Origin of the sequence: Bacillus sp. B25(2016b) (assembly GCF_001679765.1) — a bacterium.
GTDB classification, from domain to species: domain Bacteria; phylum Bacillota; class Bacilli; order Bacillales; family Bacillaceae_G; genus Bacillus_A; species Bacillus_A thuringiensis_K.
On sequence record NZ_CP016285.1, the window covers coordinates 123817 to 181487 of the forward strand.

Below are 57671 nucleotides of genomic sequence, written 5' to 3' on the forward strand. Positions count from 1 at the left end.
GCGGTACGCGAGCTGGGTTCAGAACGTCGTGAGACAGTTCGGTCCCTATCCGTCGTGGGCGTAGGAAATTTGAGAGGAGCTGTCCTTAGTACGAGAGGACCGGGATGGACGCACCGCTGGTGTACCAGTTGTTCTGCCAAGGGCATAGCTGGGTAGCTATGTGCGGAAGGGATAAGTGCTGAAAGCATCTAAGCATGAAGCCCCCCTCAAGATGAGATTTCCCATAGCGTAAGCTAGTAAGATCCCTGAAAGATGATCAGGTTGATAGGTTCGAGGTGGAAGCATGGTGACATGTGGAGCTGACGAATACTAATAGATCGAGGACTTAACCATATAATATGTAGCAAATGTTATCTAGTTTTGAAGGAATATGCATTAAAATTTCTTCTTGACATTTCGAAAGAAATGTTTATAATGATAAAAGTCTGGTAATGATGGCAGAGAGGTCACACCCGTTCCCATACCGAACACGGAAGTTAAGCTCTCTAGCGCCGATGGTAGTTGGGACCTTGTCCCTGTGAGAGTAGGACGTTGCCAGGCTAATATTATTCCGCAGTAGCTCAGTGGTAGAGCTATCGGCTGTTAACCGATCGGTCGTAGGTTCGAGTCCTACCTGCGGAGCCATTATGCTTCCATAGCTCAGCTGGTAGAGCACTTCCATGGTAAGGAAGAGGTCACCGGTTCAAGCCCGGTTGGAAGCTTGGGAATAGGTTTAAAACTTTTTTGGCCCGTTGGTCAAGTGGTTAAGACACCGCCCTTTCACGGCGGTAACACGGGTTCGAATCCCGTACGGGTCACCACTTTTGGAGGATTAGCTCAGCTGGGAGAGCACCTGCCTTACAAGCAGGGGGTCGGCGGTTCGATCCCGTCATCCTCCACCATATATATTTAAAATGTCGGAGGGGTAGCGAAGTGGCTAAACGCGGCGGACTGTAAATCCGCTCCTTCGGGTTCGGCAGTTCGAATCTGCCCCCCTCCACCATTTTCTTTAAAATAACCTGAGAGGGTTTATTTTTTTGAAAAGATAACCATACTAGTAAATATTAATGGGCTATAGCCAAGCGGTAAGGCAACGGACTTTGACTCCGTCATGCGCTGGTTCGAATCCAGCTAGCCCAGCCATTTACGAGCCATTAGCTCAGTTGGTAGAGCATCTGACTTTTAATCAGAGGGTCGAAGGTTCGAGTCCTTCATGGCTCATCATTTTTGCGGAAGTAGTTCAGTGGTAGAATACAACCTTGCCAAGGTTGGGGTCGCGGGTTCGAATCCCGTCTTCCGCTTAATTAAGGGGCCTTAGCTCAGCTGGGAGAGCGCCTGCCTTGCACGCAGGAGGTCAGCGGTTCGATCCCGCTAGGCTCCATCTAAATAAAAAAGCTTACATCATATGATGTAAGCTTTTTTTGTGTTCAAAAAGACAACTTTTATACTTGTCGTTTAAAATGAAGAAAACGTAAAAATAAGGGATGGGGAGATAATTGTGAAAGTTGTTATTGCATCTGATTCATATAAAGAAAGCCTAAAAGCTATAGAAGTATGTGGAGCTATTGAAAGAGGTTTTAGAGCAATTTTTCCTAATGCAGAGTATGTGAAAATACCAATTGGAGATGGAGGAGAAGGGACGGTTGAATCACTTGTTGATGCTACAGGGGGGAGAATTATATCAATTAGTGTGACAGGACCGCTTAGAGAAGGTATACAAGCTTTTTATGGCATTTCTAAAGATAAAAAGACAGCGTTTATTGAAATGGCAGCAGCATCAGGATTACAGCACGTTCCAGTTGAAAAACGCAACCCACTTATTACAACGACAAAAGGAACAGGAGAACTTATATTACATGCGCTAGATCAAGGAGTGGAGTACATAATTTTAGGACTTGGAGGAAGTGCTACAAATGATGGTGGGACAGGTATGTTAGCAGCTTTAGGAGTAAGATTTATAAATGACAAGGGTGAAGTAATAGATCCATCTGGAGGCACATTACATTCGATTGTTGCTATTGATTTTTCACGAATGGACCCCCGCTTAAAGGGGGTAAAGATAGAAGCGGCATGTGATGTGGATAATCCATTAGTCGGAATGCAGGGAGCATCTTTCATATTTGGGAGACAAAAGGGTGCAAATGTAGAGATGATGAAAGAGCTAGATGAGAATTTACAACATTATGCGAATATGCTTAAACGATATGTATCTTTTGATGTATCTGAAATACCTGGTGCAGGGGCAGCGGGAGGAATGGGAGCGGCTGTTATTTCAGTGTTAAAGGGAGACTTGCGGAGAGGCATTGAAATTGTATTAGATTATACAAATTTCGATAAACATATAGAAGATGCAAATCTCATTATAACTGGTGAAGGTAGAATAGATAAACAAACTGCATATGGAAAGGCTCCTGTGGGTGTTGCGGGGCGTGCAAAACGTTTTTCTGTGCCTGTAATTGCTATTGGAGGGTCTGTATCACCTGATTATTCAGCTGTGTACGAGAAAGGAATAGATGCGGTATTTAGTATTACAACGAGACCGATGACACTAGAAGAAGCATATAAAGTAGCAGAAGAAAATATTGAAATGACAACAAAAAATATTGCAACAGTATGGAAAATAGCATCAGAAAAACACTTCTAAATGTAGGAGTGTTTTATTATTATTATTTAATAATAGTGATTGCGATTGTTTCATTAAGTTAACTTTATACATAGAATAGTTTTAAAATTTGGTTTTCAGTATAAATATAAGTGAATAAATTGTATATCCATACAGAAAAATGTCGAGTTGAGTCAGACTATATAAAAGATTTAAAATATTTAGTGAAGGCATAAAAGGGGGATACTATCTATGAAAAAAGAAATCTCAGTTATTGGAGTTCCAATGGATTTAGGACAGATGCGCCGTGGAGTTGATATGGGACCGAGCGCGATCCGTTATGCAGGGGTAATTGAAAGAATTGAAGAAATTGGATATGAAGTTAAAGATATGGGAGATATATGTATAGAGAGAGAAAAAGAGATAGATGAAAATACAAAATTAAGAAACCTTACACAAGTTGCAACTGTATGTAATGAATTAGCAAGTAAGGTGGATCATATTATAGAAGAAGGTCGTTTTCCACTTGTATTAGGTGGTGACCATAGTATTGCTATCGGTACATTAGCTGGTGTAGCAAAACATTATAAAAACTTAGGCGTTATTTGGTATGATGCACACGGTGATTTAAATACAGAGGAAACTTCACCATCTGGAAATATTCATGGTATGTCACTTGCAGCAAGTTTAGGTTATGGACATTCTTCACTTGTAGATTTATACGGAGCATATCCAAAGGTGAAAAAAGAGAATGTCGTAATTATCGGTGCGCGTGCATTGGATGAAGGAGAAAAAGATTTCATTCGCAATGAAGGTATTAAAGTGTTCTCAATGCATGAAATTGATCGTATGGGGATGACGGCTGTTATGGAAGAAACAATCGCATATTTATCTCATACTGATGGTGTACACTTATCATTAGATTTAGACGGTCTTGATCCTCATGATGCACCAGGTGTTGGAACGCCTGTAATTGGCGGTCTATCTTATCGTGAAAGTCATTTGGCGATGGAAATGTTAGCAGAAGCTGATATTATCACATCTGCTGAATTTGTTGAGGTAAATACGATTTTAGATGAGAGAAATAGAACGGCAACAACAGCAGTTGCTTTAATGGGTTCTTTATTCGGTGAAAAACTAAAATAAATGTAAGAAAAGCAACTGAGAAGTTGCTTTTTTTATTTGAAAATAGGCGTATAATAATGATTTATATTATACTGTACAATAAAAATGTTTGACATCTTACCAATTTGAGCTAAAGGGGGTTGTTTGTAATTGTCGTTTGTTTCATGTATGGTATAATTAACTAGTTGTTGGAAATACATACAGATAGAGCATAAAACAATATTTCAATATATGGATAGAATTGCTCGTAAGTAGGAGGAAGGGATAGCATGCCTTTTGAAGATACGACCATTTTGAAATATCTTAGTACGGCATTAGATATTGCCATTGTATGGTTTATTATATATAAGCTAATTCTTATAATCCGAGGGACGAAAGCTGTTCAACTTTTAAAAGGGATTACAGTTATTATCGTCGTTAAGATGATCAGTATTTTCCTTGAATTGCGTACGCTATCTTGGCTAACTGAACAAGTATTAACGTGGGGATTTTTAGCCGTTATTATTATCTTTCAGCCAGAATTGAGAAGAGCACTTGAGCAGCTAGGGCGCGGAAGCTTATTTTCGCGTGTTGGAACGCATGAGGATGATGAACCTGAAATGGTTGCAACAGCGATAGCAAAAGCAACCGAATATATGGGGAAACGTAGAATTGGTGCATTAATTACTTTGTCAAAAGAGACCGGTATGGGTGATTATGTGGAAACGGGTATTCCGCTGAATGCAAACGTATCATCGGAATTACTTATTAATATTTTTATTCCAAATACACCTCTTCATGACGGAGCGGTAATTATGCAAGGAAGTACAATTAAAGCAGCAGCATGCTATCTTCCATTATCAGAAAGTCCGTTTATTTCTAAAGAATTAGGAACTAGACATCGTGCTGCAATGGGAGTTAGTGAAGTTACTGATAGTATTACAGTAGTTGTGTCTGAAGAAACTGGTCAAATTTCTTTAACGAAAAATGGTAAGTTGCATCGTGATTTGAAGACAGAACAGCTGAAGGATATGTTATTAGCTGAATTTAGTGGAAACGAAAAAACGACTTCTTCGTCTTTATGGAATTGGAGGAGAAAGCGTCATGGATAAGTTAATGGAGAATCATTGGTTTTTAAAAGGGATCTCATTACTATTGGCGTGTATGCTTTTTATGTCAGCGACGTTAACTGAAAAAAATACGACATCAGGTATATTACCTTTTGCAAATGATACGAAAGAAACATTAACTAATTATGCTATTAATCTTAAGTATGATGAGGAGAAATATATTGTAAGTGGTATTCCAGCAGAGGGCGTTAAGGTGAAATTAGAAGGCCCAAAAGCATCAGTTGCTACAGCAAAAGCAAAAAAACAATTTGATATACCGATTGATTTGCGAGATAGTCCAAAAGGAACTTATGAGATTTCTTTAAAAACGAACGGGCTTCCAGATGATGTGAAAGGAACAGTTCAGCCATCAACAATTAAAGTTACTCTGCATGAAAAGGCGAGAAAATATGTTCATGTAGATCTGAAATTATCAAATGAGGATCAGATGCCAGCGGGGGCTACACTAGAAAAATCAAGCCTTAAACCGGATACTGTTGAGGTAGTTGGGACGAAAGAAGAAATTGAAAGTATTTCATCTGCCAAAGCGTATGTTGATTTAAAAGGTGTTAATAAAACTGTTACAAAAACGCCCGAAGTTACATTATACAATAAAGAAGGAAAACGTTTAAATGTAAGAACAAGTCCATCTAAGATTAGTGTAACGTTGAATGTGGCAATGCAAACTACAGCCAATAATACTGAAAAAACTGTTCCTGTAACGTATACGAAGAAGGGGAGTTTAGCAGAAGGATTGGCAGTTACAAATATCAGTGTTGAGCCGAGAGAAGTAACGATAGCAGGTCCAAAAGATATTTTGGATAATATACAATCGCTAGAGGGGGTCGAAGTAGATCTTAGTCAATTGACAGAGTCTACAACATTCGATGCCTCTGTTTTATTACCCAAGGGTGTAACAAGTGCAAAACCGAATCAAGTGAAGGTTTCGGTGGGAGTGCAAAAAACAAAACAAACGAAAACAAAAACGATTGATGGTATCCCAATCCAGAAAAATGGACTTTCTAAAGATGTTACTGCTCAGCTACTTTCGCCGCAAGATGGAAAGATAAGTGTTGATATTTCAGGAGAAGCAAGTATAGTAGATAAAATAACAGCTGCTCAAATAACAGCGGTAATTAATCTGCAAAATGTATCTCCAGGAACGAAAGATATTTCCATTCAAGTGAGTGGTCCTGGTAATATTTCAATAGAACCAAAACAAAAAAGTGCTAAAGTTACTATTGTGAAGAAAGAAAAACCAGATAAAGAAGTACAGGGTAACGGTCAACAACCGGATTCAAACACCGATCAAGAAAATCAAAATGAGAAACCAAAAAATCCTGAACCTGATTCAGAAAAAGAACAGGAAAAGAATCAAAACCAAAACCAAAATCAAAATCAAGATAAAGAAACGAGTCAAGAACCAACAGTAGATAATCACAATCAAAAAGAGCAAGAAAAAGGAGCGAATCATAATGGGTAAATATTTTGGTACAGATGGAGTACGCGGAGTTGCAAATAAGGAGTTAACACCTGAATTAGCTTTCAAAATTGGACGTTTTGGTGGTTATGTATTAACAAAAGATACAGATCGTCCAAAAGTAATCATCGGTCGTGATACACGTGTATCTGGCCATATGTTAGAAGGAGCTTTAGTAGCAGGGCTATTATCAACTGGAGCAGAAGTAATGCGTCTTGGCGTTATTTCTACACCGGGCGTTGCTTATTTAACAAAAGCACTAGACGCACAAGCGGGTGTTATGATTTCTGCATCTCATAATCCAGTACAAGATAACGGTATTAAATTCTTTGGTTCAGACGGCTTTAAATTAACAGATGAGCAAGAAGCTGAGATTGAAGCTTTATTAGACAAAGAAGTTGATGAACTACCACGTCCGACAGGTACTAATCTTGGACAAGTGAGCGATTACTTTGAAGGTGGACAAAAATATTTACAGTACATTAAACAAACTGTTGAAGAAGATTTCTCCGGCCTACATATCGCTTTAGATTGTGCACATGGTGCAACTTCTTCTCTAGCTCCATACTTATTTGCAGACCTAGAAGCTGATATTTCAACAATGGGAACTTCTCCAAATGGTATGAATATTAATGAAGGTGTAGGATCTACACATCCAGAAGGCTTAGCTGAATTGGTAAAAGAAAAAGGAGCGGATATCGGACTTGCTTTTGATGGCGATGGCGACCGTTTAATTGCTGTAGACGAAAAAGGAAACATCGTTGACGGTGATCAAATTATGTTCATTTGTGCGAAGTATATGAAAGAAACTGGTCAATTAAAACATAATACAGTTGTTTCAACTGTTATGAGTAACTTAGGTTTCTACAAAGCACTTGAAGCAAATAATATTACAAGTGATAAAACAGCAGTTGGTGACCGCTACGTAATGGAAGAAATGAAGCGCGGAGGTTACAACTTAGGTGGAGAACAATCAGGCCATATTATCTTACTTGATTACATTACAACTGGTGATGGAATGTTAAGTGCACTTCAACTTGTAAACATCATGAAAATGACGAAAAAGCCATTATCTGAGCTTGCAGGAGAAATGACGAAATTCCCACAATTGCTAGTAAACGTTCGTGTAACAGATAAAAAATTAGCATTAGAAAACGAAAAAATTAAAGAAATTATTCGTGTTGTAGAGGAAGAAATGAACGGTGATGGCCGTATTCTTGTTCGTCCATCTGGAACAGAGCCACTTATTCGTGTAATGGCAGAAGCACCAACACAAGAAGTTTGTGATGCATATGTACATCGCATTGTAGAAGTTGTGAAAGCTGAAGTTGGCGCTGAATAATTAGCTGAATTTATATGAAAAAGGAGCACAAAAAGTGTTCCTTTTTCATATGTTTTATAGACAATGAAAAAAATTTCATTGACGGTTTATCCATGTTTGTTATAAGATGGTCTTGTTCTTTTTCTCAAAGGAAATATTGTAAATTATAAAAGCGCCAGAACTACAAATAGTGTAGTTGACGAGGTGGGGTTTATCGAGATTTCGGCGGATGACTCCCGGTTGTTCATCACAACCGCAAGCTTTTACTTAAATCATTAAGGTGACTTAGTGGACAAAGGTGAAAGTGTGATGAGAGAAGAGGAACGGATGAAAACTAGCTGTATAAGTATATACGGACTTAAACCCAATCGAGAGGAAGGTGAAAGCCGTTACAAGCTTACAGGGCTAGCAATATGTAATCCGTTTTTTAGTATAAATAAAAATGGTATCGGACTATGTCGTTACATGTTCGCAGAGCAGTGTAAGCATTTGTAACGGCGACTAAACATGTGTGGAATCGTAGGATTTATTGGAGAGCAAGATGCAAAGGAAATTTTATTAAAAGGTTTAGAAAAGCTAGAATATCGTGGATATGATTCAGCAGGTATTGCAGTACAAGCAGAGAACGGTGTTGTTGTATACAAAGAAAAAGGCCGTATCGCAAAACTTCGTGAAATCGTAGATGAGAACGTAGCAGCAAGCGTAGGTATCGGACACACACGCTGGGCTACACACGGTGTTCCAAGTAAAGTAAACGCGCATCCGCATCAAAGTACATCAAAACGCTTTACATTAGTTCATAACGGTGTAATTGAAAACTATGAATTAGTGAAAAAGGAATATTTACAAGATGTAACGTTCGTAAGTGAAACAGATACAGAGGTTATCGTACAGCTTATGGAACAACAAGTGAGCACAGGATTAAGTGTAGAAGAAGCGTTCCGTAATACACTATCTCTTTTACATGGCTCTTATGCAATCGGATTACTTGATGCTGAAAATCCAAACATGATTTATGTTGCTAAAAACAAAAGCCCGCTATTAGTAGGTGTTGGTGACAACTTTAATGTTGTGGCAAGCGACGCTATGGCGATGTTACAAGTTACAGATCAATTTATTGAGTTAATGGATAAAGAAATCGTAATTGTAACGAAAGAAAGTATTACAATTAAAAACTTACAAGGTGAAACGATTGAACGTGCACCGTTTACAGCGGAATTAGACGCAAGTGATATTGAAAAGGGAACATATCCTCATTTCATGCTTAAAGAAATCGATGAGCAACCACTTGTAATCCGTAATATAATTCAAAAGTATCAAGATGAAAATGGCGAAATTGAATTAAATCAAGACATCCGCAATGCGATTTTAGATAGCGATCGTATTTACATCATTGCATGTGGAACGAGTTATCATGCAGGTCTTGTTGGAAAACAATTTATCGAGAAGTTTGCAAAAATGCCAGTTGAAGTACACGTGGCAAGTGAATTCTCTTATAACATGCCATTATTAACAGAAAGACCATTCTTCATTTACATTTCACAAAGTGGTGAAACAGCTGATAGCCGTGCAGTACTTGTGCAAACAAATGAAATGGGCCATAAAGCCTTAACAATTACAAACGTGCCTGGTTCTACACTTTCTCGTGAAGCTGATTATACACTTCCGTTATACGCTGGACCAGAAATTGCAGTTGCATCAACGAAAGCTTACACAGCACAGCTTGCAGTACTTTCAATTTTAGCAGCTGATATTGCTAAAGCAAAAGGTGAAGTTCTTGATTTCGATTTAACACACGAACTAGGACTTGTAGCAAATGCAATGATAGAACTTTGTGATCAAAAAGAAGAAATGGACGCATTAGCAAAACAATTTTTAGCAACAACGCGTAACTGTTTCTTCATCGGACGTAGCGTAGACTTCTACGTAGGATTAGAAGGCGCGTTAAAACTAAAAGAAATCTCTTACATCCAAGCAGAAGGATTCGCTGGAGGAGAGTTAAAACACGGTACAATCGCTTTAATTGAAAATGGTACACCAGTTATTGCACTTGCTACACAAGAGCACGTAAACCTTGGAATTCGTGGTAACGTGAAAGAAGTAGTAGCACGCGGAGCTAACCCATGTATCATCTCAATGAAAGGCTTAGAAATGGAAGGTGACAGCTTCGTATTACCAGCTGTACACGAAGCACTAGCACCGCTAGTAGCAGTTATTCCATTACAACTTATCTCATACTACGCAGCACTTCACCGCGAGTGTGACGTTGATAAGCCACGTAACTTAGCTAAGTCTGTTACTGTTGAGTAGGACGTTGGTAGGTTAATAAATATAGTATGCGTTTGAAATAAATTTTGATAGTTTATAAAAAAGTCTGATCGTTTATAATAAATTAAAACTAAGAAAAAAACTCTGTAAAAATCATTTTACAGAGTTTTTTTTAGTTATTTATTGTTTTACATAACAAATTGTTACTTGTTCGTCTATGTGGAAAATCTGTAATGCTTTACCATCTAAATTTTTAACCTCATATGATGAATAAATAGGTCTTTCCAATTTCACTTCTTGACCATTTTGAGTTCCTTTTTCCACCATTAGCGTTAACTGATGGGAAGAAACGTCTGCTTGGTATGTTCCTGTTAAGTAATTATCTTTATTTGGATAAGAACCATTTGCATATGTTTCAAATGTCTTATCTGCTTTTAGGACTAACGTAGTTTTGACTCCGTCTCCGTAATCAATACCCCAATTACCTACAAGCTCTGTACCGTCTTTATAGTTGTTCTGTACATTCTTAAACTTAGCGGAATCCTCGTCTGGTGTATCAATTTTTCCTTTGAATATACCAGTTTTATCTTGGGTACTGTATGTTTTAACTGTATTACCACTAGATAAACTCGGTGAGTTAGAAGAACTAGTACCACTTGTTGTAGAAGTAGTTATTGAACCACCCTTAGCTTCCGCTTTTAACTTATCAAATACAGGTTTCCAAATGCGTTTTGCTTCATCTAATTTATTGTTTGCTTTATCTATGATTGCATCATCCGTATCTTTAAGTGTTTTAGAGTAATCAAATAACTTCGATACTTCTTTGAAAGACTCTTTTAACTTTTGAACAGCTTTTACAATTTCCTTATGGTCTTCCTTGTATTTTCCTGGTGCATCTATACGCTCTATTTTATTAAATACTTTATCTAAGTCTTTAATACTATCTCGTACCTCTTCATTTGACTTACTTCCCTTTTTATTATCCCTTACAGAAGCATCATAGTAATCTAGACGTCTTAATAAGTCTTCTTCAATGTCTACCATAAGTTGTGGGTAATCCTCAGGTAAAACCATAATCATCTTAACATCTTTACTTTCTTCTTTCGAGTTAGTTGATTTTTCCTTTGTTTCAGATGATTTACTTTCTGACTTAGTTGAACTTGTTCCTTCTGTCGTAGTTTCTTTACTTTCTTGTTTACCAGATTCAGCATTTGTTTTTTCTTTTTCTTCAAATAAACTAGTTACACTACAAGCTGACATAGAAATTACTAATCCGGATGCTAGTAAAATTTTACCTGTACTCTTTTTGAAATTCTTCATATGATTTTTCAATTCTCCCTCTAAAAACATAAAATAGATGTGCTTTAGCCCCTTTAAAACTAAAAAACATACCCCTTCTATATTTATTTTATAATACCTTTCTATGTGTAATATTTTACAATTAATTACAGATGCAGTCAAAGTTTATCTTAGTTTAACGATGTTCATAAAAAAGATGCGAAGCTTTATTCCTTCAAGTAAAGATTCTAAGTGAGTTTTGATTAAAATTTTTTTATAAAAATCTCATACTTAGTTAAAAAGAGTAATTCTATTTTGATCAATCGTTTTTTTAAAATGGATTTTTTTGTTGTTAAATAAAGATTTGTGACTTCATTTTTATCAAATTTTATTCCAAACCAACATATAGTTATAGCTTTAAAATAAACTTACAAATTTGTATCTAAAAGGGGTGTTTTTGTGTCGAAAAAGAACATCTAGAATTGGTAAGCGGATAGAACCCTATAGATTAAAGTTTTACTTTATCGAATTCACTTTTATTTATCTGAATTTTCCATTATCATTTTAAGTATTCGTGAACAATTTCCTTTATTACGACAAAAAGAGACGAGAGATTTATGGACATTTCAAGGGGGTATATTGATTAAAGTGAATGAAAAAACATATTTAAGTATAGAAGAGATTATTTCATTACCAACCTTATCAAGTACAAACATAAGTGATGATGGTAAAAACGTAGCATTTGTTAAGAAGACGGCTGATTGGAAAGAAAATACATATAGGAATCATGTATGGATATATGAAAAAGATAAGAAGCAGAGTTACCCATTATCAAATGGGGATATAGATAGTACACACCCATTATGGTCTCCAGATGCTAGGTGTATCGCATATCTTAGTCCAGTTGGTGATGGGAAAAATCAGATATTTGTTAAGTCACTAGATGGTTATAGAGAGGTTCAAATTACTGATGAGAAAGAAGGAGTCAGTACATTCAAATGGGGTCCTACTGGCAAGGGTCTTTATTATGTTACGCAGTCAAAAGAATGTGAGGAGATAAAGAAACGTAAGGACCTATATGGAGATTTTCAACATATAGGTAAGGAACACCAGAATAATTGTTTATATTACATTGAAATAGAAAAGGTGATACAAAGTGATACAGATGAACACGAGAACAGAGTTGTTTATCAATTAACGGATGGTAAGGATTTTCATATCCATGAATTTGATATTTCAAATGATGGTAAAAAGGTTGTATTTATGGCGACACCAAGCTCAAATATGGAAGATTATATAAATGGAGATCTATACATACTCCATATTAAAGCTGGAGAGCTACAAAAGCTGAATGTGAATAAGTTGTTGGGAGGGAGTGTTTGCTTTTCTCCTGACGGCAGTAAAATATGTTACACAGCAAGCATAAGAGAGAAGGATTACTATAGAAACCATATACAAGATAGTACGTTAGAGATATATGATATAAATACCGGAGAGCTAATTCAACTTTTAACAGATTTTGATAGTACGGTTATGCCATTACAGTGGACAGCTAAAGGGGTTTTAATTAGGTGGCAGAATAAAACGAATTATCTTATTGGATTGCTAGCCGAAGATGGCACTGTGGAAATATTAAGCGAAAAAGTAGATGGCTTTATAATGGATGCTTCTATAACAAAGGATGGCAAACATATATCCTACAATAAGGCAATAACAAATGAAACCTTTGAAATCTATTTAGACGATAAAAAAATAACGAATGAAAATAGCTTTTTCAAAGGGAAACTTAGAAGTAACAGGGAAATCATCTCATGGAAAAGTAGCGATGATCTTGAAATAGAAGGTGTTTTATCAACGCCAGTAGAGTTTGACACTAATAAAAAATATCCTTTATTAGTAGTAATTCACGGCGGTCCGGCTTGGGCATCTTTTCCGATATTTTCAGACTGCTTCAATGAGAAATATCCGATTGAACAGTTTATTGAAAAAGGCTTTATCGTTTTAGAACCAAATTACAGAGGAAGTTCAGGTTATGGTAATGAATTTTTAAAAGCTAACTATAGAAAACAGGGGATTGCTGACTACGATGATGTTATATCTGGAGTGGATGAACTAGTAGAAAAAGGGATGGTAGACAAGGATAGGGTAGGAGTTATGGGATGGAGCAACGGTGGATATGTATCAGCTTTCTGTTCTACATTTAGTAGTCGATTTAAAGCTATTTCAGTTGGCGGTGGAATCACTAACTGGAGTACCCATTATGTAAATACAGATATACCTTACTTTATTAGAATGTATTTAGGAAATACTCCATGGAATGATCCAGAGATATATACGAAGACATCACCTATGACGTATATTAAATCAGCTTGTACGCCTACCTTAATTCAACATGGGGAAAAGGATGCAAGAATTCCAATTACAAATGCATATGATCTATATCAAGGATTAATGGATATGGAAGTTGATACAGAATTAATTATATTTAAAGGAATGGCATATAGTTCTGACCAACCAGGAGTTCATGTAGCTATTATGAAGCAGAACTTGATGTGGTTTTCACACTATATTCTTGGAGAGAGTATGGAGGGTTTTAGGACTTTGTAATGGGTGTTTGTACAAGACATAAGGTTGAAACGGTCTTCATATTGAGATGATTTATTATAAAATATATACTTAAACTACTATCAGTACATACATTAGGGAGGACTAATATGACAGGGAATAAAAATGACTTACTAGTAGAAAAACGTGAAGAGTTATTGAAAGTATTGCAAGTTCGTTTTGAGAAAAACATGAACCGCCATGAAGGTCTTGAATGGGCTAAAGTTGAAGCGAAGATAGAAGGTAATGCTGAAAAATTATGGTCACTTAACGAAATGGAAGTAACTGGCGGTGAGCCGGATGTTGTCGGTTATGATGAAGAAAAGGACGAATATACTTTCTATGATTGTTCAAAGGAGAGTCCTAAAGGTCGCAGAAGTCTTTGTTATGATCTTGAAGCGTTAGAATCAAGAAAAAAACATAAACCAGAAAATAACGTTATTGATGTTGCCAATGCTATGGGCATTGAACTATTAACGGAAGAACAATATCGGGAATTGCAACAACTTGGCGATTTTGACATGAAATCATCAAGTTGGGTACAAACACCTTCAGATATTAGAGAACTCGGTGGTGCTCTATTTTGTGATTATCGTTTTGGACATGTTTTCGTGTACCACAATGGAGCAGACTCTTACTATGCTGCCAGAGGTTTTCGTGGCTCGTTAAAAGTTTAAATTAGGATAAATAAGAAAAAGAGCCTATATTCAGGCTCTTTTTCTTATTTATATTTTAAAAGTAAACTGTTACTACGCAGTTTTACTTAATTTATATGTTCCGTGGTTGTTTTTACGGAAAAGTTTAGGGAAAACAGAGCCATCTAATCCAATACGTCCAGCGTTCTGCCCTGCAACTAAAATGAACATAGTCAAAATAAGCAGGTTTGGGTTTACACTAACAGTTCCACTTAATAAAAATGAAAGATTCATTATGATTCCGAAAAATGCAGCTGTTTTTGTTAGTCCGCCTAAAATTAAACCTAGACCTACTAAAATTTCTCCCCATTGAACTAAAAAGCTAAATAGGTCTGCGTTTGGAAGGACAAAATGTTGAAGAAAATCTGCCCACCAACTTTGTACTGCAGGGTGGTCACCAGATGCTTGAGCAATAGCACCCTTTAGAAAGCCACTTGCGTCAAAAGATTGTCCGAAGACTTTGCCTATCCCAGCAGCGAGCCATGTATATCCTATGTAAAGCCGTAAAAGTAATAATATGAAAGTAGCACGTTTATCAGTTCTTAAAAAATTGATAACCATTGAAATCCCTCCAATATTGTATTTACAAGTTTATTATATATCCATTGTGAAAAAATTCACAATGGATATAATGTGAACAAGGATAGGCTGTGAGTAATTGTTTTATTTTTTGTAACATTTTATCTGTTTTGGTAAACTAAGAATAGAGATATATGGAGAGGAGACAACGACTCAATATGTGGATGAACTTGTAATGATTAGAAACTACTAGATAGATGAATTTTTCCCTCATAAGCGAGGGTTTATTTAGTTATCTGTAAATCATTCAAGGAATGCATATTTGGCTTGTATATCCCTTTTGTAAGGATAGATACCTATTTTATGTATCTGTCTTTTTTGTGGGAAAGTTTATATCTCTTATATAAAATATGCGTCCTTTAAATTTGGAGGAGTATATGATAAACCAATTAAAAAATAAGGTAGCAGTTATTACAGGGGTAAGTCGTCTAGATGGTATAGGCGCAGCGATTTGTAAAGAATTAGCTGAATCAGGATACGATATATTTTTTACGTATTGGACAGCTTACGATAAAGAGATGCCTTGGGGCATTGATGAAAATGAACAAATACAATTAAAAGAAGAGCTATTACAAAAAGGTGTTAGAGTATCGAGTATGGAGTTAGATTTAACTCAGAATGATGCACCGAGAGAGCTTATAAATAGAGTTACTGAACAAATTGGATACCCTCATATATTAATTAATAATGCAGCGTATTCTACGAATAATGATTTCTTTAATTTGACTGCTGAAGAATTGGATAGGCATTATATGGTGAATATTCGTGCGACTACATTGCTCAGTAGTCAATTTTCCCGGGGATTTGATAAGAAATCTGGTGGTAGAATTGTGAATATGACTTCGGGGCAATTTCAAGGTCCTATGGCAGGAGAACTAGCTTATGCGACAACGAAGGGAGCTATTGATGCTCTTACTAGTACGTTGTCAGCAGAGGTAGCTCATTTAGGAATAACAGTGAATGCAATTAATCCAGGACCAACCGATACAGGATGGATGACTGAAGAGATAAAACAAGGGTTAAAGCCGATGTTTCCTTTTGGCAGAATTGGTGAGCCAAGGGATGCAGCTAGACTCATTAAATTTTTAGTAAGTGAAGAAGCTGAGTGGATTACTGGGCAAGTTATTCATTCAGAAGGTGGATTTAAAAGATAAAAAGAAGGTATCTCACCTTGGTGAGATACCTTCTTTTTTAATCTTTCTTCAGTCTTCGTGCAACACCATTCCCTAAAGATTGTAATCCTTGAACGAGGATAATTAAAATAAAGACCGTTGCATACATTACTTCAGGCTCGTAGCGTAAATGTCCGAAGCGGTATGCTAAATCCCCTAATCCGCCAGCCCCTACAAGGCCAGCCATTGCTGTTGCGCCAATTAAGCCAATTGTTGCAATTGTTAATCCAAGTACAAGGGAGGGACGAGCTTCTTTCACCATGACGTGCCAAATGATTTTTATAGTAGAGACTCCCATCGCTTGGTAGGCTTCAATGACACCGCGATCGACTTCTAGTAAAGCTGTCTCCATTAAACGTGCGATATAAGGGGCTGTGAAGACGACAAGCGGTACGATAACACCTTGCACGCCAATGGATGTTCCCATTAGAAACTTTGTAAAAGGCAAGATAAAGAATAATAGAATGATAAATGGAAGAGAGCGAATAACATTAATAACCGTATTAAGAATAGGATAGATGATTTTATTTTCACGCTGCCCACCAGGTCTCGTTAAAACAAGTGTGACGCCAAGTGGCAGTGCAATAAGGATCGAGATGAGTAATGAAATAGATGTCATTTGAAAGGTTTGGATTGTGGCTTCCCATATGACTTTACCCCATTCATCCAAAAAGGACTTGTTTCCCATAATCTGTTCTACCTCCTTCTACGATGATTCCTTGCTCTTGTAAAAATGATAAAGCACGGTGGATTTCATTTTGTTCCCCTTGCATATGAACGACTAGTTTCCCATATGCTTCATGTTTTAACTGCGTAATATTACCGGATAAAATATTCGGATACACTTGGAAACGTTTTGTGGCAACGGCTAAGGCAGGTTCCCCTGAAGTAGTGCCAATAAATGAAAGTGTTACAATTTCTCCAGTACGTTGTAGTTCTTTCTGTACCTCTTCTGGAATTTTCGCTGCAAATGCGCTATTTACAAATTTCTTCGTTGTTACATGTTGTGGGTTTGTGAAAATATCTTTTACAGTTCCACTTTCGACTACAGATCCATGTTCCATAACAGCAACGCGGTCACATATACGCTGGATGACATTCATTTCATGTGTAATGAGTAAAATCGTAATTCCGATTTCTTCGTTAATCTTTAATAGCAAATCAAGGATAGAATCGGTTGTTTCTGGATCTAATGCGCTCGTTGCTTCATCACTTAATAACACTTCAGGTTCATGTGATAGCGCACGAGCAATTGCAACACGCTGTTTTTGACCACCAGAAAGTTCGCTTGGATACGCATCTTTTCGATTAAAAAGATCGACAATGCGTAAATACTTTTCTACTCTTTTTTCAATTTCTGCTTTTGGAATGCCAGCAAGCCATAACGGTAATGCGATATTTTCATAAACGGTAACAGTTTTAAGTAAATTGAATCCTTGAAAGATCATTCCGATTTTTTGTCTCGCTTTTGCTAGTTCTTTTGTCGATAACGTTGTTAAGTCTTGTTCGTTTACAATGATATTTCCTGTCGTTGGTTTTTCTAATAAATTTACACATCGAATCAATGTACTTTTACCAGCGCCACTATACCCAATGATTCCAAATACCTCGCCTTTTTCTACTTTAAGGGAAGTAGACTTAAGAGCCTCAACATTCCCTTTTTTTGTTGTAAATACTTTGGATATGTTTTGTAATTCAATCATTATCGTCAGCTCCTACCAAGATGGTAAAACTGAACCATCAAATTTTTTCCCGATAAACTCTTTTACTTCTTTAGATTGATAAGCTTTCTTTAATTTATTTACAACGGCATCATCTTTATTTTCAGTACGAACAACAACCCAGTTCACATATGGTGAATCTTTTCCTTCGCGGAAAATAGAATCTTTCGCTGGACTTAATTTTGCACCTAATGCAAAGTTTGTGTTAATTGCAGCTGCTTTCACTTCACTTAGTTGCGTTGGTAATTGAGATGCCTCTAATTCGACAATCTTTAATTTTTTTGGATTTTCAATTACATCTTTTGCAGTCGCTTTTTCTGTAGCCTTTGGATCAACTTTTAAAACCCCTGCTTTTTCAAATAATTTTAAAGCTCGAAGTTCATTTGTTGGGTCATTTGGTACAGCAATTGCGTCGCCCTCTTTTAAATCTTTTAAATCTTTTACATCTTTAGAATATACGCCCATAGGGAATGTTACTGTTGAAAATACTTCAGTTAATTTCATATTGCGTTCAGCTTTAAATACATCTAAATAAGATTTCGTTTGGTAGCTATTTACATCAAGGCTTTTTTCATCTAATGATACGTTTGGCGCTACATAATCATTAAATACTTTTATATCAATTTCGAGACCATCTTTTGCTGCAACTTCTTTTACCTTTTCAAAAATTTGTTCATGTGGTCCACCTGTTACACCGACAGTAATCTTTTTCTCGTCTAATGCTTTTACCTCTTTATTTGAACTCACGCTACATGCGCCTAATAACAATACTGCTCCGCTTACAATGCTTAATAATACCTTTTTCATCTATAAATCCCCCTTCATATACGTTCCAAAATAAAAAGCACCTCCCAAAAATAAGAGAGGTGCCGAATAGACGAAATAGATTCCTCTCTTATCTTCCAAAACGAAAAATCGTTTTGCAGGAATTAGCACCTTAGCTTATACGTCATAAGCTCGGTTGCCGGGCATCATCGGGCCAGTCCCTCCGCCACTCTTGATAAGAGTATGTGTATGTAGTTTTGAATATGGTACTAATAGTAAATCGTACAAAAAGAATTGTCAATAATATTTTCAGAATATATTTTATTTTAAGGTAATCGAAACGTTTCCCTTTTTATGTCCTTTTTCTACATATATATGAGCTTCAGCAATTTCTTCTAATCGGTAAGTTATATCAATAACAGGTTTTAGCTTTTCTGTTTCAGCTAGTTGTTTTAGCAGGTTCATATCTTCTTTACTGACCTTTGCCATCATTCCGTTCACAGATACATATTTTCCATTAGGCATTAATGCATCTGTACAAAGAGACTTTTTATATTTTCCAACTGCATCAAATATAATATCGTAGTGCTCGCCCTGCTTAGTAAAATCTTCTTTCATATAATCAATTACGTTGTCTGCCCCTAATGTTGTTACTAAATCGAAATTCGAACTACTACAAATGGCTGTGACAGTCGCCCCGAAGTATTTAGCAAGTTGTATGGCAGCTGTCCCTACTGACCCAGAGGCGCCGTATATAAGTACTCGTTGCCCTTTTTTTATCTGTCCTTTTCTAAGGAAGTGTAATGCTGAAGTTCCGCCAAAAGGAATAACGGCAGCTTCTTCATATGTCACATTGGTAGGTTTTAATGCTATTAATCCACTTTCATGCACGCATGTGTATTCCGCATAACCACCAAGGTTTAGTTCTGTTAATGCAAAAACTTGATCTCCCTTTTTAAATTGTGTTACATCTGTTCCAATGTCTTCGATTTCACCGGATAACTCTACGCCAAGTATAGGTTTTCTCGGTTTTCTGAAACCTAATATGATCCGCATAGGAATCCAAAATAAGGGGGGGCTATTAAAGCCACGTATTCTACAATCTCCAGTCGATACACTTGTTGCGTGAATTTTAACTAATACTTCATTTTTTTTAGGTTTAGGCTTTTCTACATTTTGAAGCTGGAGAACATTAGGTGGTCCGTACTTTGTACAAATAATCGCTTTCATAATGACCTCCTGAAATGAGTTGTTATTATTTACAACATATTTAAAGTTTTTCTCAAACATGTTGCTATATAGAAAATAAATTTAAAGATAAATATTACGAATTATATAGATTTCATAGGAAAAGAGATGATATTATTTTTGGGAAGGAGGGGACGTTATGAAAAAACTTATTTTAATTTCAAGTTTAGTACTTGCAGTCGGTCTAGGAGTAGGGTGTAGTAATGAGAAAACAAAAAAGACTGACGAACCGAAAAAAGAAGCTGTGCAGAAGGAAAAGGAATTAACAGCGAAGGATGTTTTTAATAAAGCGAATGAAGCTTTTAAAAACGAAGAAAATGTAACGATGACATATGATGTGGGAATAAAGGCTGAAGGAACAGAGATGAATGTAATAAAGGCTAAAATGCAACTAGAGCCGAAGAAAAAAAATTCTCGTTCTGAAATGAATGTTTCTGGTACAGAGGTTGTTGTTTATGATGTGGGTGGCAAAATTGCTGGTCAGTTAAAAAATCCTAATACGGGTGAAATTATGTCTGTACCAGAGGAACAATTGAATGCTAACGGAATGAACGCGACTCAAGGAATGGTAGATAATTTAGAGATTCCATCGGAAATTTTAAATAAAGTGAAGATGGAGAAAAGTGGAGATAATTATAAGCTGAAGTTTGCATTAAAAGGGCAAGAGACAGAGAGTATGCTAGCTAGTATGGATGAAAAGCAGAAACAAATGCTACAAGGCCAAAATGCAAAGATAGAAGAAATAGATGGGGAATATATTATTACAAAAGAATTTAAATATGAATCAGCAAAGATAGATATGGTTATGAGTAGCAATGGTGAGGATAAAGCGCACATTATTACGGATGCAAAGTTTACATCGTATGATAAATTTGATCCAATACAATTGCCAGCAGCAAATTAATCACTGTCAAGAGAGGTACCTGAAAGAACGGGTATCTCTTTTTGTTGCTAATAAGGAGAGTGTCCTTTGAAAAAAAGAAAGATAGCAGTGGTCATTGTCGCATATACGGTTTTGCTTGCAACGTCTGTACATACGTATAAAAAACAAATTGATCATCCTATTATGAGTGATGTAGGTAAATTGCTTCCGACAAAAATAAAACGTGTTGAAAGTGCTACGGAAGAGCACTCGTTAATAAAATTAGTGCGAGATGCAAAAGTTTCAGGAGAGAAAATTTCCATTGCAGGCATGCAACATAGCCAAGGAGGACAGACATATTATCCGAATGGCACGATGCTCGATATGAAAGGATATAATAAAATATTAGAATTTGATCCAGAGAAGAAGCGGATTACAGTGCAAAGTGGTTTCACCTGGAATGATATTCAGAAGAAAATAAATCCTTATGGCCTTGCGGTACAGGTCATGCAGTCTCAAAATATTTTTACTGTTGGCGGTTCATTAAGTGTAAATGTACACGGGCGTGATATTCGTCATGAGGCACTGATTGATACAGTAGATTCATTTAGATTGTTAATGGCAGATGGCACGGTACGTAATGTAAGTAGAGAAGAAAATGCAGAGTTATTTCCATATGTCATTGGGGGTTACGGTTTATTTGGAGTTATTTTAGATGTGACGCTGAAGTTAACAGATGATGAATTATATGAAATGCACACGAGAATGATAGATTATAAAGAATACGTATCTTATTTCAAAGAGAAAGTGAAAAGAGATGAGAATGTTCGTATGCACTTAGCGCGTATTTCTGTTGCTCCAAATTCATTTTTAAAAGAGATGTATGTGACAGATTATACTTTGGCACAAAATCAAAATATGAGAGAAGAGTACAGTGAATTAAAGGAAGAAAATATTATAGCTGTACCGAAATTTTTACTTGGGTTATCACGTTATAGTGATTGGGGAAAGAATACATTTTGGGATATACAAAGAGGTTATTTTGAACGTACAGATGGAAAGTATGAGACGCGTAATAATGTTATGAGATCAGATAGTGCTTTTATGGAATATGAAAATCCAAATAGGACCGAAGTGTTACAAGAATACTTTGTGCCTATAGATGCTTTCACAGAGTATATAGATGATCTACGTAACGTATTAAATGAAGAAGAGTTTAATTTACTCAACATTACGATTCGTTACGTGGAAAAGAATGAAAATGCAGTTTTGTCCTATGCGAAAGATGATATGTTTGCGCTGGTTCTTTTGATTAACCAGGGACGCTCAGAGAGTGAGATAAAGAAAACAGAGGATGTCATTCGCAAGATGATTGATGTTACTTTAAAGCATAACGGTAGTTACTATTTGCCGTATTATTCTTATCCAACGAAAGAGCAGTTAAAGAGGGCATATCCTCGTATTGAAGAATTTCTCAAGAAAAAGAAGGAAGTAGATTCAGAAGAGAGATTTGTGAATTTATTTTATAGGGAGTATACGAAATGACATATAGAAGATTTGTGGCCTCGCAAAGTATCATCATGATGGCAGGAAGTATGGTATTTCCTTTTTATATATTATTGCTTCGAAACGTTGGAAATAGCTTCTCGCAATTTGGCTGGGCGTATGGCTTATTTGCTTTAACATCAGCACTTGTATATCCACTAGTGGGGAAGGTATCTGATCAAGTAGGTGATAAAAAATTATTAATCATATACGCTTGGTCCATGGCAATCTTAATGCTTTGCTTTCCAATTGCCACGGAAGTTTGGCATGTGTATATTCTTCAAATTGTAATGGGCGTTTTAGGTGCTGTGCAGCGTAATACTGAGAAGACTTCGTTAGCACGAAAGGTTGCGCAGGAAAAGGCTGGTTATGAGATTGGAAAATACCATGTGTGGACATCCATTGGCGGAGCAGTAGCGGTTATTGCCACGGGATATTTAGTAGATTTCTTTACGATTGGTACAATTTTTTATATTGCATCTATTCTATATGTAGTGAGCGGGATTGTATTAAGTAGTAAAAAAATATAACTATTCCTATTTTCACCTTAATACCCTTTATTTGTTATACTAAAAGGGAATACAAAAGAAAAGGGGACAGTGCCTTTGATGAAATTTGTAGTTTTAGCTATTCTTACTTTGTTTTTGATTCCATGGACAAGAAGTAGTAGTAAGCTTCGAGCAGTGGATAAGAAGGGAGATAAGAAGATTGTAAAGGGTAAGAAATCATCTATTTTAGTTATTCCTGTTTTATTTTGGATAGGTATTGCAATCTATGAATACTTTTGGCTAATTGATGATCGAGTAGATTCGATTCTTACTCATTATTCTGTTGCAGTAGCAATTTTAATTGGGCTTGTTTTATTTTCACAAGATCAAATAGGGAAATTAGAAGGTACATTAAAAGGACTTCTAATGTTTATTTTACTCGCAGGTTACGGCTACTTTGGTTATTTGCACGATATAGTAATCTCGCAAAAGAAATATGATTCTGTTGTTAAGGTAGAGAAAGATATTTCAGAGCCATTTACTGAAAATGACCAGCCGTTTACAGTGCCGCCAAAGACAGCGGAGAATAAGATGAAAAAAGTATTTGGTGATATTCCAAAAGTAGCTTATTTTGAGCTAGGAGAATTAACGCCACAAATGGTAAACGGCGAGGCTTTATATGTAGCGCCGATTGAAGTTTCAGGATTTTTTAAAGCGCGTAAAGCTGAGACAATTCCAGGGTACGTAACGATGTCAGGTACGAATCCTGATGCGGAAGCGAAACTGCACCTCGGTTATAAAATGAAATATGTGCCAAGCATGTTTTTTGGTAATAATTTAGAGCGTGTGGTAAGGCAAGCAGAACCAAATTTAATCTTTAAAGGAAAACCTAAATTTGAGGTTGATGATAAAGGAAAACCATATTATACAATGACGTATGGTGAATTTATTTCAGGAAGATCTGGATTTGAGGTAGAAGGTGTTGTCGTAGTAGATGCACAAACAGGTGAAGTGAAAAGATATGATAAAGGAAAGGCACCTAAATTTGTTGATGGTGTATTAAATCATGAGACTGCATCTACGTTAAATACGTACTTTGGTAAATATATTCACGGATTTTGGAATACGAAATTCTCACAAACAGATATGAAAATTCCGACTGAGTGGGGAACGAAAGAAGGCGTGACCCCGATTTTTGGTAAAGATGGAACACTGTATTATTTTACAGACTTTACTTCTCCAAAAGAAGGAGTAGATTCAGCTCTAGGCTATTCATTAGTAGATGCACGCACAGGCAAGCTATATTACTATAATGGAAAAGAAGTAAAGGGGATTATGGATGGTTCAGCAGCTACAGAAGTAGTAGATAATTCCTTTAAGAGAGAGAAATGGCATGGGACAATGCCTGTCATTTATAACGTATACGGTAAACCAGCTTGGATTATTCCGGTTGTTGATGACGGAGGCCTAGTACGTGCGCATACAGTTGTATATGCTGCTAATGCAAAAATATTTGCAACAGGTTCTTCGCAGAAAGAAGCGCTTGAGAATTATAAAAACGTAATGAGCGGTAATGGTGATACATTTAGACCAACCTCAACAGGAAAAGAAGCGCAAAAAGAAGGTATTGTACAACGTGTATATAAAGAAAAATCAGGTGAAAATACAATCGTGTACGTACTTTTAGAGAATGAACAAAAGGTATTTATGATACCAGTGAAGAAATTCCCATATGCTATGTTTACAGAAGTAGGAGACCCAATTCAAATTACATATTTAGATACGGGAGAGACGATGGCCTCAGTATCTAAATTTACGAATAGCAATGTGAAAAAGTAAAGCGATAGAATTTCTATCGCTTTTTTTACATTATGAAAGAGGAAAATCCAATGTACTTGACGTATGTTTATGATGTAACTATAATTGTTACGATTCGGTGTGTATAGGAAAGGGTGAATTGAAAAAGTGAATGAAGTTAATCACGAAATATATAAACCTGTAAAGGCAAACAGGTTATGGATGATTCTTGTATTAGGAACACTTACGGCGATTGGGCCATTATCTATTGATATGTATTTGCCTTCTTTACCGAAATTAACAGATGACCTACAAACAGGTGCATCCCTAGCGCAGTTAACATTAACAGCTTGTTTACTTGGGCTTTCAGTAGGGCAATTATTTGTCGGTTCAATTAGTGATATTTACGGAAGGCGCAAACCTCTTATTATTGCTCTTATTATTTATGTTGCTTCTTCTTTACTTTGTGCTATTGCACCATCTATTTGGAGTTTAGTGTTATTGCGCTTCTTGCAAGGAGCTTCAGGATCGGCTGGGATTGTGATATCACGTGCAATGGTACGTGACATGTATTCAGGTTCTGAAATGACGAAGTTTTTCTCACTGCTTATGTTAGTAAACGGAGCAGCACCTATTTTGGCACCGATTATTGGGGGACAATTGTTACAATTTACAACATGGCGCGGTGTCTTCATCGTTCTTGGAGCAATTAGTGTATTCATGTTAATATCAGCTACTTTCGTATTACGTGAAACATTACCTCCTGAAGAGAGAGAAACGGGTGGATTGTCAGGAACATTGGCGACGTACGGAAAACTGTTAAAGGATCGTCTGTTTATGGGATATGCATTGTCACAAGGGCTAGTAACGGCGGCAATGTTTGCGTACATTTCAGGCTCACCATTTGTGTTACAGAACATATACGGAGCGTCACCACAGCAATTTAGTTTATTCTTTGCAATCAACGGTATCGGTATTATCATTGCTAGTCAGGTAACGGGTCGTTTAGCAGGGAAAGTGAATGAGAAGACATTATTTGTTGCTGGTATTATTATCGCAGCTGTTGGTGGCCTATCTTTATTACTGACAATCGTGCTCGGAATAGGTTTAATTGGTGTTTTATGCTCATTATTCCTTGTTGTATCAAGTGTCGGGGTTGTCTCAACGACTGGGTTCTCGTTAGCGATGAGAAATCAGAAACAAGCCGCAGGAACAGCATCGGCCTTATTAGGATTATTACAGTTCATCTCAGGAGCACTTGTTGCACCGTTAGTAGGTATTGGTGGAAGTAACACCGCATTACCGATGGGTGTTGTAATCGCTCTTTGTGAAATTGGTGCTGTGTTATGTTATCTATTTATGGCCAGAAGAAGTGAGAAGCAGTTTGAACTGCAACAAAGACAAAATTTAGAGGCTTAATTTATAAAAAGAGCTGATTCAAACGTGTGTTGAATCAGCTCTTTTTTCATTTCTTTGAAATAACTTATACAGTGTTGTAAGGTGATGCAAAAGTTATTTGCATAAAGTGACGATACTGTGACAAAAATGTTGGTGTGTATATTAAGATATCGTCTTAAGTGTAAAAAGTAGGATGTTCTCGGTATAATAACAAGTGGAGATAAAAGAAACTATAATGAGTAATAGTTGTAGATAAAAGGAGAAGAAGAGATGAAGAAGGTTTTGGGTATTGCCGTAATGGGAGGAATGCTCCTTCTAGCAGGATGTAATGGAAATAAAGATACGAAAGAACCGAAAGAAAAGGTAGAGCAATCTACAGAACAAACAGAAGAGATGAAAGAATACCGTGCAGTACATGAAAAATACGATTTGAAAATGAATAAAGAAATTAATAAAGCACTGCAGTTATTTGAAGTAGCAAAAGAAAAGGGCGGTAAGGAAATAACGACTGCTACATATAAAGAAGATGTGCAAAAGGTAACAACGAGCATGTTAGAAGATATCGATAATATACGTAAAGAAATTCGTGTTCCAAAGTCGAAAGAGCAAGAACATGAGGTATACGCTGGTTTCTTGAATGAATCGGAACAAGCGATGAAAAAATTACAGAAGTTAGCTAAAGAAGAAGACTCATCATTGATTCGTGATATAGAAATTAATTTTGCAACAGCATCGACATACTATAAACGTTTTCAAGCAGAAACGAAAAAATAACCTTGCCTGTGCAAGGTTATTTTATTTCTCTTTTGTATTCTTTTTTCGTTCCATCAGAGAAGACAACTTCTAAATCGAATTTTTGATAGTCTTTATCAAGTTTGAACACGTTCACTACTTGATCGATTACTTCTTGGTCAGGAGTGTCTTTATCAAATTTTAATTCTTGTAGAAGTGGGCTTAATTTTGTAATAGCCTCGTCACCTGTAAACTTTGCATTTGTTTTATGATCTTCAAGCTTTGCTTCCATTTTCTTATCAGCCGCTACATTTTTATAATCAGCTTCGTAGTCTTTCTTCGTATCTTCATAGTCTGCATCTAAACTAAATTCATTAAAGTTTAATTTTAAATCTGCAGGAGCCTCATTTTTTGCTTCTTCAGTCGTCTTTTTATTAGAAGTTGTGTCTTCTTTTGCAGGAGCTTTACATCCTGTTAATGCAGGTACTAGCATAAGAGCTAATAAAACTGATAGTAGAATTCTCATTATAAATTCCTCCTTATGTAAATTCGTTCTATACAAGTTTTTCCCAAAAACATGTAATTATGTATGTGTTGAAAATAAATTATTATTCTGCAGTCACAAGGGCTAATCCGCAATTTAAATCAAAAACGATTTGTATGTATATGGTAAATTGAAGTTGTGAGGGAGGGACTAAAATGCATGAAGAATATAAAGAGATAATAAAAAAATCAATTGGATATATAGAGAATCACTTACATGAGGAGCTTACAACAGAAAGAGTGGCATCTCACAGTGCAGTATCGATGTACCATTTTCATCGCATCTTTCAAAGATATGTTGGGATGAGTGTAACGGATTATATTCGAAAGAGAAGGTTAACTCATGCTGCACAAGTTTTAGTGTCAACGGAGAGAGCTGTTATTGATATTGCAGTGCAATACGGTTTTTCCTCACAAGAGGCATTTACGAGAGCTTTTAAAAGAATGTTTCAATTGCCACCAAAGAAATATCGAAAGTACTTCCAGTCATTTTATATAGAAAGAGAGGGTGTTTCAATGCAAAAAGGTATACCAAAAGGATGGGTATTAAGTGGAAGTCATCCTGCTGAATATGAGATGGGGTTAGATTATGAAGTTGTCCATCAAGGAAAAGTATCTGCATACATAAAGGCAAAAGAGAATGTTACGCATGGAGGATTTTCAACATTAATGCAAATCTTCCGAGCCGATAAATATGTAGGTAAAAGATTACGTTTTACAGCATTTGTTAAGAGTGAGAACGTAAGAGATTGGGCAGGGTTGTGGATGCGAGTAGACGGAACCGATACGGAACCGCTCGCTATGGATAATATGCAAAATCGCCCAATTAAAAATACAAATAACTGGCAATCGTACTCGGTTGTATTAGATATAAAAGAAGGAGCGCTTGGTATTGCATTTGGCGTTTTATTATCAGGAGAAGGCTGTGTGTGGCTAGATAGTATTCGATTTGATGAAGTGGATGAAAAAATTCCTTCAACAGATTTGGCTGAAAACTTTTATGAAACACTACTAGAAGAACCGGTAAATCTGCAATTTGAAGAGATAGAAAAGTAAGGAGAAAATGTATGTTCAAATATGTAAAACTAATAAGTATTAGTTTAGTAATATCGTCTTGTATTATGGGAATTAACTATTTCATTAGCTATCTGTGGTCAGGGCATATACCTTCTTTGACGTGGAGAACATATTTAATGTTTGTGTTTATATTTATGATGAGTTTTGGTTCAATGCAAAAAGAAGGAAAAGAGGATTATTGAAAATAGTCTTCTTCGCATTTCTTTCATTAACACAAATGTTTCTAACTGTGTTTGGAAACGCAGGTATGATTTTTAATATTATCTCGCTATCACTACAACTTGTAAGTTCGGGTGTAATTGTACCGCATGAAATGCTTTCTAAAACATATCAAACAATGGGTGAAGTATTTCCCGCAACATATGCAGCAAATGGCTATTATACAATAATATTTGGGGGAGTTAGTCTAGAGAAAAATATTATTTCATTATTAGTCATTATATTAGTTACGCAATTGGTAGCGGTAATTACTGTATCTATAAAAGGAATAGTAAAGAGAAGAAGTCATGTAGTTAAAGAAGTATAAAATAAAAAGGTATCCTGTGATTGGATACCTTTTTATTTTATTATTTTGTAACTTCTGTCCACTTGTAGTTAAATTCACCGCCGAAGTCAGTTGTTACAAGCCCTTTAATGAAAGAGCGTTGTAGGTAAGAACGACCTTGTTGGTATAAAGGAGCGACAGCACCGTCTTGTAATAGAATTTTTTCAGCTTGCTTCATTGCTTCAAAGCGTGCTTTTTCATCGCCAGCTAAATCTGTTTTCACTTTATGAATTAGCTCATCGTACTCTTTGTTAGAGTATTTATCGAAGTTATAAGCACTATCTGTTGTAAATAAATCTAAGAATGTAATTGGATCAGCGAAGTCAGGGCCCCACCCGTCAATACCAATTTCATAGTCACCACTTAATAGTAGTTTCAACTGTTGTTTGCGTGGTTGCGGTTTTAAATTCACTGTTAATCCATCTAAGTTTTTTTCTAATTCACCTTTTAAATATTCACCAGTCTTTTTAGCTAAAGCATTATCACTTGTTAATAGTTCGATTGTTACTTTGTCAGTACCAAGTTCTTGTTTTGCTTTTTTCCAATTTTCTTTCGCTGTTTTCACATCATCCTTGACTAGATTTCCATTTTCTTTACGGAAGTCATTGCCTTCTGGGCTCTTTGCAAATTTCGCAGGAACCATTCCTTCAGCTGGAACAGCGCCGTTATTTAAGATTGTTTCTACGTAAGCTTTTTTATTCATTGCGCCGTTAATAGCAAGGCGTGCATGTTGATTTTTTAATGTTTCATTTTTCTGATTTAGTCGTAAAAATTGAATGCCGACTTCAGCGCGTTCCTTGAAGTTTGGATCGCTTTTATATTTATCAACAAACTCTGCAGTTAAAGCAACACGATCAATTTGTCCTGAATCATATAAGTTCACTTCTGTAGACTTATCTTTAACGACATTGAAGTTGATTTCTTCTAATTTTACAGTTTTAGCATCCCAATAGTTAGGGTTTTTCTTCAATTGGAAGCTTTGTTCATGTTTCCAGTTCTCTAATGTGAAAGCACCGTTGTAAATTAAATGATTTGTTTCTAAACCATATTTATCGCCTTGAGACTTTAAGTACTCTTCATTAATTGGTAAGAATGTTGAGAATGTCGTTAAGCTTAAGAAGTAGGGAACAGGACGGTCTAGTTGTACTTCTAACGTTTTGTCATCAACAGCTTTGACCCCTAGTTGATCAATTGGCAATTGTTTTTGGTTTATTTGTTTCGCATTCTTTATATCGAAGAATAAGAATGCGTATTCAGCTGCTGTATTAGGATTTACAGCACGTTGCCAAGCGAAGGCAAAGTCCTTTGCTGTAACAGGAGTACCGTTTGACCATTTTGAATCACGCAGATGGAATGTATATTTTGTTTTATCGGGACTAATGTCAACCGACTCAGCGACGCCAGGAACCGTTTTATTATCTTCTCCCATTGCATATAACCCTTCAAAAACATTGCGCATTACGTTCATGGATTCCCCATCCGTTGCTTTTGCAACATCCATTGTTGGAATTTCTGAAGCGAATGATAAGTTAATTGCCTGTTTATCAGGTGCTTTATCGTTTGCTTTCGCTCCGCTTGCATTATCTTTATTTCCCCCGCAAGCAGTTAGTAATAGACTTGCCCCTAAAACAGATGCAACAACAGGTACAACTTTTTTCTTCATTGTTCGTTCCTCCCTAAATGTGTTGTTCGTAACGTCATAATGTCCGTGTCTTGAAGTGGCTATAGAAGGAGATAAAACCTATTATAAATATTTGTTTATAGGTAATCATGTGTTCTATATGTATATACATGTTGAACTATAATCTATCGTTATGTGTTTCAACGTAGTAGACATTATATTTTGATGGTGAAATATTTTGTTTCTTTGATTATTTAGAATATTAGCACTGGAAAGAACTATATGTCAATAGTAAAAATAGATTGTTAATTTCTTAGAATAATATATTAAAAAAGCAGATTCTCATGTGTGAGAGAACCTATTTTTAATATATTTTGCTAAAAAAACAATTGGTGTGGGCTAATAATAAGTGGGGATGAAGAACCCCCCACTTATTAAAGTTTCACTTTATTTTTCAATTTTTGCCCACTTGAAGTTTAATTGACCTGCAAAGTCTACTTGCACAATTCCTTTCACATAAGAACGTTCTAAATAAGATTCGCCTTTTTGGTAAAGAGGAGCGATAACAGAGTCTTTAAATAATATTTTCTCGGATGCTAGTAATGCTTCCCAGCGAGCTTTTTCATCACCAGCTAAAGTTGTTTTCACTTTTGCTATTGTTTCATCGAATTCCTTATTAGAGTAATGATCTAAGTTATAAGGGTTATTCGTTGTAAATAGCTCAAGGAATGTAATTGGATCCGCAAAGTCAGGGCTCCAGCCATCAATTCCGATTTCGTAGTCACCTTTTAATAAAAGCGAAACTTGTTGCTTACGCGGTTGCGGTTTTATATTTACTGTTAATCCATCTAGATTCTTTTCTAGTTGTCCTTTTAAGAATTCACCAGTTTTCTTATCAAGGTCAGCATCACTCGTTAATAATTCTAATGTTATCTTTTCCGAACCAAGCTCTTGTTTAGCTTTTTTCCATAACTCTTGTGCAGATTTTGTATCAACTTTTGTTAAATCGCCGTTTGCAGTACGGAAGTCTTTTCCTTCAGGTCCTTTTGCAAAGTTTTTTGGAACGAGACCAAATGTTGGTGTAGATCCATCATTTAATAACGTATTTACAAAGGATTTTCTATCAATTGTTTGATCAATTGCTTGGCGTGCAGAAACGTTTTGAAGCACTTTGTTTTGTTGATTCATACGTAAAAATTGTACGCCTACGTTTGGACGTTCTTTAAAGTTAGCATCCTTTTTATATTTATCGACGAAGTCAGATGTTAGTTTTATACGATCTAATTGTTTTGACTCGAATAAATTTACTTCTGTTGATTTTTCTTTTACGACGTTAAAATTGATTTCTTCTAGTTTGACAGTATCTTTATCCCAATAGGTAGGGTTTTTCTTGAATTTAAAGCTTTGTTCGTGCTTCCAATCGCTTAGTGTAAAAGCTCCGTTGTACAAGATTGTATTATCTTCTAAAGCGTACTTATCACCTTGTGCTTTAAAGAATTCCTCGTTAATTGGTAGAAATGTTGGGAACGCTGTTAAGCTAATAAAATACGGAACAGGACGCTCCAATTCTACCTCAAACGTATGGTCATCAACTGCTTTTACACCAAGTTGGTCGGCTGGAAGTTCTTTGTTGTTAATTTTTGTTGCGTTTTTAATATCAAAGAATAGAAATGCATATTCAGAGGCTGTTGCTGGATCTACGGCTCTTTGCCAAGCGAACACAAAATCTTTAGCTGTAACAGGAGTGCCGTTTGACCATTTTGAATCTCGCAAATGGAATGTGTATTTCGTTTTATCGCCACTTACTTCATGAGATTTTGCAACACCAGGAACAGGTTTGTTACCTTCACCAAGATTATACAAACCTTCAAATACGTTTCTCATTACTTGACCAGAATCAGTATCTGTAGCACGAGCCGTATCCATTGTTCGTATTTCAGTAGGTGAAGATAAGTTTAAAACCTGTTTACTAGGTGCCTCGTCTTTTGCATTTGCTCCGCTTGCTTCGTTTTTATAACTACCGCAACCAGTTAATAAAATACTTACTCCTACAACTGATGCAATACCGGGTACAAACTTCTTTTTCATTTGATTTTCCTCCTAAATAATTAAGTTTGGATGATGATGAGGGAAATGAAAAATAAAAAATCCCTCTTTTCATATTGAGAAAGAGGGATTTTTACGTACAAGTTATGCACCCGTATATAAACGAAGTCCCTCATTCTATCTTTCAAGCATAAAGCTTGCAGGAAGTGGCACAGTATTCAAAATGAACCTGTTGCCGAGGTTTCAAAGGGCCAGTCCCTCCACCTCTCTTGATACAATGAGTAAACGAATGAATTTTATTAATTTTTGTGTTTCTTTGATAATTCAAAATCTTACACCTTGAATAATGAAGTGTCAACTGAATGGAATATAGTTTAAATTTTCAGTTTTCTTAAATAAAAAGACCACTGCATATGGCAGTGGTTTTTCTACTAGAAGTTAAAGTTATCTGGATCTGGACCAACGCGACGATCTTCATTTAAAGCTTGAATTGCTTTCATATCATCAGCACTTAATTCAAAGTCGAAGATGTTTGCATTTTCAATAATGCGATGTTCTTTAATTGATTTAGGAATTGTTACAACTTTGTTTTGTAAATCCCAGCGTAAAATAATTTGCGCAGTTGATTTATTATATTTTGTCGCAATTTCTTGTAACGTTGGATTATCTAGTAGTTGTCCTTGCATTAATGGTGACCAAGCTTCAAGCTGGATATTATGTTCTTTACAGAATGTATTTAACTCTTCTTGTGCTAAACGTGGGTGGTATTCCACTTGGTTGACCATTGGCTTAATTTCAGCAATTTCAAATACGTCTTGTAAGTGGTGAATGTGGAAATTACTCACACCGATAGCGCGAACACGACCATCTTTATAAAGTTTTTCTAATGCTTTCCATGATTCAGTATATTTCCCTTTTACAGGCCAATGTACTAAATATAAATCTAAATATTCTAGACCTAATTTCTCTAATGTAGTTTCAAATGCTTGAAGTGTTGTTTCATATCCTTGATCGCTATTCCATACTTTTGAGGTAATAAATAATTCTTCACGTGAAACACCGGATTCACGAATCGCTTGTCCAACGCCTTCTTCATTTTGATAGATTGCTGCAGTATCGATGCTGCGGTAGCCATTTTTAATTGCTGCTTTTACAGAATCAATTACTTCTGAACCATCTTCTACTTTAAAAACACCTAAACCAAACCAAGGCATTTTTACACCGTTATGTAATGTTGTATAGTCTTTTAAACTTGTTAAAATCATATTATTTCCCCCTAGCTTTTTTGTTTGTTGCTTCTACTGCTTTTTGAATTGCCTCTGAAAAATTATACTCGTATAAAGTTTTGAGACCCTCAGCTGTGGAACCACCTGGCGTTGTTACTTGTTCGCGGAGGTTAGCTGGATTTTGCGTTTGTTCGAGCATAGAAGCAGAGCCAGAAATCATTTGAATGACAAGATGTTTTGCGGTTTCTTCATCGACTCCATAACTTTTTGTTGCTTCAATTAAGCTTTCAGCAAAGTAATAAAGGAAGGCTGGTGCACTTCCAGTAACTGCAGTAAGCTGATGAACTTCTTCCTCAGTACAAAGTTGCGAAGTACCAATACCTTTTAAAAGTAGTTGCAGGGTTTCTTGATGTATCTCGTTTACTGATTGTCCCATTGTATATAAGGAGATAGACTTTCCAATTTCAGCAGCTGTATTAGGCATAATCCAAGCAACAGGCGTGCCTTTTGGGAGTCTAGCTTCTAAATAAGATGGTCCAATGCCAGCTGCTACTGTTACGACTAGTTGATTTGATAGTAACGGAGATAGCTCAGCTAATAACTCTTCATGAGCAGAAGGTGGCATTGCTAAAACAACCGTATCAACAGATGTAACATGCTGCTTCCAATCTGTTGTAGTAGACACATCATATCGCCCTTGTAATTGCTTTAGCTTTTCTACGTTGCTTCGGTTAGAAACGATAATTTCTTCGATGTATTCTTTGCTTGTTTTAAGTAATCCGGAAAATATAGCTTCTGCCATACGACCAGCACCAATAAATAAAATTCGATGTTTAGTTAGCATATCCTTTATTCCTTTCTAGTAGAGATATGTTATAAAAACGATATCATCTTTAAGAGAATTTTGTAAAAAGAAAAGACTTACCGTAGATGGAATGGATAATGAGAAGGCGGAAATTCATGGTAAAGGAAGGAGCTATTCCTTATATTGGTTTATACATCATGCTAATATTAACTGTTATTAATCTCTTTATATGTGTAGCTGGTTTGCTAGAGTGGAAGAGCAATTATAAGGGACAAGAACATAAAAATAACTATATCTAGAAAATAATTAGAATTGAAAAACCCCTGAAGCATATATGCTTCAGGGGTTTACTAATAGAATATAAGATTATGCTTTTGTCATACCAAGTAATACAGCGCCGCCGATAATTAAAACACTACCTAGTGCAATAAAGATCAATTGACGTTTTGTTTTCTTTTCACCTAAGAATACAATCGCACCGAATGTTGAGATAACGATTCCAGTTTGAGATAATGGGAAGCTTGTTGCTACTCCAACACGTGGTAATGAAAGAAGTAAGAATAAGTTTCCAGTTCCCCATAGTAAACCAGACAAAGCATTACGGATTGCATATTTGTTAAATGGTTTATGTTTAGACGTCAGTACAACCGCACCAACAAACATACCAACTGCTTGTGGTAAGATAGCAGACCAACCATCAATATTATACCAACGAATAATTATTACATATACAAGATAGCCGAAAGTAGAAACAATTAAAGTAAGAAGTCCTTTTTTCAATTGTCCAGGTGGCTGAGCATTTTCTTTATCATCTAATGATGTGAATACAACACCAACTACGATTAATAGGATTGCAATCGTTCCCAGAATGATTGTTGTCGTAGTAGTCCACTCACGGAAAGCGATAACCCCAAAGATAGAAGTTGCAACAAGTTGCATACCAGTAGAAATCGTTACAGTAGTTGAAACACCTAGTTTTTCAACTGTTTTTAATTGGTTTACTTGTCCTAAAGCCCAGAATAAACCTGAGATAAAACCAACAATTAAGATTGTCATTGTTAAAGCTGGTTGAGTAAATACATACATAATTGTTGCGAAGAATAGAGCACCGATTGTCATACCTACCGTTTGGCTATATGCACCACCGCCCATTTTTACGCTTACTAATAAGATGTTTCCCCATGCAATTGCAGGAAGAAGCGCTAATAAAATGTCCATTACAAGACTCCCTTCGGTTTGCTATACCAATATAGTTACATATCGTTCTAACGATCGGTAATGCACCACTAATAGAGTAGAAGATTACCGATCGCTAAAACAGGATGAAGAATTCACGATATAAATGCGTTTTCATTTCTTCATTTTTTGAAACACCTCCATATAATAACAGGAAATTGCCTATTTTAGAAAGTGAATTCAAATAAAATGTCTATTTTAATAAGAGGTAAAATTCAGTTATTTCCCATTGGTATATTCTATTTCCTAAGAAATAAAGAAGCAGCTTTGACAAAAGCTGCTTTAAGAGTTAGTGATTCTTTTATTAATAAGTTGAATACATAGTAGAAATACGAGTGACATACCGATAGTAATAACTACAAGTGTCCAGGCGAGTTGCATATTACTTGCATCAATAGCCATGTAAATTGCAGTTGGGATTGTCTGTGTTTTACCAGGAATGTTCCCGGCAAACATAAGTGTAGCACCAAACTCTCCGAGTGCGCGGACAAAGCTCAAAATCATCCCGCTTAGTAATGCGGGAAATGCGAGTGGAAGTGTAACGTGTAGAAAAACTTGATATTCACTTGCGCCAAGGTCACGAGCACTTTCTTCAATTTGTACATTTGCGATAGAAAACCCTGTTTTCGCTGATTGGTACATAAGCGGAAATGCAACAACTGTAGAAGCGATGATCGCAGCAGTAGATGTGAACATAATAGACTGCTGAAATAATGATTCAATCCACTTTCCGATCGGGCTGTTGTTTCCAAAGATGATAATGAGAAAGAAGCCGATAACAGTTGGTGGAAGTACCATTGGTAATAAAAATATGGTTTCTAATAGTACTTTATATCGCCATGAGGAGCGAGCTAGTGCTCGCCCGACAATTGTCCCTAAAATTGTAACGAGAATAGTGGCACACGCAGCTACTCTTAAAGATAGAAAGACAGGCGATAAAATAGCATCAATGCTCATAGTAATTACGACAGGACTGTAAATCCATATTTCTTAAAGATAGATTGTGCATCTTTTGACTGCAAATACTCATAAAATGAGGTCGCCTCTTTCTTATGTTTAGATTCCTTTATAACACCTAAAGGATAGTGGATTGGCTCATGAGAAGTAGCTGCTGCTGTCTCACCAATCTTTACTTTATCCGAAATGACAGCATCTGTTTTGTATACGATACCAGCATCGACATTCCCTGTTTCTACATATGTTAACACTTGGCGAACATCTTTTGTAAATACGACTTTATTTTGAACATCATTCCAAAGGTTTTCGTGTGTTAGAGAAGCCTTTGCATATTTGCCAGCAGGTACAGATTCAGGTGTACCAAGTGCAATTTTTTTGATTTTCTCATCTTTTAAATCTTGAAATTTTGTAAGAGAACTATCTTTAGGGATGACTAGAACTAGTTCATTTCCAAGAAGATTTTTCCCTTCTTTTTCATTAATGAATCCTTTTTTTACAAGGGTTTGGAATTTATCTTCTGCTGCTGAGAAGAATAAATCAGCAGGTGCACCTTGTTCAATTTGTTGTTGAAGTGCTCCAGAAGCACCGAAGTTAAAAGAAAGTTTGATATTTGGCTCTTTTTCTTTATATTGTTTTTCGATTTCTTTTAATGCATCTTGTAAGCTTGCAGCAGCTGAGATAGTCAGTTCAACTGTTTTATCCTCTTTAGCAGCTGAATTTGTATGCTTTTCCCCACTTGTACAAGCAGCGCTAAATATAAGAAGGAAAGAAAGTATAAGTGCCCCGATGGAACGTAATATAAATTTATTCATAAAAAAATACCCTTTCATTTTGATACATCTAATTATAACTAAATATAACTAAATATAACTAGTTATAATTGAATATAATTTGAACATATATCTATTTTTAAAAAATAGGAGAAATATTCTTTTCTTTGTTACAATGAAAGGAGAAAGTGAGGAATCGTCTATGGATCATCATTCCTACACAACGGAAGAAGTAGCAAAGCGATTAAAAGTATCGAAATTAACTGTATACGACTTAATTAAAAAAGGAGAACTTCCTTCTTATAGAGTTGGTAGACAGATGCGCATTGATGCAGCAGATTTAGATCAATATATAAAGCAAATGAAAACAGGAAAGGTACAAGTTAATCCTGTAAAAAACGATGGTAGTAGTAACTTGAACACGTGTATTATTAGTGGTCAAGAACTAACGTTAGATATGTTAGCTAAACGTATAGAAAATCGTTTGCCAAGTTCTAATGTTTTAAGAGCGTATCAAGGTAGCTTAACAAGTTTGGTGAAAATGTATCAAGGAGAAGGAAGTATCGTTAGTTTGCATTTGTTTGATGGTGAAACGGGTACATATAATATTCCTTACGTAAAACGCATTTTAGTAGGACAGCCATGTATTATGATTAATTTATTGTCCAGAAATGTGGGATTTTATGTCCGAAAAGGAAATCCGAAGAGAATAAAGACATGGGCTGACATATCCGGGTCCACTATAAAGTTTGTGAATCGAGAAAAGGGTTCTGGTATTAGAGTGTTAGTGGATGAACAATTACGAATCCAAAAATTAAATAAAGCTGATATTAGTGGATATGAATGGGAAGAATCGAATCATCTTGGTGTTGCCACGCAAGTTGCAAATGGAAAAGGTGATGTAGGAGTAGGTTCAGAAAAGTTTTCGCAAATTGTAAATGTGGACTTTATTCCGATCATGAAAGAACAGTATGATTTAGTAATTTTGAAGAATAAAGAAAATGAAGAGCTGATTGAAGTTGTGAAAGACATTCTGCAATCGGAAGAATTTCATAATGAATTAAATGCGATTGGCGGATATGATATTACGAAAACGGGTCAAATTATATATGAAATAAAGTGAAACTTTAATCAGTGGGGGGGTCTTCATCCCCCACTGATTATTAGCCCTCACCAATCGGACTTTAATGGGCAGCCTGACCCCCACCTAACTTCTTTGCTTTCGCTGAATTTTGAGGTGGGGGTCTTACTGCCCATTAAAGCGGGACAAACTAAAAAGCTGCTTGTCTATAAGACGAGCAGCTTTTTCTATATATAAAGGGGTTTGGGGAAACAAAGTGTTAAACAAGACCTTGAGCAAGTGTATAAATGAAAGCCGTAAGAAGAGTAGCTCCACTTGCAAGTCCGATAAAGTCTGATTTGTTGAAAGTAATGTTGTTCATTATAATCTCTCCTTATTTGTTTAATGTAGTTGCAACAGCTTTTGCATCGACAAGTGCGGATAGCACCATGCCCATTGTATTTAAAAATTTATTTGATTTCATATTGTTCATCATGCGTATCCGCTCCTTTTCGAATTGTTGTTGCCCTGCTTATGTCTTAATTATAGGGAATATGGCTACTTGCAACTATCGAATTAGCTTACGAAATACTTACACTTTTGTAAGAAAAAAAGACATTCATGTAAGAATGTCTTTCACAGCATATTGATATGATGATGGTCTTCAATTGTTTTTAAAAAACTACGCATTGAATTTGTCATATAGCTATCTTTACGGCGTATGAAAACCGTTGAAATACTGCCGTATTTTTCAGGGATTGCATGACAATGTACCTTACCTGCTTTAGAAAGATGATGGACAGCAGACTGTGGTACGAGTGTAATTCCGAGACCGAGTGCAACACTGTTTAATATTGTCTCTAATATATTGAATTCCATAATTCTTTTTGGTAGCAAACCTTCATCTTTAAGCCAACGTTCTAGTTTGGAGCGGTATCCACATCCTTGGTTAAAAACGAGTAGAGGCGTTGTTGTAAATTCTTCTATATGAAAGGCTTTATTTTGTGTTATAAGCATTAATTTCTCTGTACTAACATCGTATTGTTCGATTAGTGGATGTTTAATAGGACCTGATATAAAGGCGCCATCTAATTGATGATCAAGTACTTCTCTAATTAATTCTTCTGTTAGACCCGCTTGTAATGATAAATCGACATTCGGATAGCTTTTATAGTAAGAAGATAAAATGGTAGGCAGTGTACTTACTGTTTCGACTGTACCGATTTTTAATATACCAGAAGGTGTTTCGCTATCTAAAAATACTTGTTTTAGTTCGTCGACATCTTGCAAAATTTTACTAACATAAACGAGCATTTTTCTTCCTTCAGCTGTTAAAGTCATTCCTCGTTTATGGCGGTAAAAGAGTGGGGTTTTTAATTCGTTTTCTAGTTGTTTAATACGTGCAGTTACATTTGATTGTACATAATTTAATTCCTTTGCTGCGCTACTTACACTCCCCTGATCGGCAACGCTTTTAAAGATTTGTAAGTCTCGTAATTCCATTTTGTAATCCCCCTTGATGTTAACTATCATTATAAATGATAGTTAACATCATTTTGAATCATTTTACGTGATATATTTTTTCTTTTACAATTCTCTTTGTGCAAATAGAAAGAAACGGGGGATTGCGGTGAGGAGAGGTCAAATGATAATAGGGGCTTTAGCGTGTTTAATTGCGAGTATGTCATGGGGAGTGATGTTTCCAGTTGCTGATCATGCGCTAGAATACATAGATCCATTTTATTTTTCGCTTATTCGCTATGGAGCGGTGGTGATAATGCTGATTGTATTGTTGTTAATGAAAGAAGGAAAACAGGCATTTCGTTTAGAGGGAAGAGGAAAGTTACTCGTCTTTTTTGGAACGATGGCATTTACAGTATATAATGTCCTCATATTTTTAGGGCAAATGTTGATGGGTAAGTCGGGTGTAATGGTAGCTTCCATTATGGAAGCACTTATGCCGATGATTTCTATTTGTATTTTATGGGGATATAAGCATATAAAACCGAAGAAGTATATGATAACGAGTATGGTTATTGCTTTTGTAGGAGCTGTGTTTGTTATTACAAAAGGTGACATGAGTTTCTTTGTAACATTGAAAGATAATATGTTCCCATTAGCATTTATATTTATTGGTGTTGTAGGCTGGGTTATTTATACGATGGGTGGTCAAACTTGTAGTGATTGGTCAACATTACGTTATTCTACGTTGACGTGTGTATTCGGTACGACTGTTACAGCGATTATAACGGTAATTATTACGTCGCTTGGATATATTTCAGTTCCGAGTATGGGAACGATTTCTATTGTGAAATATGATTTGTTATTTATGATGACATTGCCAGGTATTGTAGCGCTACTTGCTTGGAACTATGGTGTGAAAATTTTATCATCCATTAATGGGATTTTATTTATTAATTTTGTACCAATTACGACTTTAGCTATTATGATGATGCAAGGGTATCAAATCACAATGTTTGATATTATAGGGACTGTACTTGTTATTGCAGCGCTTATTCGCAATAACGTTTGTCAGAGAAAAGAAGAAAATATAAATAAGAGAGTTTTACAAGAAGAACAATTACGTCAAGCTGTTTAATAGGCAAATGGAGGATTTTACATGTTAGAAAGTTTATTGTTTTTCTTCGCCGTGGGAGTTGCCTGTGAGCTTGCAGCAATTAATCGAAATGGTCGTAAAAAGATAAAACAACAAGCTGAGCTGATACAGCTTTTAAAAGAATTGAAAGAAAGAAAAAATTAAAAAGACGACCGGGCATAGACGGTCGTCTTTTTCTATATAAAGGGGAAAGGGGACACAAAGTTATACAAGCGTAGCAGCGTAAATAAAAGCAGTAAGAAGAAGAGAGCCGCTAGCTAATCCTAAAAAGTCTAATTTGTTAAAAGTGATGTTATTCATAATGAGTTCTCCTTACTTGTTTAATGTATAAGCAACAGCTTTTGCGTCGAAAAGAGCTGATAATACCATGCCCATTGTATTTAAGAAATTGTTCGTTTTCATATTGTTCATCATATCAATCGACTCCTTTTCGAATAGTTGTTGCCCTGTTTCTGACTTAATTGTATGAAATATAGTGAGAAGTAACTATCGAATTAGCTTACAAGAAAATTACACTTTTGTAAGAATTGAAATTTAACAATTCATACTTATTTTTATTACCAACTCCTAAAACTTAGTGTTATAATTGTTGTAAGAATATGATTATACTTCGGATGTTTAGAAAGGAACGAAATAAATGTATAAACCAATTACATTTTTGTTGAAATATATATTTAAAACAGCTGGGAAAGTAGAAGTGCAAGGAAGAGAAAAGCTACCAGAAGGTGGTCCGTATGTTGTTGCGTGTACACATACAAGTTTTATGGATGTATTAATGTTAGCTACAGGGATGTACCCAACAGAGATTCATTACATGGCAAAAAAAGAATTATTTGAAGGGAAATTCAAAAATTGGTTCTTTAAAAATGTAAATGCATTCCCTGTAGATCGCGCGAATCCGGGACCGAGTACACTTAAAATTCCATCACGTTTATTAAAAGAAGGAAAGGTAGTAGGGATTTTTCCGAGTGGAACGAGATCAGCGGAAGATGTTTCATTAAAAGCGGGTGCTGTGACAATTGCGATGCGTTCTAATGTACCTTTAGTGCCGGCAGCTTATGTTGGTCCATCAAGTGTAAAAGAATTAATAAAGGGGAAAAAGGCACAATTGATTTTTGGAGATCCGATTCAAATTGAGGCTGGAGAACAAATAGATCGAAAAACCGCTATGAAAATGATGACAGATCAATTAAATGAGAAGTTTGAGGAGTTAAAAGAAGCTTTGCAATCAAATCAAAAATAAGAAAAGACGACCGGGCATAGACGGTCGTCTTTTCTATTACTATTTATAATAAAGGGGAAAGGGGACACAAAGTTATACAAGCGTAGCGGCGTAAATAAAAGCAGTAAGAAGAAGCGAGCCACTAGCTAGTCCTAAAAAATCTAATTTGTTAAAAGTGATGTTATTTATAATATATTCTCCTTACTTGTTTAATGTAGAAGCAACAGCTTTTGCGTCGATAAGAGTGGAAAATACCATGCCCATTGTATGTAAGAAATTGTTCGTTTTCATTTTGTTCATCATATTAATCCGCTCCTTTTCGAATGGTTGTTACCTTGTTTCTGACTTAATTGTATGAAATGTTGCGGAAAGTCACTATCGAATTAGCTTACAGAAAAATTACACTTTTGTAAGAGAAACGAATGAAGGTGTAATGATAAGAAGATTTGACATATGTTCATGAGATTCATTAAGTTAAAGATAGAGGTGAGTGTATGGCTAATATTAAAGATATAGCAAAGATAGCGGGAGTTTCAGTTACGACTGTTTCGAGAGTGTTGAATGATCACCCATATGTAAGTGAAGAAAAAAGGAAAGCGGTTATAGAGATAGTTGAGAAATTGAATTACTCGCAAAACGCAAATGCTGTTCATTTATCAAAAGGAAAGACGAATATTGTTGGTGTGATTTTACCGTATATTAATCATCCGTGTTTTGATGCGATGGTGAGCGGAATGATGGAGATTGCGTTAACTCATAATTACAGAGTGTTACTTTGCCAAACGAATTATAATAAAAAAGAAGAAATAAAAAGTTTACATATGTTAAAAACAAAACAATTGGATGGTCTTATTATTTGTTCACGTGCAAATGATTGGGAAACGATAGAACCGTATGCTTCTTACGGCACAATAATTGCTTGTGAAGATAATGATATTTCAAACATCTCAAGTGTATATACGAATCATTCAGCGGCCTTTCAATTAGGAATGGATTATTTGATTGAGAAAGGTTATAAAAAAATTGGTTATTGTACGGGAAGAAAATTAGGGCCGAGTAGTCAAAAGCGTTTTGATGTTTATAAACAGCGATTGCAATCTATAGACGAAGAGGTTAATGAAGAATGGATTTTTACAGAATGTTTTACACTAGAAGATGGTGTAAAAGTGGCTCATAAGTTAAAAGAGATACAGGATCTTCCTGAAGCATTAATAGTAGCAGGTGATGAAGTTGCGATTGGGGTTATGACAGAGGTTGAAAAACTAGGGATTCAAGTTCCTGAGGATTTAGCGATTATTGGCTTTGATAATCAACCTATCTCGCAAGTGTTACAATTGACAACTATTGATCAAAATTTAAAGGAGATAGGGAAAACTGCTTTTGAAATGTTGCATAGAAAAGTGAATGACGAGAGTTCTAAACAAGAAAAGCTGGAAATTCCATACGAACTTGTGGAACGCTCTACAGTTTAATCTTAATCCGTTATGTGTATAATCGCATAACGGATTATTTTTTTGAAATATCTTTGACAGGAAACGCGTTTCATACTTTATAAAGGAGTTAAACCGGTTTGTAATAATCCATGGATTCTTTTCAAGTGTTAATGCAATGAATAGAATTTGGAGGAATATGCATGAATGAACTTTTATCGAGTATGAAAAAGTATGTAGATGATGATGAAAAGATTCTGGCTTTTGTGGTAGGGATCTTTGAGAAGGATAATTTCATGTTATGTTATCAACATGGAATTTTTGTTGCCACTACTAGACGTCTCCTTTTTTACGTGAAATTTCCGTACTATCCTTCAACATTTAAAGAGTACTCATATTTGCATATAGATAGCATAGATTTTCATTCGTACTTTGAGTTTACTTATAATCATGAAACCATTCGCGCTAAGCATATTCAGAAAGGGAATGTGGAGCAATTTATCCATGCAGTTAGAGCAAATATGAATAATTAATCAACCCTCTGTTTAAACATAATATTTCAATTTTTAAGAGGGAAAATGCGGAATAAAAACCACTTCTAAACCTCTAGGAGATAGTGATACAATGTCAAATGGGGGGAGGGTATGAACTATGGTTAATCAACGTATAAAGGAAATAACACTAATTACAATTGGTTCATTATTATTCGCAATTGGTATTAATTACTTTGCAATTCCAAACCGTTTATCGGAAGGTGGAATTATTGGTTTAACGGTTGTTACGTACTACTTATTTGATTGGTCACCAGGGATTGTGAATTTTGCTATAAATGCAATTTTACTAGCTATTGGTTATAAATTTTTTGATAAGAAAACAATGATTTATACAATTTTAGGGATTGTAGAAACATCTTTGTTTTTATACGTTACAGAACATATTGAGTATCATGTAAATAGTGATACATTATTAGCAGCTTTATTTGCTGGTTTATTTGTGGGTATTGGATTAGGCTGTATGTTCAAAGCTGGAGGTACATCGGGAGGATCGGCAATCTTAGCTCAGTTAGCAAATCAATATTTAGGTTGGAGTGTAGGTAAAGGCGTACTAATTATTGATATTGTTGTAATTGCTGGTTCAGTATTTATAATAGGGCAAGAAAAGGCAATGTATACACTTGTAGCTGTGTTCATTGGAGCGAAGGTGATTGATTTCATTGTAGAAGGAATGGACACAAAAACGGCTGTTACGATTATTTCGAATCAACCAGACTTAATTCGTGAAACTATTACGAAAAATATGACACGCGGTGTTACTGTATTAGAAGGGCGCGGCGGATATACTGGTAAAAATAAAGAAGTTTTATATGTTGTTATTAATAAACAAGAGCTTGTTAAGTTAAAACAAGTTATTAGCCGGGTAGATGAAGATGCTTTCGTTGTTATACATGATGTACGTGATGTACTTGGCGGTGGCTTTAAAGCAAGCTAAAAGGTGAACGAGTAAATTCGTTCACCTTTTTTAATTCTTACAAAAATGTAAGTGTAATGTAATGAGATTCAATAGTAGATTTTATTCCCCCTTTTTAAAATGGATGTATATATATCCTGCAGAGGAGGAATGTTTATTATGAGGAAAAAAATGATCACTACTATAATAGCGATGATAGTGATAGTAGTAATGTTACTGCCTACGAAACTTGGACCGGTTATCGATAAATATAATCCATTTTATAAGACGAAAGAATACTATACGGTTGTGAATACAATTGGTCAGCATATTGGTGATGAGTGGTATGAATATGAATTTATTGCATTCGATGAACGTGGTAGAGAGCAGAAAATAAAGAAAACGGTTAAGCATATGTTAAAGAGAGATGAAGCATTAAAGGTTTTTGCAAAAGGACGTTACGGTGAATCGATTGAAGAGATTGAGGTTGCAAATATTCCTATAAATGCGAAGAGCAAACTTTTAACGATGAGATAGTGAAATATACCCCCGGCTATTTTTTGTCGAAAATAAAAATACTGGGTAAGGGTATTTTTGAGGTTAATAAAAAAGCCTTAGTCTATATGGACTAAGGCTTTTTTTATTATATAAAAGGGAAGGGGGTACATTGTAGTAGCATAGGTGAAAGGTATAAGAAGAGTAGCTACTAGCAATGTAATTTGGTTATGTGATTGTTCTTCTTATTTGGCTTACTTTCTAACTTTATTGTACGAAATATAAGTAAGGAGAACTATCGAATTACATTACACATAACTTACAAACATGTAAGCCTTCTGTAATGTAATTCGATAGTTAAAAGATAGTAATTTTCATATAGTGTAACTAGAAAGTCTCAATGTATTACTTTCTGTTTGTAATGAAGAATGAAAAACCAACTAATTTTTAATAATCCTCATCTGAATAAAGATGAGGATCCTTTTTTAAACCTTACAACATTGTAAGGTTTACGTAAGTTAATTCGATAGTAAATTTGTCATATTTTTTGCATAATAGATACAGATAGAAAAATAATTAGGGATCTAGTAAGAAGGGAGAAAAATGGGATGCGTAAAGAAGAAGTAGTGAAGTTACCAATTAAAGATTTCTGTAGCTACTTTACTGTTGCCGTAGTGTGTATTGGATTATTTGATATCATAACAAACTTAATTGTTAAATAATATAGATGATAAAACAAGAAAGGAAGTCCTTTCTTGTTTTTTTTATGGGGGCATAAAGATGAAATGGATTGATAGTCATATACATGTTGATCAATATAAGGATGAAGAGAAGAACAGATTACTGAAAGAGGTGGAAAATAGTAATGAAATAAAGGGGCTTATTGCAGTATCTATGAATTATCAATCTTGTAAGGAAACGTTATCTTTAGCGAAGAACTATCCTTTTATATATCCAGCGATAGGGTTTCATCCAGAGCAACAGATTCATAAAGAAGAGTGTGAACAGATTTATAAACTTATTGAACAGAACGCAGAGGAAATTGTTGCGATTGGTGAAGTAGGTTTGCCCTATTATTTGAGGAAAGAAGATGAAAGAATTGCTGTAAATCCATACATAGTTGTATTGAAAAAATTTATAGAACTAGCTAGTAAGTATAATTTGCCGATTATATTACATGCAGTTTATGAAGATGCTGACATTGTATGTGATTTGCTAGAGAAATATAAAGTTTCACGTGCACATTTCCATTGGTTTAAAGGAAGTGATGAAACAATGAAACGGATGATGAAGAATGGTTATTATATTTCGATTACACCGGATGTTTTACATAAGGAGAAGATTAGAAAAATCGTTTCGTATTATCCACTTGAATATATGATGGTAGAAACAGATGGACCGTGGGAATTTCAAGAGGATGTTATAACGCATCCAAGAATGATTCGAGAGGTATTAAAGGAAATTAGTGTTATAAAAAACATATCTATTGATAAGGTCGCAGAAACAATATATGAAAATACAAGTCGATTTTATTTGAAAGGATAGGAGAATTATAGTTTTAATCATGTAACGGAAAAAGTAAAAGTTGAATTTATTTAATAAAATGCCACGGTTTGATATAGGACAAAAAACCACCAAGCGTTCCGCTCGGTGGTTTTGTATTAGGATTCTAATTTTTTCGCACGTTTTAATAATAAAAGAAAGACAATGATAACGAACCCTAGTATAAGGAAGATGCCATATTGCTTTATATAATCAATTATGTCATTCGCACTGGTTGGTTTTTCAACGTGAATGCCGTCTTTATTCGTCGTAATATGAATATCTTTCATTTTTACTTCATTCTTTTCCTTTTGTAAATCAATCCATTCTATATTTGGAATACTTTCTAGGTCCTTTAACACTTCTTTTAATGGTTTCACACCTAAGTAAGGATGATAGAATGCTCCAATAACTCCATCGGATAATTTAGAAACAGATAGAGCACGTTCTTTCATTTTAGCAATAGTTTGTGGTTTATTTTCTTCAATAAATCCGACTGTTTCAGGCAATATTTTCATTCCATGTAAAAATGACGGAGTACTTGTATAATATGGTGAGTGCATGGATTTCCAAGTTGTATCATTTAACTGTAGTTGTCCTACATAAGTTGAAAAGTATCTTGATAATATTTCATATCCTTTTTGAGACATCGTGTAATGAGGTGCTTCAAAGGCAACAGGATATAGTTTAGCAGCTACAAGTTCTTGAATTCCTTTTTCGATATGATCTTTCGTATATTTTTCCTCAAACTCTTCCCCTTTTTTTACATATTGGTTATATGCCTCTATATTTGGAAAGTCATCTTTTGTCTTCGGTTTTTCATGTTTCGGTTGGCGAATTGGTTGATCTGTCTTTACGTCCCAAAATTCAAACCCTTCACCGGTTTCACTGTCATAAAATTGGTGAGTATAACCATGCAAAATAATTGCTGCCCCATCATTTTGCATAGAGCGTAAAAGATCGACTAGTTCGGGTTTATCTTTTAGATGTATTGTCTTTCCCGTATTTGGATCTTTATATACAGGGATGACCGTAATCATATAAGGAATTTTTTTCCCTTTTAGTAATTCAGCAATTTCTTTTAATTGATTTATATCTGCGGCCGGATGAACGTCCTCAAGACGTAAATAAGCTTCTACTTTATTTGTCGTTGGCTCTTTTCCGAAGTAAGAAAATAACATTTCACCGACGTAATGAGACATCCAGTCAAAGAGATTTGGCGTTGCAGCGTAATAAGATGTTTCATGCTGAACGATTAGTGGGTTAGTGTTATTTGAGCTTAAGGCGCTAGCAAGCACAGTTCCATTCGTATCAAATGATTGAATTAATCGTTCCGCTTCTAAAGTATTTTTTAGCTTCTTGTCTGGATATTCAATTTTATTAACTCGTATATCATCACTCTTCAATGTAATGAAAGAAAAACGCTTAGATAATTGTTCAACATTTTGTCCTAATACTAATACAGGGCCGGAGAAGTTTTCTAGAAATTGTTTCGTTTCATCGGAAAACACTTCTTTTGTTTCACCGATATAAACAATATGTGTATAGGAGGATACGTTATTAATTGAAGTTGCTTCTTTTAAGCTTTTTACGGTTATATCATTTGTAAAATGTCCTAATTGAGTATTAAGTATTTGGACGTTATTTGAAACTTTATCGTCTTGTGTACTATACAAAACAAGTACTTTTGGTTTTGATGATGTTTGTGCAGAGGTGTAGGTAGGGATGAGTAGTAAAATGCTGAACAAGAGTGTTAGGCATTTTTTCATTTTGTATGCTCCTATTCTATATGTAGAGTTCAGTTTACAATTATATACAATAAATGCGTTATAGTCTATGAAAGTTACATTTTTACACGTATTTACCAGCTGTTTTTTCACAAAATCGGTCTAAAGCATGATGATAATATGTATAGTTATTTGCTATGATAAAAGAGTAATAGAATGTAGGTAATTGTAAAGGGAAGGCTGAAAGGGGACAAATTTCAGCGGAGAAAGAGGTAGAGGTAGTGAAGAAATTCTTTGTAGGATTTTTAGTTGTTCTTGGAGTATATTTATATTTCCAAGGAAAGTCTGAAGGAATGGATAAGCTAGTGAATGGAACAAGCTATGTTGATTCAGAAGAAGCAAAACAGATGAAACAAATCATTATAGAGGAAGCGAAGAAAGTAAATCTTCCAGAATGGATACCTCTTGCAATTGCCGAGCATGAAAGTCGATTAAATCCAAGAAGTGTTGGAGATAATGGAACTTCATTCGGATTGTTTCAACTACACCGCAGCGGCGGGCTTGCACCAGAACATTTAACTGATGATGAGCTGAAAGATCCACGTACAAATGCGCAAATTGCAATGCCGCATTTAATGAAAGGATATAAGCGTGGGGTGCAAAAAGGTTTGACTGATTTTGCATTACTGAAATATATAGCGAATACATCTGGATGGCCAGGGAATTTAGGGCCAGAGTGGACGGATAATAACATGAAGTATAACATCGGATTAGAAGATGTGTACTATCGAAATAAAGGTGTAATTAAAGAGTAGGTTTTCTATACCTACTCTGTTTTTTTATGAATAATTTCATCCTTTTCTTTCGTGAAATACTGCGTGAGTTGTATTTTCACCTCTTCTAGTTTTGTAGAAACTTGCGGTATTTTATATCCTACATACAATGGTGAAACGACAAATCTAGGTACAACTTTACAAATAATTTTTCCATTTAAGTAATAGAAGAATAAGTTATAACTACTGCATCCTTTATGGAAATCTGTCAGTATGTAACGTACAGTTTGCTGAATGTAATTTGCCATTTCATCTATATATAAAATATTATCAATGATTATATTGAATTCAGTGAAGCCAATAATGGGACGCTCTGAAATATTAAGCTCAATGCATTCATTTTTTTGAATAATTAACCCTTGGAAATTTTCTTCTTCAATATTTTCAAGATAATCTACATATTTCATTCCGATAATTTGCATGTGTGCATGATGCAAACTTCCACCTGAAAATGGACCGTGATTTTTATATAAAATCACAGATGCGAACTCTTCGTTCTTCTGTAAGTGTAACCAATGTTGAATAGAAAATTGCATTAATTTTCTCATATGTCCTTCGGTATATGTTGCGATATGATCTTCGCAATTATCGGTTTCGATTAACACTGTTTGAAATGTATCTTGTAATGTAGGAAATTTATTTTTTAACCAAATAATAGAACCATCAGTTGCTAAAATATCCGTTAATTGTTCTTTATCGCAAAATGGACATGCAGCGCTTCTATTCCGAATACTTTCTGGTTTTTGTTTACCGATATCGTTTAAAAAATATAGTTGTTGTGTATCCATTTGTATATATGCCCCTTTAAAATATGTGTAAAAATCCCGCTTAATACATTCGGGAAAAGGAGAAGGAAATCCTCTAAAGGAATAGGGGAAAAATAAAAGACAAGATATCCTCATTACGATAGGGTACCTTGTCTTTTATTTTTTCTCTAATAGCGTGTATGGATAATATAGAACATTTTCATTATTTTTCTTTTTTCTCTTTTTTATTGTGTATAAGGTAATTGCTGTGCTTGCAATTATAATAGTGGCTTTCTTCATATTCATATACCCCTTTTTATTGTTGGTTTAATTCTTGGCTAACTGCTTTTGCATCGACTAAAGCGTGTAAAATCATTTTCACCATGTTCATCATATTTCTTCACTCCTTTTTATAGTTCATTTAGTTCGTTTACAACTGCTTGTCCGTTCACTAATACCTCAAAGATTGCTTTTACGATTTCTTTCATCATGTTTGTTTCCTCCTTTTGTTTGTCTCGCTTGTTTACATCTTTATTGTATAGGGAGGCATCTTTTCGTACTATCGCTTTCCATTACGTGAACATAACAGTTTTGTAAGATTTGATGTCACTTATTGAAATGTTTAGTCTATCTTCATTATTTTCAGAAAAATGACTATTCAAACATGAAATTGGAAAGTATAATAAAGAAGTAAGTATTAAATTCCGTACGAAAGGGGTGAATGAGATGAAACGTTCTTTAGCTGCGCGTGCCAAATTTTTAGATTTTATTTATTTTTGTCGTGCGATTTTTCATGATGTAGTTGTTAACGGGATACGTATGCCCTTTTTTAACAATTGCATAGTGACTATTGAACGATAGAAATCTCTTCACCCATTTTTAATAAACGTGTGAAAAGGGAGCTATTTGGCTTCCTTTTTCTATGCCGAAAACCATGGGGAATGTTTCTTTCTCATGGTTTTTTATATTGAAAGGAGTACGGAAAATGACTATTTGTAGTGTAAATAATGTAATGAAATCTTTTGGTGGAAACATCATATTTGAAAATATATCGCTTGAAATAAAGAATGGTGAACGTGTTGGGTTAGTTGGTCGTAACGGTAGTGGGAAGACAACAATCTTTGGACTTCTAACGGGAAGGGAGAGTTTGGATGCAGGAGCCATCCATATGAAGAAAGGTACACGTATTGGTCATGTCGCACAAATTCCGAAGTTTGATGAGGTCATGAATGTATATGATGTATTGAGTTCCGCTTTTAAAGTAGAAAAGGAATTAGAAAAAGAAATGCATGCTCTAGAAAAAAATATGGCGGAGGAGCAGGAACAATCTTCATTGCAAAAGCTAATGGAGAGGTACGGAATAATTCAAGAAAAATTTGCATTTCTCGGTGGTTATGAAATAGAGGCAAATATAATGAAGGTAGCAAATGGCTTACAAGTAACAGACTTATTTCCAAGAGTATTTACGGAATTAAGTGGAGGAGAACAGACGAAAGTTAGCCTTGCATATATGTTATTGCAGAAACCAGATTTACTTCTATTAGATGAACCAACAAATCATTTAGATTTGTTTGCAGTTGAATGGTTAGAGAAATTTTTAAAAGAATATATTGGAACAGTTATGGTTATTTCACACGATCGCTATTTCCTTGATGAAGTTGTAACGAAAATTTTTGATTTGGAAGATGGAGAGATTCACGTGTACCATACGAATTATTCTCAGTTCGTCGAGGAGAAGGAAGAAAGATTACTTCAAGAGTTTCAAGCTTATCAAGAGCAGCAAAAGAAAATAAAGAAAATGAAAGAAGCAATTAAGCGCCTACGTGAATGGGCAAATCAAGCGAATCCTCCGAATGAAGGATTGCATAAGAGAGCAAGAAGTATGGAACGTGCACTGGAACGGATGGAGAAACTAAAAAAACCTATTTTAGAACGAAAACAAATGGGACTTCAGTTTGAAGGGCAAGAGAGAAGTGGGAAAGATGTTGTTGTAATGAAAGAAGTGAGTAAGGGATTTGCTGACCACCCCTTATTTAACGAAGTGAATTTACATGTTCGTTTTCAAGAGCGTGCGGCCATCGTTGGTCGTAATGGTACAGGAAAGACAACGCTACTAAAATTATTATTAGAAGAAATAGAACCAGACGCGGGAGAAATTCGAATTGGTAGTAGTGTGAAAATCGGTTATTTATCCCAGCATGCGTACGGAAATATGAAGAGTAATGTATTAGAGGCTTTTAGAGAATATGTAGCTGTAACAGAGGGAGAAGCGAGACATATATTAGCTAAGTTTTTATTTTATGGTCCAGCGGTGTTTAAGAAAGTAACGCAACTGAGCGGTGGAGAAAGAATGAGGTTAAGACTTGCGCAACTTATGTATCAAGACATCAATTTTCTAATTTTAGATGAGCCGACAAACCATCTTGATATTGAATCAAGGGAAGTTTTAGAGGAAGCCCTTGAGCAATATAATGGGACGATTTTAGCTGTTTCACACGATCGTTATTTTTTAAATAAGTTATTTGAAAAGACGTACTGGATTGATGGATGCCAATTATTTGAGTTTGCAGGAAACTATGCATGGGCTCGTCAAAAGTGGGAGGAAAAGCTTGAGAAGCAAGTAATAAAGCAGAAACGCCAAGGGAGAAAAAGTGTTGAAACGGTTCTTGTAAAAGAGAAAGAAGCTAGGAATCTTGAAGAGATTGAAAATGAGCTAATGCATGTAGAAGAAGATATATATGCAATAGAATGTGAAATGGAACATGTAGCTGATGTTGAAAGACTTGAAAAATTATATGAGGAAAAAACGAAGAAAGAGTTGTTACGAGCGAAGTTATATAGTGATTTAGAGAATATTGTGGAGTAAAGAGTAGAAAGCCACTTCCTTTCAGTTTTGTTGGAGGAAGTTGCTTTTTTCATAATGATATTTTGCTTTAAAGATTAAATGAAGCGGTGTGTTTCACGTGAAACAGTAACTTAGATAAATCCGTGTTCCTCAATTTGCATAGTTTGTGAAACATATGAAAATGATAAGGTGAAAAAGAAATGTCATTAGTGGCTTTTCGATAGGAGTAATTACAAAAACAAAGGCTAATTATTTCCCGAGAGATAAAGTGAAACTTTAATCAGTGGGGGTTTTACTGCCCGGCAAATAGCGGGATAAATATGTATAAAAGAGACTAGTGAATGAAAACGAAAAGAGAGCAAAGTTACAGCTTTACGCGCTGAACTCTGCTCTCTTTTTGCGTGGCATCTTCTCTCGTTGAAATTATAATAGCGATCCCGAGCATGATAAAAAAAGCTAAAAAGAGGACGAACTTTGGGAAGAACGGGAATAGTAATAGCGCTCCGACTATCATAATTGTTAATAATACGTAGTGCAGGACGTATTGGAATAGGTTGTCCATATTTTCGCCCCCTTTTTGGTAATTGGTTATTAGTATTCTATGTTTCATGTTGAAGGAATAGAAGTAGATTTTTAAGTTTTTTAATACGAATTATAGCTGAGTTTTCTTAAAGTATAAATGTAGAGTGATAATTTTGTAAAAATTCTCAAAATATTTATTTAGAAAGAATTGACAAAACATAATGAACGATATAAGCTAATAACCATAAAGTCTACCGGAAAGGTCGGAATAAGATTGTTACCCCTCAAAAACATCTATTTTTTTACGATTAAAACCGACTTTTCCGATTGGCTATAAATGTTGCTGTGGGAGGCATACATAAGGTAATTCGTTCAGAGGGTATAATCATAAAAAGTTAGGGTGGGGACAATGAAGAAAAAGACAAAAAAATGGGCTGGTGTATTTTCGGTATTAATGAGTAGTTCGCTTGTGTTGTCTGCTTGTGGGGGACAGGAGGACGCGGCTTCTACAGAGCCGGTTAAACAGCAGGATTTAAAAAATGTGAAAATTGAAAAGATCGCTGCGACAGATAAAACGAAAGTGCCAGACAAAGCGAAGAATAGAAAAGATACGTTAGTAGTTGGTATTAGTAAGCCAGGCGGCGTATTTTTGCCATACTTCCAACAAAATGGTTGGGATGGAAACGTAACTTCAGTTATTTTTGCATCTCTCGTATCAACCGATAAACAAGGGAAACCAATTCCAGAATTAGCTGAGAAGTGGGACGTTTCTTCTGATCAGTTAACATATACATTCCATTTACGTAAAGATTTGAAATTTAGTGATGGATCGCCATTAACGGCGGATGATGTAGCTTTCACATTGACGCTTTTACATGATAAGGCATATGAAGGTGAAGTAGATATCTCTCAATATGCGGTTAAAGGTGGTAAAGAATATAAGGAAGGAAAAGCAACTTCAATTGAAGGTATTCAAGTTGTTGATCCACAAACAATTAAAATTACAACTGAAAAAGTGAATTCACAAGCTATATTTGTTTTAGGAGGTACAGTACTATCAAAAGCTTATTATGGAAAAGATTATAAGCAAAATACAAGCTTAGATTACTTAAAAGATTTATATGGAAAGCCATTAGCTGCGGGTCCATATAAATTTGAAAAGTATATTCCAGGTCAAGAAGTTCGTTTTGTAGCAAACGAAAATTATTATGCGGGTAAACCAAAAATTCAAAACTTCATTTATAAAATTACTTCTGGTGATACGAAGCTTCAGTTATTCCAAACAGGAGAAGTTGACCATACTGGCTTAGGTACTGGTGATGAGGTTCTTGAACAGGCTAAGGCTTTAGAATTCGCCAATATCCAAATCGAAACAGCACCGTCATTTAGTTATATTTATATGAATAATAATAAGCCTTACTTAAAGGATAAAAAGGTTCGCCAAGCACTTATTTACGGATTAGACCGCAAAAAATATGTTGATACAGCGTTAAAAGGATACGGTACAGTAGCCAATGTACCAATTCATCCAACTTCTTGGGCTTATACGGAAGAAGGAGTTAATAAATACGAATACGATAAAGAAAAAGCGAAAAAATTATTAGATGAAGCAGGGTGGAAAGTTGGTTCGGATGGAATTCGTGAAAAAGATGGTCAAAAATTAAAACTTTCTTATTTCGGTCCAAGTTCGGCTAAAGATAGTGATTTATTAATTCCGATTGCGAAAGAGAATTATAAAGAAATAGGTGTAGAGTTTAATCCTGAATTTATGGACTTTAATACGATGCTTTCTAAGGTAAACAAAGGGGATTATGATTTAGCTTCTGTTTCGACACCGATTACAAGTGATCCGAGTGAAACAGCTGGTGAATATTTGTCTACTGCAAATGAAACTAGTCTTGGTTATAAGAATGCAAAAGTAGATGAGCTAATTCAAAAAGGTATTGAAACTGTAGATATCGAAAAGCGTAAACCTATTTATAAAGAATTGTATAAAGAATTAAGTGATGATCCACCAGTAATTCTATTAAACTACCGTAGAACAATTACTGGTTATAACGGGAATATAAAAGGAATTGATCCTGAAAAGTACAACAGTATTAGTGCAAACTTACCAGTATTATCATTTGAAAAATAACGATAAGAATGTATAAGTAGAAGACATTTTTTCATTCGGTTAGTAATGTGCCGCTTTGAAAAAATGTTCTTCTATTTTAAGCATAAGATTGGAGAGAAAAAGGGTGAAAACATATATTGTTCGTAGGTTGTTACAAATGATTCCTACACTGCTTGGTACATCAATTATTATCTTCGTCCTGTTCGCACTTCTTCCTGGGGATTATATTGATTCAAACCCGAAAATTACACCGGAAAGAGCAGCTGAACTGAGGGAGTTATATGGGTTGAACAAACCAATTGTTGAGCGTTATTTTCATTGGTTAGGTAATGCATTGCAAGGGGACTTTGGCTTCTCGCTTCAATATCAAGAGCCTGTAACGTCATTATTAAATAAATTTATTTGGAATTCTTTTAGTGTAGCAATTATTGCATTGTTTTTTATTTGGCTAATTGCACTTATTATCGGTGTATTCTCGGCGACGAAGCAACATTCTTTATTCGATAAACTTGTAACAATCGGTGTTTTTGCAGCAATGTCATTTCCTTCATTCTTTATCGGTTTGTTTTTAATTAAGGTGTTTGCGGTTGACTTTAAGTTATTACCGATAGGTGGAATGATTGATGTTGGCAGTAATTCAACAGGATTTGCTTACGTGATAGAAGTTGCAAAACATATGATTTTACCAGTATTTATTTTGACACTTCTTGGGGTCGGCTCGCTAACTCGTTATTTTAGAACAAGTATGTTAGAGGTTGTAAGACAAGATTACATACGAACAGCAAGAGCGAAAGGTTTGAAGGAGAAGACGGTTATTTATAAGCATGCATTAAAAAATGCAATTTTACCGGCAATTACGTTATTAGCATTTGAATTACCTGGATTGTTTTCTGGGGCAATTATTATTGAACAAATTTTTAACTGGCCAGGGATTGGTAATATTCAATTAGAAGCATTAAATTTCCGTGACTATACAGTATTGATGGCATTTACGATGTTTCTTTCTTGTTTAACAATCGTTTCAAACTTTTTAGCAGATATCGTATATGCAGTTGTTGATCCAAGAATTCGGTTGAAGTAAGGGGGGAAAGAAATGGAGACTGTTACAGTAATTACAGAAAAAAAGAGAAGAAATGAATCATCACCATGGCGACAAGCTTTTAAAAAGATAAAGAAAAATAAGATGGCACTTGTAGGGTTTTATGCATTAATTTTTATGTTTTTATTTTGTTTTATCGGTCCGTTCTTTTCTCCATATGCATCAGGAAAAATACAAGTTGCGCTCATTAACAAACCACCTAGTTTTTCTCATTGGCTTGGTACAGATCAATTAGGAAGAGATATTTTAACAAGGCTTATGCAAGCGGGACGTATTTCATTAACCATTGGTTTAGCTTCAATGGTTTTATCGGTTATACTTGGAGCTTTATTAGGAGCGATTGCAGGTTTTTATCGTGGTATTGTGGACAATATTATTATGCGACTTGCAGATATTTTA

General features: G+C 35.3%; 57 protein-coding genes, 9 tRNA genes, 1 rRNA gene, 2 riboswitches and 1 other annotated feature (1 of these 70 running past the window's edge). Of the genes, 45 read left to right on the forward strand and 22 right to left on the reverse strand.

Going from position 1 to position 57671, the window contains the following annotated elements; translation table 11 throughout:
* Positions 1-59: 59 nt before the first annotated feature.
* Positions 60-321, forward strand: a sequence feature (23S ribosomal RNA rRNA prediction is too short).
* Positions 322-424: 103 nt separating this feature from the next.
* The 17 genes from rrf to glmS all read left to right on the forward strand — a co-directional run bounded on the left by rrf (position 425) and on the right by glmS (position 9905).
* Positions 425-540 (forward strand): 5S ribosomal RNA (gene rrf, locus BAQ53_RS00740).
* Positions 541-549: 9 nt separating this feature from the next.
* A tRNA-Asn gene (locus BAQ53_RS00745) sits at positions 550-624 on the forward strand.
* A 4-nt stretch (positions 625-628) separates the two neighbouring features.
* Positions 629-701: transfer RNA gene (locus BAQ53_RS00750), tRNA-Thr, on the forward strand.
* Between the two features lie 24 nt (positions 702-725).
* Positions 726-800, forward strand: a tRNA-Glu gene (locus BAQ53_RS00755).
* A 5-nt stretch (positions 801-805) separates the two neighbouring features.
* Positions 806-881 (forward strand) — tRNA-Val (locus tag BAQ53_RS00760).
* Positions 882-898: 17 nt separating this feature from the next.
* Positions 899-982 (forward strand) — tRNA-Tyr (locus BAQ53_RS00765).
* A gap of 65 nt (positions 983-1047) precedes the next feature.
* Positions 1048-1122: transfer RNA gene (locus tag BAQ53_RS00770), tRNA-Gln, on the forward strand.
* A gap of 5 nt (positions 1123-1127) precedes the next feature.
* Positions 1128-1200: transfer RNA gene (locus tag BAQ53_RS00775), tRNA-Lys, on the forward strand.
* Between the two features lie 8 nt (positions 1201-1208).
* Positions 1209-1280, forward strand: a tRNA-Gly gene (locus tag BAQ53_RS00780).
* Between the two features lie 7 nt (positions 1281-1287).
* Positions 1288-1360, forward strand: a tRNA-Ala gene (locus BAQ53_RS00785).
* 117 nt (positions 1361-1477) lie between these two features.
* Complete coding sequence (locus BAQ53_RS00790; protein WP_000869591.1) at positions 1478-2623, forward strand: glycerate kinase; 1146 nt, start codon at positions 1478-1480, stop codon at positions 2621-2623.
* A 210-nt stretch (positions 2624-2833) separates the two neighbouring features.
* A complete protein-coding gene (gene rocF / locus BAQ53_RS00795) occupies positions 2834-3727 on the forward strand; it encodes an arginase (protein ID WP_000711575.1) in 894 nt (297 codons plus the stop codon).
* Positions 3728-3975: 248 nt separating this feature from the next.
* Positions 3976-4797, forward strand: coding sequence for a diadenylate cyclase CdaA (gene cdaA, locus BAQ53_RS00800; protein WP_001115697.1), 822 nt, complete (start codon positions 3976-3978; stop codon positions 4795-4797).
* Entirely contained in the window at positions 4790-6277 is a 1488-nt protein-coding gene (locus tag BAQ53_RS00805; protein ID WP_000359592.1) for a CdaR family protein, read from the forward strand. The genes cdaA and BAQ53_RS00805 overlap by 8 nt, the downstream gene beginning before the upstream one ends.
* Entirely contained in the window at positions 6270-7616 is a 1347-nt protein-coding gene (gene glmM / locus BAQ53_RS00810) for a phosphoglucosamine mutase (RefSeq protein WP_000521476.1), read from the forward strand. Before BAQ53_RS00805 ends, glmM begins: the two co-directional genes overlap by 8 nt.
* 288 nt (positions 7617-7904) lie before the next feature.
* On the forward strand, positions 7905-8090 hold the full coding sequence (locus BAQ53_RS00815; protein WP_001206405.1) for a hypothetical protein: 186 nt from the start codon (positions 7905-7907) through the stop codon (positions 8088-8090).
* Between the two features lie 12 nt (positions 8091-8102).
* Positions 8103-9905: a glutamine--fructose-6-phosphate transaminase (isomerizing) gene (gene glmS / locus BAQ53_RS00820; RefSeq protein WP_000334163.1), complete on the forward strand. Its 1803-nt coding sequence runs from the start codon at positions 8103-8105 to the stop codon at positions 9903-9905.
* Positions 9906-10043: 138 nt separating this feature from the next.
* On the opposite strand, the gene BAQ53_RS00825 is transcribed toward glmS, so the two are convergent.
* Positions 10044-11195, reverse strand: coding sequence for a DUF3994 domain-containing protein (locus BAQ53_RS00825; RefSeq protein ID WP_481747213.1), 1152 nt, complete (start codon positions 11193-11195; stop codon positions 10044-10046).
* A 588-nt stretch (positions 11196-11783) separates the two neighbouring features.
* Here BAQ53_RS00825 and BAQ53_RS00830 point away from each other — a divergent pair.
* Positions 11784-13748, forward strand: a complete 1965-nt coding sequence (locus tag BAQ53_RS00830) for a S9 family peptidase (protein ID WP_033672941.1) — start codon at positions 11784-11786, stop codon at positions 13746-13748.
* A 107-nt stretch (positions 13749-13855) separates the two neighbouring features.
* Positions 13856-14422: a DUF4256 domain-containing protein gene (locus BAQ53_RS00835; protein WP_000147399.1), complete on the forward strand. Its 567-nt coding sequence runs from the start codon at positions 13856-13858 to the stop codon at positions 14420-14422.
* Positions 14423-14494: 72 nt separating this feature from the next.
* On the opposite strand, the gene BAQ53_RS00840 is transcribed toward BAQ53_RS00835, so the two are convergent.
* Positions 14495-15001, reverse strand: a complete 507-nt coding sequence (locus BAQ53_RS00840) for a DoxX family membrane protein (protein WP_000236365.1) — start codon at positions 14999-15001, stop codon at positions 14495-14497.
* A gap of 395 nt (positions 15002-15396) precedes the next feature.
* On the opposite strand from BAQ53_RS00840, the gene BAQ53_RS00845 reads away from it, so the two are divergent.
* On the forward strand, positions 15397-16173 hold the full coding sequence (locus BAQ53_RS00845; protein WP_000609969.1) for an SDR family oxidoreductase: 777 nt from the start codon (positions 15397-15399) through the stop codon (positions 16171-16173).
* A gap of 37 nt (positions 16174-16210) precedes the next feature.
* Here the strand turns inward: BAQ53_RS00845 and BAQ53_RS00850 are convergent, their stop codons facing one another.
* The 4 genes from BAQ53_RS00850 to BAQ53_RS00865 all read right to left on the reverse strand — a co-directional run bounded on the left by BAQ53_RS00850 (position 16211) and on the right by BAQ53_RS00865 (position 19907).
* Positions 16211-16879 carry a methionine ABC transporter permease gene (locus BAQ53_RS00850; protein WP_000527154.1) on the reverse strand — a complete coding sequence of 223 codons (669 nt, stop codon included), beginning with the start codon at positions 16877-16879 and terminating at the stop codon, positions 16211-16213.
* A complete protein-coding gene (locus tag BAQ53_RS00855; protein ID WP_208906422.1) occupies positions 16854-17894 on the reverse strand; it encodes a methionine ABC transporter ATP-binding protein in 1041 nt (346 codons plus the stop codon). The genes BAQ53_RS00850 and BAQ53_RS00855 overlap by 26 nt, the downstream gene beginning before the upstream one ends.
* A 12-nt stretch (positions 17895-17906) precedes the next feature.
* On the reverse strand, positions 17907-18719 hold the full coding sequence (locus tag BAQ53_RS00860; protein ID WP_208906423.1) for a MetQ/NlpA family ABC transporter substrate-binding protein: 813 nt from the start codon (positions 18717-18719) through the stop codon (positions 17907-17909).
* An 85-nt stretch (positions 18720-18804) separates the two neighbouring features.
* Positions 18805-18919: riboswitch (SAM riboswitch) on the reverse strand.
* Between the two features lie 79 nt (positions 18920-18998).
* A complete protein-coding gene (locus BAQ53_RS00865) occupies positions 18999-19907 on the reverse strand; it encodes an NAD(P)-dependent alcohol dehydrogenase (protein ID WP_208906424.1) in 909 nt (302 codons plus the stop codon).
* A 157-nt stretch (positions 19908-20064) separates the two neighbouring features.
* On the opposite strand from BAQ53_RS00865, the gene BAQ53_RS00870 reads away from it, so the two are divergent.
* The 6 genes from BAQ53_RS00870 to BAQ53_RS00895 all read left to right on the forward strand — a co-directional run bounded on the left by BAQ53_RS00870 (position 20065) and on the right by BAQ53_RS00895 (position 26789).
* Complete coding sequence (locus BAQ53_RS00870) at positions 20065-20829, forward strand: DUF6612 family protein (RefSeq protein ID WP_208906425.1); 765 nt, start codon at positions 20065-20067, stop codon at positions 20827-20829.
* Positions 20830-20895: 66 nt separating this feature from the next.
* Positions 20896-22332 (forward strand): FAD-binding oxidoreductase, encoded by a 1437-nt coding sequence (locus BAQ53_RS00875; RefSeq protein WP_000746285.1) that lies wholly within the window; start codon positions 20896-20898, stop codon positions 22330-22332.
* Positions 22329-22862, forward strand: a complete 534-nt coding sequence (locus BAQ53_RS00880) for an MFS transporter (RefSeq protein ID WP_000222367.1) — start codon at positions 22329-22331, stop codon at positions 22860-22862. Before BAQ53_RS00875 ends, BAQ53_RS00880 begins: the two co-directional genes overlap by 4 nt.
* 78 nt (positions 22863-22940) lie before the next feature.
* The gene (locus BAQ53_RS00885; RefSeq protein WP_000674037.1) at positions 22941-24659 is read left to right on the forward strand and encodes a DUF3981 domain-containing protein; all 1719 of its coding nucleotides are present in this window, start codon (positions 22941-22943) and stop codon (positions 24657-24659) included.
* Between the two features lie 117 nt (positions 24660-24776).
* Positions 24777-26036, forward strand: a complete 1260-nt coding sequence (locus tag BAQ53_RS00890; RefSeq protein ID WP_239460885.1) for a multidrug effflux MFS transporter — start codon at positions 24777-24779, stop codon at positions 26034-26036.
* 249 nt (positions 26037-26285) lie between these two features.
* The gene (locus BAQ53_RS00895; protein ID WP_000756515.1) at positions 26286-26789 is read left to right on the forward strand and encodes a hypothetical protein; all 504 of its coding nucleotides are present in this window, start codon (positions 26286-26288) and stop codon (positions 26787-26789) included.
* Between the two features lie 16 nt (positions 26790-26805).
* On the opposite strand, the gene BAQ53_RS00900 is transcribed toward BAQ53_RS00895, so the two are convergent.
* Positions 26806-27273, reverse strand: a complete 468-nt coding sequence (locus BAQ53_RS00900; protein ID WP_001221554.1) for a YusW family protein — start codon at positions 27271-27273, stop codon at positions 26806-26808.
* 173 nt (positions 27274-27446) lie between these two features.
* On the opposite strand from BAQ53_RS00900, the gene BAQ53_RS00905 reads away from it, so the two are divergent.
* The 3 genes from BAQ53_RS00905 to BAQ53_RS00915 are packed head-to-tail and all read left to right on the forward strand — an operon-like array spanning position 27447 to position 28893.
* Entirely contained in the window at positions 27447-28346 is a 900-nt protein-coding gene (locus tag BAQ53_RS00905) for a helix-turn-helix transcriptional regulator (protein WP_208906426.1), read from the forward strand.
* A gap of 11 nt (positions 28347-28357) precedes the next feature.
* Complete coding sequence (locus BAQ53_RS00910) at positions 28358-28549, forward strand: hypothetical protein (RefSeq protein ID WP_000477649.1); 192 nt, start codon at positions 28358-28360, stop codon at positions 28547-28549.
* The gene (locus tag BAQ53_RS00915) at positions 28546-28893 is read left to right on the forward strand and encodes an ABC-2 transporter permease (RefSeq protein ID WP_000706214.1); all 348 of its coding nucleotides are present in this window, start codon (positions 28546-28548) and stop codon (positions 28891-28893) included. Before BAQ53_RS00910 ends, BAQ53_RS00915 begins: the two co-directional genes overlap by 4 nt.
* A 40-nt stretch (positions 28894-28933) precedes the next feature.
* Here the strand turns inward: BAQ53_RS00915 and BAQ53_RS00920 are convergent, their stop codons facing one another.
* The 4 genes from BAQ53_RS00920 to proC all read right to left on the reverse strand — a co-directional run bounded on the left by BAQ53_RS00920 (position 28934) and on the right by proC (position 34648).
* Positions 28934-30574: a peptide ABC transporter substrate-binding protein gene (locus BAQ53_RS00920; protein WP_208906427.1), complete on the reverse strand. Its 1641-nt coding sequence runs from the start codon at positions 30572-30574 to the stop codon at positions 28934-28936.
* Between the two features lie 405 nt (positions 30575-30979).
* The gene (locus BAQ53_RS00925) at positions 30980-32620 is read right to left on the reverse strand and encodes a peptide ABC transporter substrate-binding protein (RefSeq protein ID WP_000726474.1); all 1641 of its coding nucleotides are present in this window, start codon (positions 32618-32620) and stop codon (positions 30980-30982) included.
* Between the two features lie 132 nt (positions 32621-32752).
* A riboswitch (SAM riboswitch) is annotated at positions 32753-32857 on the reverse strand.
* 152 nt (positions 32858-33009) lie between these two features.
* The gene (locus BAQ53_RS00930) at positions 33010-33843 is read right to left on the reverse strand and encodes an aldo/keto reductase (RefSeq protein WP_208906428.1); all 834 of its coding nucleotides are present in this window, start codon (positions 33841-33843) and stop codon (positions 33010-33012) included.
* Position 33844: 1 nt separating this feature from the next.
* Positions 33845-34648: a pyrroline-5-carboxylate reductase gene (proC, locus tag BAQ53_RS00935; RefSeq protein WP_000956275.1), complete on the reverse strand. Its 804-nt coding sequence runs from the start codon at positions 34646-34648 to the stop codon at positions 33845-33847.
* Positions 34649-34764: 116 nt separating this feature from the next.
* Here proC and BAQ53_RS00940 point away from each other — a divergent pair, with 116 nt between their 5' ends.
* On the forward strand, positions 34765-34908 hold the full coding sequence (locus tag BAQ53_RS00940; RefSeq protein WP_000237841.1) for a hypothetical protein: 144 nt from the start codon (positions 34765-34767) through the stop codon (positions 34906-34908).
* Between the two features lie 67 nt (positions 34909-34975).
* On the opposite strand, the gene BAQ53_RS00945 is transcribed toward BAQ53_RS00940, so the two are convergent.
* From BAQ53_RS00945 to modA, 3 genes are all read right to left on the reverse strand, one after another.
* Positions 34976-35827 carry a GRP family sugar transporter gene (locus BAQ53_RS00945; RefSeq protein ID WP_000353544.1) on the reverse strand — a complete coding sequence of 284 codons (852 nt, stop codon included), beginning with the start codon at positions 35825-35827 and terminating at the stop codon, positions 34976-34978.
* Positions 35828-36127: 300 nt separating this feature from the next.
* Positions 36128-36802: a molybdate ABC transporter permease subunit gene (gene modB, locus BAQ53_RS00950; protein ID WP_000020523.1), complete on the reverse strand. Its 675-nt coding sequence runs from the start codon at positions 36800-36802 to the stop codon at positions 36128-36130.
* Positions 36803-36807: 5 nt separating this feature from the next.
* Positions 36808-37614 carry a molybdate ABC transporter substrate-binding protein gene (modA, locus tag BAQ53_RS00955; RefSeq protein ID WP_208906429.1) on the reverse strand — a complete coding sequence of 269 codons (807 nt, stop codon included), beginning with the start codon at positions 37612-37614 and terminating at the stop codon, positions 36808-36810.
* Positions 37615-37774: 160 nt separating this feature from the next.
* On the opposite strand from modA, the gene BAQ53_RS00960 reads away from it, so the two are divergent.
* Complete coding sequence (locus BAQ53_RS00960) at positions 37775-38695, forward strand: substrate-binding domain-containing protein (protein WP_046946224.1); 921 nt, start codon at positions 37775-37777, stop codon at positions 38693-38695.
* A 217-nt stretch (positions 38696-38912) separates the two neighbouring features.
* Here BAQ53_RS00960 and BAQ53_RS00965 read toward each other — a convergent pair whose 3' ends face one another.
* Together BAQ53_RS00965 and BAQ53_RS00970 are read right to left on the reverse strand one after the other, a co-directional pair.
* Entirely contained in the window at positions 38913-39014 is a 102-nt protein-coding gene (locus BAQ53_RS00965; protein ID WP_001060018.1) for a DUF3948 family protein, read from the reverse strand.
* A gap of 254 nt (positions 39015-39268) precedes the next feature.
* On the reverse strand, positions 39269-40135 hold the full coding sequence (locus BAQ53_RS00970) for a LysR family transcriptional regulator (protein WP_000423031.1): 867 nt from the start codon (positions 40133-40135) through the stop codon (positions 39269-39271).
* A gap of 127 nt (positions 40136-40262) precedes the next feature.
* On the opposite strand from BAQ53_RS00970, the gene BAQ53_RS00975 reads away from it, so the two are divergent.
* Both BAQ53_RS00975 and BAQ53_RS00980 read left to right on the forward strand, forming a co-directional pair.
* Positions 40263-41231 carry a DMT family transporter gene (locus BAQ53_RS00975; protein WP_208906430.1) on the forward strand — a complete coding sequence of 323 codons (969 nt, stop codon included), beginning with the start codon at positions 40263-40265 and terminating at the stop codon, positions 41229-41231.
* Between the two features lie 21 nt (positions 41232-41252).
* Positions 41253-41393 carry a YrzO family protein gene (locus tag BAQ53_RS00980; protein ID WP_000894065.1) on the forward strand — a complete coding sequence of 47 codons (141 nt, stop codon included), beginning with the start codon at positions 41253-41255 and terminating at the stop codon, positions 41391-41393.
* Positions 41394-41453: 60 nt separating this feature from the next.
* On the opposite strand, the gene BAQ53_RS00985 is transcribed toward BAQ53_RS00980, so the two are convergent.
* Entirely contained in the window at positions 41454-41549 is a 96-nt protein-coding gene (locus tag BAQ53_RS00985) for a DUF3948 family protein (RefSeq protein ID WP_001060007.1), read from the reverse strand.
* Between the two features lie 337 nt (positions 41550-41886).
* Between BAQ53_RS00985 and BAQ53_RS00990 the strand changes: the two genes are divergently transcribed.
* Complete coding sequence (locus tag BAQ53_RS00990; protein WP_000277769.1) at positions 41887-42492, forward strand: lysophospholipid acyltransferase family protein; 606 nt, start codon at positions 41887-41889, stop codon at positions 42490-42492.
* A gap of 72 nt (positions 42493-42564) precedes the next feature.
* Here BAQ53_RS00990 and BAQ53_RS00995 read toward each other — a convergent pair whose 3' ends face one another.
* Complete coding sequence (locus BAQ53_RS00995) at positions 42565-42660, reverse strand: DUF3948 family protein (RefSeq protein ID WP_001060007.1); 96 nt, start codon at positions 42658-42660, stop codon at positions 42565-42567.
* Between the two features lie 305 nt (positions 42661-42965).
* Here BAQ53_RS00995 and BAQ53_RS01000 point away from each other — a divergent pair, with 305 nt between their 5' ends.
* The 5 genes from BAQ53_RS01000 to BAQ53_RS01020 all read left to right on the forward strand — a co-directional run bounded on the left by BAQ53_RS01000 (position 42966) and on the right by BAQ53_RS01020 (position 47387).
* The gene (locus tag BAQ53_RS01000; RefSeq protein WP_074593944.1) at positions 42966-43943 is read left to right on the forward strand and encodes a LacI family DNA-binding transcriptional regulator; all 978 of its coding nucleotides are present in this window, start codon (positions 42966-42968) and stop codon (positions 43941-43943) included.
* Positions 43944-44104: 161 nt separating this feature from the next.
* Entirely contained in the window at positions 44105-44434 is a 330-nt protein-coding gene (locus BAQ53_RS01005; RefSeq protein WP_208906431.1) for a PH domain-containing protein, read from the forward strand.
* A 118-nt stretch (positions 44435-44552) separates the two neighbouring features.
* Complete coding sequence (locus tag BAQ53_RS01010; protein WP_000248039.1) at positions 44553-45389, forward strand: YitT family protein; 837 nt, start codon at positions 44553-44555, stop codon at positions 45387-45389.
* Positions 45390-45527: 138 nt separating this feature from the next.
* Positions 45528-45884, forward strand: a complete 357-nt coding sequence (locus BAQ53_RS01015; RefSeq protein ID WP_001227798.1) for a YxeA family protein — start codon at positions 45528-45530, stop codon at positions 45882-45884.
* A gap of 738 nt (positions 45885-46622) precedes the next feature.
* A complete protein-coding gene (locus tag BAQ53_RS01020) occupies positions 46623-47387 on the forward strand; it encodes a TatD family hydrolase (RefSeq protein WP_000871068.1) in 765 nt (254 codons plus the stop codon).
* A 116-nt stretch (positions 47388-47503) separates the two neighbouring features.
* On the opposite strand, the gene BAQ53_RS01025 is transcribed toward BAQ53_RS01020, so the two are convergent.
* A complete protein-coding gene (locus BAQ53_RS01025) occupies positions 47504-49153 on the reverse strand; it encodes a DUF2334 domain-containing protein (RefSeq protein ID WP_000710615.1) in 1650 nt (549 codons plus the stop codon).
* A 239-nt stretch (positions 49154-49392) separates the two neighbouring features.
* Between BAQ53_RS01025 and BAQ53_RS01030 the strand changes: the two genes are divergently transcribed.
* Positions 49393-49926, forward strand: coding sequence for a transglycosylase SLT domain-containing protein (locus BAQ53_RS01030; protein WP_208906432.1), 534 nt, complete (start codon positions 49393-49395; stop codon positions 49924-49926).
* Between the two features lie 11 nt (positions 49927-49937).
* Here the strand turns inward: BAQ53_RS01030 and BAQ53_RS01035 are convergent, their stop codons facing one another.
* Both BAQ53_RS01035 and BAQ53_RS01040 read right to left on the reverse strand, forming a co-directional pair.
* Positions 49938-50732 (reverse strand): DUF4931 domain-containing protein, encoded by a 795-nt coding sequence (locus tag BAQ53_RS01035; protein ID WP_196477995.1) that lies wholly within the window; start codon positions 50730-50732, stop codon positions 49938-49940.
* A 135-nt stretch (positions 50733-50867) separates the two neighbouring features.
* Positions 50868-50996, reverse strand: a complete 129-nt coding sequence (locus BAQ53_RS01040; protein WP_208906433.1) for a spore coat protein B — start codon at positions 50994-50996, stop codon at positions 50868-50870.
* Between the two features lie 420 nt (positions 50997-51416).
* Between BAQ53_RS01040 and BAQ53_RS26120 the strand changes: the two genes are divergently transcribed.
* On the forward strand, positions 51417-51551 hold the full coding sequence (locus BAQ53_RS26120; protein ID WP_000830643.1) for an RAxF-45 family protein: 135 nt from the start codon (positions 51417-51419) through the stop codon (positions 51549-51551).
* Between the two features lie 73 nt (positions 51552-51624).
* A complete protein-coding gene (abc-f, locus tag BAQ53_RS01045; RefSeq protein ID WP_131251513.1) occupies positions 51625-53556 on the forward strand; it encodes a ribosomal protection-like ABC-F family protein in 1932 nt (643 codons plus the stop codon).
* Positions 53557-53899: 343 nt separating this feature from the next.
* On the opposite strand, the gene BAQ53_RS01050 is transcribed toward abc-f, so the two are convergent.
* The gene (locus BAQ53_RS01050; protein WP_000369254.1) at positions 53900-54097 is read right to left on the reverse strand and encodes a hypothetical protein; all 198 of its coding nucleotides are present in this window, start codon (positions 54095-54097) and stop codon (positions 53900-53902) included.
* A gap of 369 nt (positions 54098-54466) precedes the next feature.
* On the opposite strand from BAQ53_RS01050, the gene BAQ53_RS01055 reads away from it, so the two are divergent.
* From BAQ53_RS01055 to opp4C, 3 genes are all read left to right on the forward strand, one after another.
* Entirely contained in the window at positions 54467-56194 is a 1728-nt protein-coding gene (locus BAQ53_RS01055) for an ABC transporter substrate-binding protein (RefSeq protein WP_000730692.1), read from the forward strand.
* Positions 56195-56297: 103 nt separating this feature from the next.
* Positions 56298-57254 (forward strand): ABC transporter permease, encoded by a 957-nt coding sequence (locus BAQ53_RS01060; RefSeq protein ID WP_000860748.1) that lies wholly within the window; start codon positions 56298-56300, stop codon positions 57252-57254.
* A 12-nt stretch (positions 57255-57266) separates the two neighbouring features.
* Positions 57267-57671, forward strand: partial view of an oligopeptide ABC transporter permease gene (opp4C, locus tag BAQ53_RS01065; protein WP_196477992.1) — the 5' portion only. The gene runs 507 nt beyond the window's last position; 405 of the gene's 912 nt are visible here — the first part of the coding sequence; it begins with the start codon at positions 57267-57269; the stop codon falls past the right edge of the window.

Coding starts and splice junctions, on each gene's coding strand:
- BAQ53_RS00860 (WP_208906423.1), bottom strand. CDS start 18,719: ATGAAAAAGGTATTATTAAGCATTGTAAGCGGAGCAGTATTGTTATTA.
- BAQ53_RS00980 (WP_000894065.1), top strand. CDS start 41,253: ATGTTAGAAAGTTTATTGTTTTTCTTCGCCGTGGGAGTTGCCTGTGAG.
- BAQ53_RS01000 (WP_074593944.1), top strand. CDS start 42,966: ATGGCTAATATTAAAGATATAGCAAAGATAGCGGGAGTTTCAGTTACG.
- BAQ53_RS01005 (WP_208906431.1), top strand. CDS start 44,105: ATGAATGAACTTTTATCGAGTATGAAAAAGTATGTAGATGATGATGAA.
- rocF (WP_000711575.1), top strand. CDS start 2,834: ATGAAAAAAGAAATCTCAGTTATTGGAGTTCCAATGGATTTAGGACAG.
- BAQ53_RS00905 (WP_208906426.1), top strand. CDS start 27,447: ATGCATGAAGAATATAAAGAGATAATAAAAAAATCAATTGGATATATA.
- BAQ53_RS00880 (WP_000222367.1), top strand. CDS start 22,329: ATGACATATAGAAGATTTGTGGCCTCGCAAAGTATCATCATGATGGCA.
- BAQ53_RS00885 (WP_000674037.1), top strand. CDS start 22,941: ATGAAATTTGTAGTTTTAGCTATTCTTACTTTGTTTTTGATTCCATGG.
- BAQ53_RS00835 (WP_000147399.1), top strand. CDS start 13,856: ATGACAGGGAATAAAAATGACTTACTAGTAGAAAAACGTGAAGAGTTA.
- glmM (WP_000521476.1), top strand. CDS start 6,270: ATGGGTAAATATTTTGGTACAGATGGAGTACGCGGAGTTGCAAATAAG.
- BAQ53_RS01010 (WP_000248039.1), top strand. CDS start 44,553: ATGGTTAATCAACGTATAAAGGAAATAACACTAATTACAATTGGTTCA.
- BAQ53_RS01035 (WP_196477995.1), bottom strand. CDS start 50,732: ATGGATACACAACAACTATATTTTTTAAACGATATCGGTAAACAAAAA.
- BAQ53_RS00960 (WP_046946224.1), top strand. CDS start 37,775: ATGGATCATCATTCCTACACAACGGAAGAAGTAGCAAAGCGATTAAAA.
- BAQ53_RS26120 (WP_000830643.1), top strand. CDS start 51,417: ATGAAACGTTCTTTAGCTGCGCGTGCCAAATTTTTAGATTTTATTTAT.
- abc-f (WP_131251513.1), top strand. CDS start 51,625: ATGGGGAATGTTTCTTTCTCATGGTTTTTTATATTGAAAGGAGTACGG.
- BAQ53_RS00970 (WP_000423031.1), bottom strand. CDS start 40,135: ATGGAATTACGAGACTTACAAATCTTTAAAAGCGTTGCCGATCAGGGG.
- BAQ53_RS00850 (WP_000527154.1), bottom strand. CDS start 16,879: ATGGGAAACAAGTCCTTTTTGGATGAATGGGGTAAAGTCATATGGGAA.
- BAQ53_RS01015 (WP_001227798.1), top strand. CDS start 45,528: ATGAGGAAAAAAATGATCACTACTATAATAGCGATGATAGTGATAGTA.
- BAQ53_RS01040 (WP_208906433.1), bottom strand. CDS start 50,996: ATGAATATGAAGAAAGCCACTATTATAATTGCAAGCACAGCAATTACC.
- BAQ53_RS00925 (WP_000726474.1), bottom strand. CDS start 32,620: ATGAAAAAGAAGTTTGTACCCGGTATTGCATCAGTTGTAGGAGTAAGT.
- BAQ53_RS00805 (WP_000359592.1), top strand. CDS start 4,790: ATGGATAAGTTAATGGAGAATCATTGGTTTTTAAAAGGGATCTCATTA.
- BAQ53_RS00870 (WP_208906425.1), top strand. CDS start 20,065: ATGAAAAAACTTATTTTAATTTCAAGTTTAGTACTTGCAGTCGGTCTA.
- BAQ53_RS00965 (WP_001060018.1), bottom strand. CDS start 39,014: ATGAACAACATTACTTTCAACAAATCAGACTTTATCGGACTTGCAAGT.
- BAQ53_RS00985 (WP_001060007.1), bottom strand. CDS start 41,549: ATGAATAACATCACTTTTAACAAATTAGACTTTTTAGGATTAGCTAGC.
- BAQ53_RS00990 (WP_000277769.1), top strand. CDS start 41,887: ATGTATAAACCAATTACATTTTTGTTGAAATATATATTTAAAACAGCT.
- BAQ53_RS01025 (WP_000710615.1), bottom strand. CDS start 49,153: ATGAAAAAATGCCTAACACTCTTGTTCAGCATTTTACTACTCATCCCT.
- BAQ53_RS00940 (WP_000237841.1), top strand. CDS start 34,765: ATGGTAAAGGAAGGAGCTATTCCTTATATTGGTTTATACATCATGCTA.
- BAQ53_RS00945 (WP_000353544.1), bottom strand. CDS start 35,827: ATGGACATTTTATTAGCGCTTCTTCCTGCAATTGCATGGGGAAACATC.
- BAQ53_RS00855 (WP_208906422.1), bottom strand. CDS start 17,894: ATGATTGAATTACAAAACATATCCAAAGTATTTACAACAAAAAAAGGG.
- proC (WP_000956275.1), bottom strand. CDS start 34,648: ATGCTAACTAAACATCGAATTTTATTTATTGGTGCTGGTCGTATGGCA.
- BAQ53_RS00895 (WP_000756515.1), top strand. CDS start 26,286: ATGAAGAAGGTTTTGGGTATTGCCGTAATGGGAGGAATGCTCCTTCTA.
- BAQ53_RS01050 (WP_000369254.1), bottom strand. CDS start 54,097: ATGGACAACCTATTCCAATACGTCCTGCACTACGTATTATTAACAATT.
- cdaA (WP_001115697.1), top strand. CDS start 3,976: ATGCCTTTTGAAGATACGACCATTTTGAAATATCTTAGTACGGCATTA.
- glmS (WP_000334163.1), top strand. CDS start 8,103: ATGTGTGGAATCGTAGGATTTATTGGAGAGCAAGATGCAAAGGAAATT.
- modA (WP_208906429.1), bottom strand. CDS start 37,614: ATGAATAAATTTATATTACGTTCCATCGGGGCACTTATACTTTCTTTC.
- BAQ53_RS00920 (WP_208906427.1), bottom strand. CDS start 30,574: ATGAAGAAAAAAGTTGTACCTGTTGTTGCATCTGTTTTAGGGGCAAGT.
- modB (WP_000020523.1), bottom strand. CDS start 36,802: ATGAGCATTGATGCTATTTTATCGCCTGTCTTTCTATCTTTAAGAGTA.
- BAQ53_RS00900 (WP_001221554.1), bottom strand. CDS start 27,273: ATGAGAATTCTACTATCAGTTTTATTAGCTCTTATGCTAGTACCTGCA.
- BAQ53_RS00865 (WP_208906424.1), bottom strand. CDS start 19,907: ATGAAAGCGATTATTTGTACAAAGTACGGACCACCTAATGTTCTCCAG.
- BAQ53_RS00930 (WP_208906428.1), bottom strand. CDS start 33,843: ATGATTTTAACAAGTTTAAAAGACTATACAACATTACATAACGGTGTA.
- BAQ53_RS01020 (WP_000871068.1), top strand. CDS start 46,623: ATGAAATGGATTGATAGTCATATACATGTTGATCAATATAAGGATGAA.
- BAQ53_RS00840 (WP_000236365.1), bottom strand. CDS start 15,001: ATGGTTATCAATTTTTTAAGAACTGATAAACGTGCTACTTTCATATTA.
- BAQ53_RS00845 (WP_000609969.1), top strand. CDS start 15,397: ATGATAAACCAATTAAAAAATAAGGTAGCAGTTATTACAGGGGTAAGT.
- BAQ53_RS00815 (WP_001206405.1), top strand. CDS start 7,905: ATGAGAGAAGAGGAACGGATGAAAACTAGCTGTATAAGTATATACGGA.
- BAQ53_RS00910 (WP_000477649.1), top strand. CDS start 28,358: ATGTTCAAATATGTAAAACTAATAAGTATTAGTTTAGTAATATCGTCT.
- BAQ53_RS01055 (WP_000730692.1), top strand. CDS start 54,467: ATGAAGAAAAAGACAAAAAAATGGGCTGGTGTATTTTCGGTATTAATG.